47 protein-coding genes (1 of these 47 cut by a window edge) are annotated in these 51538 nt (G+C 50.4%); 22 read left to right on the top strand and 25 right to left on the bottom strand.

Annotation, left to right across the window (positions count from 1 at the left end):
* Window positions 1-30, bottom strand: the start of a protein-coding gene (locus tag BZG72_RS03435; RefSeq protein ID WP_046075695.1) for a GntP family permease. Its footprint begins 1350 nt before the window's first position; only the first 30 of its 1380 coding nucleotides appear in the window; its start codon is at window positions 28-30; its stop codon lies off the left edge, out of view.
* A 153-nt stretch (window positions 31-183) separates the two neighbouring features.
* Between BZG72_RS03435 and BZG72_RS03440 the strand changes: the two genes are divergently transcribed.
* Window positions 184-705, top strand: a complete 522-nt coding sequence (locus tag BZG72_RS03440) for a gluconokinase (protein WP_046075696.1) — start codon at window positions 184-186, stop codon at window positions 703-705.
* Window positions 705-2510 carry a phosphogluconate dehydratase gene (edd, locus tag BZG72_RS03445; protein ID WP_077666091.1) on the top strand — a complete coding sequence of 602 codons (1806 nt, stop codon included), beginning with the start codon at window positions 705-707 and terminating at the stop codon, window positions 2508-2510. Before BZG72_RS03440 ends, edd begins: the two co-directional genes overlap by 1 nt.
* 161 nt (window positions 2511-2671) lie before the next feature.
* Here the strand turns inward: edd and arfB are convergent, their stop codons facing one another.
* From arfB to hmpA, 5 genes are all read right to left on the bottom strand, one after another.
* Window positions 2672-3085, bottom strand: a complete 414-nt coding sequence (gene arfB, locus BZG72_RS03450; RefSeq protein WP_077520596.1) for an alternative ribosome rescue aminoacyl-tRNA hydrolase ArfB — start codon at window positions 3083-3085, stop codon at window positions 2672-2674.
* Between the two features lie 94 nt (window positions 3086-3179).
* Complete coding sequence (locus BZG72_RS03455; protein ID WP_077666092.1) at window positions 3180-3875, bottom strand: pirin family protein; 696 nt, start codon at window positions 3873-3875, stop codon at window positions 3180-3182.
* Window positions 3876-4027: 152 nt separating this feature from the next.
* The gene (locus BZG72_RS03460) at window positions 4028-5896 is read right to left on the bottom strand and encodes an Lnb N-terminal periplasmic domain-containing protein (RefSeq protein WP_077666119.1); all 1869 of its coding nucleotides are present in this window, start codon (window positions 5894-5896) and stop codon (window positions 4028-4030) included.
* Window positions 5897-6000: 104 nt separating this feature from the next.
* Window positions 6001-6483 carry a DUF3015 domain-containing protein gene (locus tag BZG72_RS03465; RefSeq protein WP_077578440.1) on the bottom strand — a complete coding sequence of 161 codons (483 nt, stop codon included), beginning with the start codon at window positions 6481-6483 and terminating at the stop codon, window positions 6001-6003.
* Window positions 6484-6666: 183 nt separating this feature from the next.
* Entirely contained in the window at window positions 6667-7851 is a 1185-nt protein-coding gene (hmpA, locus tag BZG72_RS03470; RefSeq protein ID WP_077666093.1) for an NO-inducible flavohemoprotein, read from the bottom strand.
* Between the two features lie 108 nt (window positions 7852-7959).
* Here hmpA and nsrR point away from each other — a divergent pair, with 108 nt between their 5' ends.
* Both nsrR and BZG72_RS03480 read left to right on the top strand, forming a co-directional pair.
* On the top strand, window positions 7960-8385 hold the full coding sequence (nsrR, locus tag BZG72_RS03475; RefSeq protein ID WP_069360987.1) for a nitric oxide-sensing transcriptional repressor NsrR: 426 nt from the start codon (window positions 7960-7962) through the stop codon (window positions 8383-8385).
* 29 nt (window positions 8386-8414) lie between these two features.
* Window positions 8415-10226 (top strand): ABC transporter transmembrane domain-containing protein, encoded by a 1812-nt coding sequence (locus tag BZG72_RS03480; protein WP_077666094.1) that lies wholly within the window; start codon window positions 8415-8417, stop codon window positions 10224-10226.
* Here the strand turns inward: BZG72_RS03480 and BZG72_RS16095 are convergent.
* The 6 genes from BZG72_RS16095 to BZG72_RS03505 all read right to left on the bottom strand — a co-directional run bounded on the left by BZG72_RS16095 (window position 10223) and on the right by BZG72_RS03505 (window position 17648).
* Window positions 10223-10396, bottom strand: a complete 174-nt coding sequence (locus BZG72_RS16095) for a DUF6435 family protein (RefSeq protein WP_106406577.1) — start codon at window positions 10394-10396, stop codon at window positions 10223-10225. The two genes, BZG72_RS03480 and BZG72_RS16095, sit on opposite strands and share 4 nt — an antisense overlap.
* A 126-nt stretch (window positions 10397-10522) precedes the next feature.
* Window positions 10523-11299, bottom strand: a complete 777-nt coding sequence (locus BZG72_RS03485) for a substrate-binding periplasmic protein (RefSeq protein ID WP_131828020.1) — start codon at window positions 11297-11299, stop codon at window positions 10523-10525.
* A 199-nt stretch (window positions 11300-11498) separates the two neighbouring features.
* Window positions 11499-14363, bottom strand: coding sequence for an aminomethyl-transferring glycine dehydrogenase (gcvP, locus tag BZG72_RS03490; RefSeq protein ID WP_077666096.1), 2865 nt, complete (start codon window positions 14361-14363; stop codon window positions 11499-11501).
* 15 nt (window positions 14364-14378) lie between these two features.
* On the bottom strand, window positions 14379-14756 hold the full coding sequence (gene gcvH, locus BZG72_RS03495) for a glycine cleavage system protein GcvH (protein ID WP_074214574.1): 378 nt from the start codon (window positions 14754-14756) through the stop codon (window positions 14379-14381).
* A gap of 166 nt (window positions 14757-14922) precedes the next feature.
* Complete coding sequence (locus BZG72_RS03500) at window positions 14923-16221, bottom strand: serine hydroxymethyltransferase (RefSeq protein WP_046075706.1); 1299 nt, start codon at window positions 16219-16221, stop codon at window positions 14923-14925.
* A 26-nt stretch (window positions 16222-16247) separates the two neighbouring features.
* Complete coding sequence (locus BZG72_RS03505) at window positions 16248-17648, bottom strand: L-serine ammonia-lyase (RefSeq protein WP_077607454.1); 1401 nt, start codon at window positions 17646-17648, stop codon at window positions 16248-16250.
* Between the two features lie 579 nt (window positions 17649-18227).
* On the opposite strand from BZG72_RS03505, the gene BZG72_RS03510 reads away from it, so the two are divergent.
* Complete coding sequence (locus BZG72_RS03510) at window positions 18228-18830, top strand: helix-turn-helix domain-containing protein (protein WP_046075708.1); 603 nt, start codon at window positions 18228-18230, stop codon at window positions 18828-18830.
* A 64-nt stretch (window positions 18831-18894) separates the two neighbouring features.
* Entirely contained in the window at window positions 18895-20010 is a 1116-nt protein-coding gene (gene gcvT / locus BZG72_RS03515) for a glycine cleavage system aminomethyltransferase GcvT (protein ID WP_077666097.1), read from the top strand.
* A gap of 100 nt (window positions 20011-20110) precedes the next feature.
* Here gcvT and BZG72_RS03520 read toward each other — a convergent pair whose 3' ends face one another.
* A complete protein-coding gene (locus BZG72_RS03520) occupies window positions 20111-20458 on the bottom strand; it encodes a carboxymuconolactone decarboxylase family protein (RefSeq protein ID WP_046075710.1) in 348 nt (115 codons plus the stop codon).
* A 240-nt stretch (window positions 20459-20698) separates the two neighbouring features.
* Here BZG72_RS03520 and BZG72_RS03525 point away from each other — a divergent pair, with 240 nt between their 5' ends.
* The gene (locus BZG72_RS03525) at window positions 20699-22654 is read left to right on the top strand and encodes a methyl-accepting chemotaxis protein (RefSeq protein ID WP_077666098.1); all 1956 of its coding nucleotides are present in this window, start codon (window positions 20699-20701) and stop codon (window positions 22652-22654) included.
* Between the two features lie 79 nt (window positions 22655-22733).
* On the opposite strand, the gene BZG72_RS03530 is transcribed toward BZG72_RS03525, so the two are convergent.
* Both BZG72_RS03530 and BZG72_RS03535 read right to left on the bottom strand, forming a co-directional pair.
* Window positions 22734-24134, bottom strand: coding sequence for a multicopper oxidase family protein (locus BZG72_RS03530; RefSeq protein WP_077666099.1), 1401 nt, complete (start codon window positions 24132-24134; stop codon window positions 22734-22736).
* Window positions 24135-24262: 128 nt separating this feature from the next.
* The gene (locus BZG72_RS03535) at window positions 24263-25036 is read right to left on the bottom strand and encodes an EAL domain-containing protein (protein ID WP_077666100.1); all 774 of its coding nucleotides are present in this window, start codon (window positions 25034-25036) and stop codon (window positions 24263-24265) included.
* A 397-nt stretch (window positions 25037-25433) separates the two neighbouring features.
* Here BZG72_RS03535 and BZG72_RS03540 point away from each other — a divergent pair, with 397 nt between their 5' ends.
* Complete coding sequence (locus BZG72_RS03540) at window positions 25434-26048, top strand: DNA-J related domain-containing protein (RefSeq protein WP_046075714.1); 615 nt, start codon at window positions 25434-25436, stop codon at window positions 26046-26048.
* Between the two features lie 84 nt (window positions 26049-26132).
* On the opposite strand, the gene BZG72_RS03545 is transcribed toward BZG72_RS03540, so the two are convergent.
* Both BZG72_RS03545 and BZG72_RS03550 read right to left on the bottom strand, forming a co-directional pair.
* Window positions 26133-26429 carry a DUF406 family protein gene (locus BZG72_RS03545; protein ID WP_046075715.1) on the bottom strand — a complete coding sequence of 99 codons (297 nt, stop codon included), beginning with the start codon at window positions 26427-26429 and terminating at the stop codon, window positions 26133-26135.
* 231 nt (window positions 26430-26660) lie between these two features.
* Window positions 26661-28316 carry an AMP-binding protein gene (locus tag BZG72_RS03550; RefSeq protein ID WP_077666101.1) on the bottom strand — a complete coding sequence of 552 codons (1656 nt, stop codon included), beginning with the start codon at window positions 28314-28316 and terminating at the stop codon, window positions 26661-26663.
* A 363-nt stretch (window positions 28317-28679) separates the two neighbouring features.
* Here BZG72_RS03550 and BZG72_RS03555 point away from each other — a divergent pair, with 363 nt between their 5' ends.
* The 3 genes from BZG72_RS03555 to BZG72_RS03565 all read left to right on the top strand — a co-directional run bounded on the left by BZG72_RS03555 (window position 28680) and on the right by BZG72_RS03565 (window position 31195).
* The gene (locus BZG72_RS03555; protein WP_046075717.1) at window positions 28680-29162 is read left to right on the top strand and encodes a TetR/AcrR family transcriptional regulator; all 483 of its coding nucleotides are present in this window, start codon (window positions 28680-28682) and stop codon (window positions 29160-29162) included.
* Window positions 29163-29480: 318 nt separating this feature from the next.
* Entirely contained in the window at window positions 29481-29861 is a 381-nt protein-coding gene (locus BZG72_RS03560) for a hypothetical protein (protein ID WP_077666102.1), read from the top strand.
* A gap of 146 nt (window positions 29862-30007) precedes the next feature.
* Complete coding sequence (locus tag BZG72_RS03565) at window positions 30008-31195, top strand: acetate kinase (protein ID WP_077666103.1); 1188 nt, start codon at window positions 30008-30010, stop codon at window positions 31193-31195.
* Window positions 31196-31497: 302 nt separating this feature from the next.
* On the opposite strand, the gene BZG72_RS03570 is transcribed toward BZG72_RS03565, so the two are convergent.
* The 4 genes from BZG72_RS03570 to BZG72_RS03585 all read right to left on the bottom strand — a co-directional run bounded on the left by BZG72_RS03570 (window position 31498) and on the right by BZG72_RS03585 (window position 36283).
* The gene (locus BZG72_RS03570) at window positions 31498-32028 is read right to left on the bottom strand and encodes an MltR family transcriptional regulator (protein ID WP_046075720.1); all 531 of its coding nucleotides are present in this window, start codon (window positions 32026-32028) and stop codon (window positions 31498-31500) included.
* A 61-nt stretch (window positions 32029-32089) separates the two neighbouring features.
* On the bottom strand, window positions 32090-33238 hold the full coding sequence (locus BZG72_RS03575; RefSeq protein WP_046075721.1) for a mannitol-1-phosphate 5-dehydrogenase: 1149 nt from the start codon (window positions 33236-33238) through the stop codon (window positions 32090-32092).
* Between the two features lie 67 nt (window positions 33239-33305).
* Window positions 33306-35276 (bottom strand): PTS mannitol transporter subunit IICBA, encoded by a 1971-nt coding sequence (locus tag BZG72_RS03580; RefSeq protein ID WP_077666104.1) that lies wholly within the window; start codon window positions 35274-35276, stop codon window positions 33306-33308.
* 506 nt (window positions 35277-35782) lie between these two features.
* A complete protein-coding gene (locus tag BZG72_RS03585; RefSeq protein ID WP_077666105.1) occupies window positions 35783-36283 on the bottom strand; it encodes a lactoylglutathione lyase family protein in 501 nt (166 codons plus the stop codon).
* 102 nt (window positions 36284-36385) lie between these two features.
* On the opposite strand from BZG72_RS03585, the gene BZG72_RS03590 reads away from it, so the two are divergent.
* Window positions 36386-37270, top strand: coding sequence for a LysR family transcriptional regulator (locus tag BZG72_RS03590; protein WP_077666106.1), 885 nt, complete (start codon window positions 36386-36388; stop codon window positions 37268-37270).
* A 71-nt stretch (window positions 37271-37341) separates the two neighbouring features.
* On the opposite strand, the gene BZG72_RS03595 is transcribed toward BZG72_RS03590, so the two are convergent.
* Window positions 37342-37863, bottom strand: a complete 522-nt coding sequence (locus BZG72_RS03595; RefSeq protein ID WP_077666107.1) for an HPP family protein — start codon at window positions 37861-37863, stop codon at window positions 37342-37344.
* Between the two features lie 108 nt (window positions 37864-37971).
* Here BZG72_RS03595 and BZG72_RS03600 point away from each other — a divergent pair, with 108 nt between their 5' ends.
* Both BZG72_RS03600 and BZG72_RS03605 read left to right on the top strand, forming a co-directional pair.
* Complete coding sequence (locus BZG72_RS03600) at window positions 37972-38517, top strand: TetR/AcrR family transcriptional regulator (RefSeq protein WP_077666108.1); 546 nt, start codon at window positions 37972-37974, stop codon at window positions 38515-38517.
* Between the two features lie 106 nt (window positions 38518-38623).
* Window positions 38624-39289: a substrate-binding periplasmic protein gene (locus BZG72_RS03605; RefSeq protein ID WP_077666109.1), complete on the top strand. Its 666-nt coding sequence runs from the start codon at window positions 38624-38626 to the stop codon at window positions 39287-39289.
* On the opposite strand, the gene clcA is transcribed toward BZG72_RS03605, so the two are convergent.
* Complete coding sequence (clcA, locus tag BZG72_RS03610; protein ID WP_077578407.1) at window positions 39283-40677, bottom strand: H(+)/Cl(-) exchange transporter ClcA; 1395 nt, start codon at window positions 40675-40677, stop codon at window positions 39283-39285. The genes BZG72_RS03605 and clcA overlap by 7 nt on opposite strands.
* A gap of 414 nt (window positions 40678-41091) precedes the next feature.
* Entirely contained in the window at window positions 41092-42384 is a 1293-nt protein-coding gene (locus BZG72_RS03615) for an alpha/beta fold hydrolase (protein WP_077666110.1), read from the bottom strand.
* Window positions 42385-42587: 203 nt separating this feature from the next.
* Here BZG72_RS03615 and BZG72_RS03620 point away from each other — a divergent pair, with 203 nt between their 5' ends.
* The 4 genes from BZG72_RS03620 to BZG72_RS03635 all read left to right on the top strand — a co-directional run bounded on the left by BZG72_RS03620 (window position 42588) and on the right by BZG72_RS03635 (window position 46966).
* The gene (locus BZG72_RS03620; RefSeq protein WP_046075728.1) at window positions 42588-43064 is read left to right on the top strand and encodes a MarR family winged helix-turn-helix transcriptional regulator; all 477 of its coding nucleotides are present in this window, start codon (window positions 42588-42590) and stop codon (window positions 43062-43064) included.
* Window positions 43065-43086: 22 nt separating this feature from the next.
* Window positions 43087-44145 carry an HlyD family secretion protein gene (locus BZG72_RS03625; protein WP_077666111.1) on the top strand — a complete coding sequence of 353 codons (1059 nt, stop codon included), beginning with the start codon at window positions 43087-43089 and terminating at the stop codon, window positions 44143-44145.
* 12 nt (window positions 44146-44157) lie between these two features.
* Window positions 44158-45195, top strand: a complete 1038-nt coding sequence (locus BZG72_RS03630; protein ID WP_046076038.1) for a DUF2955 domain-containing protein — start codon at window positions 44158-44160, stop codon at window positions 45193-45195.
* Window positions 45196-45361: 166 nt separating this feature from the next.
* Window positions 45362-46966, top strand: a complete 1605-nt coding sequence (locus BZG72_RS03635; RefSeq protein WP_077666112.1) for a methyl-accepting chemotaxis protein — start codon at window positions 45362-45364, stop codon at window positions 46964-46966.
* Window positions 46967-47057: 91 nt separating this feature from the next.
* Here the strand turns inward: BZG72_RS03635 and BZG72_RS03640 are convergent, their stop codons facing one another.
* Entirely contained in the window at window positions 47058-47954 is an 897-nt protein-coding gene (locus BZG72_RS03640) for a LysR family transcriptional regulator (RefSeq protein ID WP_077666113.1), read from the bottom strand.
* Between the two features lie 142 nt (window positions 47955-48096).
* Between BZG72_RS03640 and BZG72_RS03645 the strand changes: the two genes are divergently transcribed.
* The 4 genes from BZG72_RS03645 to BZG72_RS03660 form a co-directional block, all read left to right on the top strand.
* On the top strand, window positions 48097-49245 hold the full coding sequence (locus tag BZG72_RS03645) for an S-(hydroxymethyl)glutathione dehydrogenase/class III alcohol dehydrogenase (protein WP_077666114.1): 1149 nt from the start codon (window positions 48097-48099) through the stop codon (window positions 49243-49245).
* 38 nt (window positions 49246-49283) lie between these two features.
* On the top strand, window positions 49284-50120 hold the full coding sequence (gene fghA / locus BZG72_RS03650) for an S-formylglutathione hydrolase (RefSeq protein WP_077666115.1): 837 nt from the start codon (window positions 49284-49286) through the stop codon (window positions 50118-50120).
* A 519-nt stretch (window positions 50121-50639) separates the two neighbouring features.
* Window positions 50640-51320 carry a hypothetical protein gene (locus BZG72_RS03655; RefSeq protein WP_077666116.1) on the top strand — a complete coding sequence of 227 codons (681 nt, stop codon included), beginning with the start codon at window positions 50640-50642 and terminating at the stop codon, window positions 51318-51320.
* 72 nt (window positions 51321-51392) lie between these two features.
* Window positions 51393-51538: transposase (locus tag BZG72_RS03660; RefSeq protein ID WP_158009986.1), on the top strand; the 146-nt coding region annotated here is incomplete at its 3' end.

Consider the following 51538-nt stretch of genomic DNA (forward strand, 5'->3'; position numbering starts at 1 on the left):
TGGCTCAGGGCTTTGTGCGAGTAGTTCCATGGCTCACCTCTTCCGACTAAGATGTTTTGTGTCAAACGTCACAAAGTTAAAGGTTACCGGTAACATGTTACCGGTAACCACACTAAGATAAAGACAATTATTAAATGCATGACCAAAAATGAGATCTGGTTAAAATCTCGCTAAGGAGTTGGTATGGCAATTGGTAGTGTGATTGTGATGGGCGTGAGTGGTTCTGGAAAAAGTACGCTAGGCGTGAAATTGGCACAGCGCTTAGACGCCAAGTTTATCGATGGTGATGATTTACATCCACGCGCAAATATCGAGAAAATGGCATTGGGACAGCCTCTCAATGATAGAGATCGAGAGCCTTGGCTCGAACGGCTCCGTGATGTCGCGTTTAGTTTGGAGCAAAAAAACGAATTCGGTGTCATCGTTTGCTCTGCGCTTCGACGTCAATACCGAGATAGGCTTCGTGAGGGAAATAAGAGCGTCACTTTTCTTTTTCTAGATGGTAGCTATGAGTTAATTCTTGAACGTATGCGAGCGCGTAAAGGCCACTTCATGAGAACCGAAATGCTTGACAGTCAATTTGCCGCTTTAGAAAAACCGACGGGGATTGAATCAGACGTGATTTCTGTTGATATCAACCGAGATATCGAATCCTTAACAAAATACGCAGCGTGTCTCATTACTCGTCAGCAAGAGGTGGCTTGATGGTGCACTCTAACGTTGAAGCGGTGACTAAAGAGCTACGCCAACGCAGTGAGTCTGCGCGCACCGCGTTTTTACGCCAAACTCAGAGACAAACCGATATGGGAAAGACGCGTGCAAGCTTGTCTTGTGGCAATATCGCACATGCGGTGGCCGCATCGTGCCAGCAAGATAAACAGCACATGCTGGATATGACCACCGCCAATGTGGCAATTATCAGCGCTTATAACGATATGCTTAGCGCGCATGCGCCCTATGCTGACTATCCCGATCAGATCAAAGCTGCTCTGCAGCCTTTGGGCCATACGGCGCAAGTGGCAGGCTGTGTGCCCGCGATGTGTGATGGGGTGACGCAAGGTCAGCCGGGGATGGAGATGTCGTTGTTTTCACGTGATGTGATTGCGCAGGCGACTGCGATATCGTTAAGCCATAATGTCTACGATGCCACACTGTTGCTTGGCGTATGCGATAAAATTGCACCGGGGCAACTGATGGGTGCGCTTGCCTATGCGCACTTACCGACTTTATTTGTGCCCTCTGGCCCGATGTCCACAGGTACAACCAACGAGGAAAAAGTGGCGGTACGTCAAGCGTATGCAGCCGGTGACGTCGGTAAAGAGGCATTATTGGCGATGGAATGTCAGGCCTATCACAGTCCGGGGACCTGCACCTTCTACGGCACGGCTAACACCAATCAACTGGTGCTTGAAGCTATGGGGTTAATCCTCCCCGGCGCCGCGTTTGTCGCCCCGAACTCGGCGTTGCGCCACGCGTTGACTTGCTATGCGGCGACAGCGTTAGCATCCCAGTGTGCGGGAAGTGCGACTTACCGACCACTCTGCGATGTGATGACGGAAAAAAGCGTCATCAATGGTGTGGTCGCGTTGCTGGCTTCAGGCGGCAGCACCAACCATACCATCCATTTGGTGGCCATGGCGCGAGCAGCAGGGATCATCCTGACGTGGGAAGATATTGATACATTGTCCCATGTGGTTCCGTTATTGACTCGAATGTATCCTAACGGCCCGGCTGATATTAATGCTTTTGAAGCCGCTGGAGGCGTCCCAACGTTGATGGTGCACTTACATGCGCTTGGGTTATTACATGACGATACCTTACCTGCCGTCGGCCAATTTAGCGATCAATTGACCACACCACGATTAGACCAGGGGCAGCTTGTTTGGGAACCTGCCGCACCATCAACTGACACAGGGGTTATAGCGGCTTCCGGCTCGCATTTCAGCTCAACCAGTGGATTACGCATGCTCTCTGGCAATATGGGCAACGCGGTGATCAAAGTCTCCGCGGTGGCTCCCGCACATCGCGTGGTTTGCGCGCCTGCGCGAGTGTTTGACTGTCAGCACCAGGTTGAGCAGGCCTATCAAAGAGGGGAGTTCAACCAAGACGTGGTTGTGGTGGTACGTTTCAATGGCCCTGCCGCGAATGGCATGCCAGAGCTGCATAAGCTCATGCCGATTCTTGGCAATGTGCAAAAAATGGGTTATCAGGTTGCACTGGTGACAGATGGACGGTTATCGGGGGCGTCAGGTAAGGTTCCTGCCGCTTTGCACGTCTGTCCAGAAGCCATGCATGGCGGTGCGCTGGCCGTTATTAAAGATGGCGATCTGATCACATTGGATGCCAATGCTGGCGTATTGACCTGTCATGCTGACTTATCCCTGCGTCCTGTGACAGAACCGCCCCAAGCGACCAATACATGGGGACGTGATTTGTTTGCTGCGGCGCGTCAGCAGGTGTCACGCGCTGATGAGGGGGCGACGTATTTATTTCCTTCACCGCGTGCATAAGCCATAGTGTGTCATCGCACGGTGTATTTCGTTGATGCGTTATGTCACATAAATGGGCTAATACTTGGCGAGATAATGAGGGCAGCACACTACCGGTTGTGATACAGCAAGCGAGATGATGGTTTCGTAAACGCCTGGACTTAGGCGTGGAATGTGAGGCGCTAAGGGGCGACCTTTCCACGCAGGGCTTTAGTTTGGCTCTTACGTTTTTTAGCATCCACGCGGCGTCGTTGTGAGGCCTTGGTAGGCTTGGTGGGTTTACGTTTTTTCTGCTCTACCATCGCGCCTTTGATCAACGCCTGTAAGCGCTCTAGCGCGTCTTCTCGGTTTAGCTCTTGGGTGCGGTAGTTTTGCGCTTTTATGACTACGACGCCCTCTTTGGAGATGCGCGAATCAGACAGAGCCATTAATCGGGCTTTGTACGCATCAGGCAGTGACGAGGCTTGGATGTCAAAGCGCAGATGAATGGCGCTCGATACTTTGTTGACGTTTTGCCCGCCTTTCCCTGCGGCGCGGATGGCCGTGAGCTCAATCTCATTGTCGGGAATTGCCACCTTATTCGATAGAGTGAGCATACAACCTCTCATGCATGAAGAAAGAGCGCAGTGTACACAGAGTAAGGCCTGCCGCGCAAATAGACCGGCAGGCCAGAGCGGCTGAATCCGCGCGTTAGGGGAGATCAAACACCAGTGCTTGGCTGGTTTCGTTGCCCTTATTGCTAAAGGTGACATGGTGGATATCTTCAATCTTTGCGCCATCGCCTGGAGCCAGAGATGTCGTTTCAACGTCGAGCGTGCCCGCGACTTGATGTACATAGGCATGGCGTCCAGCCTCCAATGGCAAGGTAACCGATTCACTGGGCGGTAGAATCAGCTGTAGCAAACGCGCATCTTGTTTGATGCGTAAGGTGCCATTTTCTCCGGTTGGGGTCGCGATGACGGTAAAGCCAGCCTGCTTACCAAAATCTTTTTGCTGATAACCCGGCTCCCCGCCTTGCTCATTGGGCTCAATCCAAATTTGTAGAAAGCGCAAGACTTGGGTTGATGAGGCATTATACTCGCTATGATAAATACCGGGCCCAGCCGACATCAGTTGGAACTCGCCAGCCGGTAGGGTTTGTCGGTTGCCTTGACTGTCTTTGTGCTCTATTTCCCCTTCCAGCACCAGACTGATGATTTCCATATCACGGTGTCCGTGGGTATCAAAGCCTGCGGCGGGCGAGACGATATCATCATTGATCACACGCAGTGCAGAGAAGCCCATATGATGAGGATCGTAATAGCTACCAAATGAAAAAGTATGGCGGCTTTGTAGCCAGCCAAAGTTGGCCTGACCGCGATCGCTGGCATGACGGACGGTAATCATAATGCTTCTCCTCACTGATTCGATGTTGAACAGCGACGACGCTGAACAATAGCTGCAGTGTAGAAACAAAAACGCCGTGCGAACACGGCGTATGGTTGAGCATCTTGTTCTAAAAAATAGAACGACAATGAGGACAATGGTAAGCGATGAAGCTAGAAATAAAAGTAGCTAGTAATATGGCCACTCATCTCTTCGCTCTCCCAATGCTGATAGCGTGCTTTACTGCGGATAGACCAATCCGAAGTAACACGCCAGTTCCATGTCATATCCACTTGTGAATGTGACAGCGAATCACGATTAAGTAGGGGGAGAGATTGGGCTTGTAAACCGAGGCGGTGGTCATCAGCAAGCTGCCAAAGCAAGCCAGATTCAATCCCTATTGCAATATTTAGCTGGTCATCACTGGCATCGCCATGTGAGAGTGCCGTGGACCACAGAGCGTAAGCATGGAGACCATCGGCCTCGCCCCAAGACTGACCGATGCCGCCTTGCGCAAACCAACGACTGGATGGCTCTCGCGCAGTAGGTAGGCGATCAAAGCCCGCGCGGATATTCCACGACAGGCTAGAAAAAACCGGCTTTTTCGGGGCGATTGTCATGGCATCGATCAGATAGAGCTTAGCTATCTGTGTCTTGCCGTCTTCATCATGACTCATTGCCACATCGACAAAACTGATTTGTGCGCCGGGGACAAAGCCATCTTGAGGATCCAGTAAATCATGATAAGCCGCGCGCCATTCGAGTGTTAACGCATCTGGGCGATGCTTTGATGCCCTTGCGCCAATTCCTACGCGTGTAGAGCCGTGTCCTTTGTCCGGTGCGACACTGGTATTAGCGACGGGTTCAAATGGAGAGACGGCGCTAACTTGGCTCCGTAATGCAAGTAGCTTAGTGAGACGCTGTGCATAAGGGTCTCTAGGCAGCCCTTGATCATAGAAATCAAAATTGAGCCATTCGTACGCAAATTCATAAATAGCTGCCAGCTGCTCCGCACTATATTGTTTGTGGTTAGGAAAATCGCCATTTTTGGCTTTTTGTGCTGCTTCAAACACGATTGGAGACGTCTGCTGCGACATGTTTAACAACCGGGTGCCAAATGACGCGCGGAAGTTGGGCGTTTCAATCAAATCATTATTGGCGAGCGTTTTAACCGTATCTGAAGGAATCGCTTGAAAAGGAAAGTCACTGACTAATCGCAGCTCTTCGCGGGCCAGCTGTAGCAAGGCAAGTAGTTGGTATGAGCAGTTTTCATCGAGAAAGTAGTAATCGAAGGTTGCGCGCTGCATTTCCCATAAGTGCAGGAGTACCCGGTTAACCTCTTGTTCGGAGAGGTTAAGGGCATACTCCCAAATATCGCGAGACTCAATGTCATTGTACTCTCGTACCTTACGGTAATAAGGCATGACGGTAAACTGTCCCGGATAGGCGCCAAACAGGCCTTTTGCGGCATATAAAGCAGCGTTATCACTTTCGTTTGGCTCGGCAGCAAAGTTGACGGCGAAGGCGACTAATTCTTTGTTTCTGGTCTGATCCTTGGCATCAATGCGTAGCAGGGTATGGCCGAACATGGATGACGGGTTATTCATAAATGCTGTCGGGAACACCAGCGTCATGGCTTCAGGATCAAGCACCTTTTTCCAGCGTTCAAGTTCGGGACAATCGAGTGTGGCAGTGCGCCCTGCTTGAGATTCGAGCCACGTATATCGTGCAGGATAACGGCACCGTGTAGCTTGTGCTACTGCAGTGTCGGCATGATAAAGCGCGTCAATGGTCGCCTTGATCTCTTGTTTTGGCTCCGTCTTTCCGTGAGGAGAAAGGAAGAAGGTTTGAGAATCGATCGTACTCTCATAACCAGAAAATGTTTGAGGTAAATAGTGGCCAAGTTTAAGCCAATACGCGTGCTTAGCTAAAGTAGGAATATCGAAGTCACTTTTCTCGGCAAACGTAGGCGCGCTAAACAAACAGAGAATAATGAGACTAATAGAGGAAGATAGAGAGGAGAAAGCGTTGAGAAGTCTCATATCAGTACAACGAGTTATATATGAAAACATGAAAGTGCCCGAGTAGGGCACTTTCGTACTCTATCCTAACCAAGCTGGAGAGGATGTTATTAGCGTTACATCACTTAGATTTTATACGCTGCAAGCTGCTCATTTTGAGCCACAACCGTGTTTAGGTTGGTGAGTACTTCCTGTGAAGTTACTTGCTCTGAGGTCACGATTGACGCAAAGTTTTGCTTTGCAACGTCGTTAAATGCTGCTTTGTCTGCATCTTTGATGCCCCATACTTCAGAAAGCGTTGCCAAGGTTTCACCTTCACCACGTGCGATATCACGAGCTAGATTGTCCATATTTCCGTCGATGAACATAGCCAGTTTCTGCTGTGAATCAATGGTGCCAGTACCGTCACAGCCCAGAGTACCAAAGGTGATACCAAAGGTTTGGTTACCTGAAGTACCGTTAGTGGTGGCGCCGAGAACTTTGTAAACTTTGCCTTGTTGGCCATCAAATACCATTGTACCCAGACCACAACCGATATCAGAGTCTGCCATTGCAGCGCCTGATAGAGGAAGAGTTGCAAGAGCAGCGATTGCAATTAGTTTTTTCATGGTAATCCTTTTGATTGAAAATGTTGGCATTCGGCGTTTCTTCCCCATCTTTTTCTCAACTGTGAGAATATTAGACAGAGCGATGCCAAAAACTTGGTCTGACGATTCTATTGACTGTTTTGTATAATTTCAACTACACCCTATAAAACTTGGGGTTAGTCACCCAAAAATAGAAAATGAAAGCTACAAGGCCTTGTGTGGCCCAAAGCACTCATAGTGGAACTGTTCGTCAGGAACGCCAAGGTCGCGAAGTTGCGCTTGGATATGGCGCATAAAGCCAACTGGGCCGCAGAGATATACCTGCACCGTGGCGGGACTGAACGTATCGCTCAACGCAGTGAGATCCATCCATCCGGTATGATCAAAGTCTTGTCCAAGCGTATCTGCGGGTTGAGGTTGGTTATACCAAACGTGCGTCTGAATATGCGCGTGCTGACGCGCGAGAGTGCGAACAGGATGATTGAAAGCATGCAGTTTGCCGTTCTCGGTAGCATGCAGCCAAGTTACAGATGCGTTGTGCTCGGTAAGGCTTTCTAGCATCGCCAACATTGGCGTTATGCCCACCCCGCCAGAAATTAATACCACGGGCGTATTCGGATCCACGTTCAGTTTGAGATCGCCCGCCGGTGGTGTGAGCATCACAGTACCACCAACGGCTAACTCATCATGTAAGTAATTAGAGACCTGACCTTGTGGCTCCCGTTTCACCGAGATCTGATAATGCTGGCCGTTCGGCGCGTGTGACAAACTGTATTGGCGAATTTCTTGGTGTTCAAAGCCAGTATGATTGACCACGATGCCAATGTATTGCCCGGCCGTAAAAGGCGCGACGGGCTGACCGTCTTGAGGGGCAAATACAAAACTGGTGACCTGCTCACTTTCAGGACGTTTTTCAATCAAAGTAAATGCTCGCTGCCCTTGCCAGCCACCGGTTTGGGCGTGGCTATCTTCATAAAGCTGCTTCTCTTTGGCGATAAATACATCCGCGAGCACTTGATAGGCCTCAGCCCATGCATCAAGCACGGCTTGTCCCGGCGAAAGTAGCTCATCAATGGTGGCCAACAAATGCTGACCGACAATCGGATAGTGCTCGGCTTTGACCAGCAAACTCGTGTGTTTGTGAGCGATTTTCTCTACCGCGTCCAGTAAAGCGGGCAAGTTATCGATGTTCTGTGCATAGGCACAAATTGCGTTAAACAGTGCTTCACGCTGATCGCCATTTTGCTGGTGGCGCAGATTAAAAATGTCTTTTAGTTCAGGGTGATGGTGGAACAGCCTTTGGTAAAAGTGGCTTGTCAGCTTCGGGCCAGTTTCGGCGAGCACCGGGGCGGTTGATTTCACAATATCAATGGTTTGTTGGCTTAACATCAGCGTTTCTCTAAACATGTATATTTAATGCATGTTTTAAGTTGTATCTCAAATATATCTTTTTATCAATAGAAGACTTACAATTTGGCGGGGCAGCAAGAGGCGCACATGCAACTAACCAGCTTTACAGATTACGGACTTCGCACCTTGATTTTTCTGGCCTCCTTACCAGAGGGTGAGCTCACCAACATTACCGAGGTGACACGCTTGTTTGGTGTGTCGCGCAATCATATGGTGAAAGTCATCAACCGTTTAGGGCAGTTGGGATATATTCAAACGGTGCGTGGGAAGAACGGGGGGATTCGTCTACTGCAAGCGCCGACTGCGATTACGGTGGGGCAAGTGGTGCGCGATCTTGAACCGTTGGAGCTCGTCAATTGCTCGGTTGAGTTTTGTCATATCACCCCAGCGTGCCGTTTAAAAGAGCGTTTAGCGAAAGCCAAGCAAGCCTTTTTAGAGGAGTTAGATGCATGCACCATCGATGCGCTTATCAACGACAATCGCGAGTTAATGATCCTGCTCACTCGCCCCTAAATGTGCAAGGACAGCACTAAGTAGAGCTTATGGCTAATTCCGCTTTAACGCGCGCCGCCTCGACGCCATCTTCCTCAAGTCGCAACAGTAAAAATCTGACGGTTCTGTGGGAACTCATCGCGTTTATTCGCCCTTATCGCTGGCAAGTGAGCGCGGCATTGCTGGCCTTGGTGTTTACCGCGTCATTGACGCTCTCGGTCGGACACGGCGTTCGCCTTTTGATCGACCAAGGCTTTGCACAGCAATCACTGGTTGAGCTGGGGAATGCGGTAAAGTTTATTTTGCTGATCACGGTATTGATCGCGATCGGTACCTTTTTCCGGTTCTATCTGGTGTCATCGGTGGGTGAACGGGTCAGTGCCGATATTCGCCAAGCGGTGTTTGATCATGTGATTGGCCTACATCCGAGCTATTTTGAAACCCACGGCAGTGGCGAAATCATGTCGCGGATCACCACAGATACCAGCTTGCTGCAAAACATCATCGGCTCCTCCTTCTCCATGGCGATGCGTAGTGCGTTGATGTGTGTGGGCGCCATCATCATGCTGTTTGCCACCAATATTAAACTGACCTTGATTGTGCTGGCCTCCGTACCTTTTATTTTGGTGCCAATACTTATCTATGGTCGTCGTGTGCGGGCGTTATCGCGGCAAAGCCAAGATTCGATGGCGGATGTAGGCAGCTATGCCGGTGAAGCCATCACAAACATTAAAACCGTGCAAAGCTTCGCGGTAGAAGATCACGCCAAAGCCGCATTTGGTCAAGAGGTGGAGCGTGCCTATCAGATCGGACGCGAGCGCGTCAAACAACGAGCCATTCTTATTTCCGGCGTGATCGTGATTGTGTTCAGCGCCATTACTGGCATGTTGTGGGTTGGCGGTCGCGATGTGATTCAAGGTACCATGTCAGCAGGGGACCTGGGCGCGTTTGTGTTTTTCGCCATCATGGTTGCCTCTTCGATGGCTACCTTGTCGGAAGTGATGGGGGAGTTGCAGCGCGCGGCAGGCGCGACGGAGCGCTTGGTGGAACTGTTGCACGTGCAAAGCCATATTCGAACTCCCGCCACCTCGCCGAGTGTCGATGCCCAATCATTAAGCAATGATATTCGCTTTGAAGCGGTACATTTTCATTATCCCACGCGTCCCCATCAAGCAGCGATTGATGCGTTGAACCTTGTGATTCAGCCCGGTGAAGTCGTCGCCTTAGTCGGACCGTCGGGTGCGGGGAAAACTACCGTATTTGAATTACTGCAACGCTTTTATGATCCGCAGTCAGGCGCGATTAGGCTGGGCGGGCAAGATATTCGTCGCTTATCCCCGCAAGCGTTGCGCCAACAAATGGCACTGGTGCCACAACAACCCGCTCTGTTTAGTGATGATGTAATAGGCAATATTCGCTACGGCAGGCCAGGCGCCAGTGAGCACGCCGTCAAAGAGGCGGCGATTCAAGCGCATGCCGATGGGTTTATTCAGCAATTACCGGACGGCTACAACAGCTTTTTAGGTGAGCGAGGCGTACGGCTTTCGGGTGGGCAACGGCAGCGAATTGCGATTGCCCGAGCGATTCTCAAGGATCCACGAATTTTATTGCTCGATGAAGCCACCAGCGCCCTTGATAGCGAAAGTGAGCATGCGGTGCAGCAAGGCTTGGCGGCTTTAATGCGGGACCGCACTACCTTGATTATCGCTCACCGCTTATCGACCATTCAGCATGCTGACCGCATTGTCGTGATGGATCAAGGCAAGCTTATTGATGTAGGCAGCCATACCGACCTGCTGGCGCGCTGTCCTCTGTATCAACGCTTAGTAAAACGGCAGTTTAGCCATGTCTCAAATGGCTAAGCGTTGTTTTCCAATTCTTTGATTTGTTGGTCAATCTTTTCTGCTTCTTCGGTGAGCAATGAATAGCCACGAATGTCGCCGTTGCGCTGCGCCTGAAAGGCTTGTTGCTGCTTAGCTTCGTACTGCTTTTTAAGCTTTTTAACCGGATTCGGCTTTAAAAATGAGAGCATGTCATGTCCTTTGTTGATAACTGACATGCTCCATTACGGTGTAAGGGTGGACTTGGATGATAAGCGGCCTTTGTTTAGCGGCTCAAAGTGAGTGCGCGATAAAATCTTGTGCAGGAATGTCAGCGATTAATCATTAAAAAAGTCATCAATGATCGCTTGGTACTCTCCGGTGGCTTTCATGTCTGCTAACGCTTGATCTAATTGGTCACGTAGGGCTGATAACTCTTGCGCTTTAGAAAAGGCAATGTAACTAGGGGTGTCTTCAATAGGATGGGGATTGATCTCGACAACATCCTTCATATCGAGCTGGTTAACCAGGGCGCGTGCGCCAAAATGGTTGCTGAGCCACAAGCGTGCTCGGCCACTTTCCAACATCCGAAGGCACTGTGGTGCGCGAGTCAGGCGGAAAACCTGATCGAATTGATTTTGCGCCAAGGCAGCATCCATCCGGCTGCCGTAACTGACTTGGTTGATCACACAGACGGAGTAAGCGCCAAAATTGAACGATTGAATCGCATCTTCAGAGAGACTGACATCGGGGCGATGAACAAAGCGGATCCCTTGTTGAAATAAAACCTGCTGAGAGTAATCGAGAAACGCTTCGCGCTCAGATGTTTTGAAAATGGTGAATATGCCATCTGCTAAGCCAGTTCGGACCTGATAGAGTGCTCGCGCCCATGGCAGCACTTCAATCTCGACATCATAACCGAGCTTGGCAAAAGTTTGGCGTACAACTCGTACCGCCACACCATCAAGGGAGCCGTCTGAAGTCTGAATATAGGGCGGGTATTCGAGCGTGACTAAACGCACAGTTGGCGTAGCCGCATGGACCAAGCCGGTCATTCCCAACAGCAGTATCACCAACAGCACGCGTACAACAGGGCGTCGACATGAACTCAGCAAGGCTTAATCACTCTCAGTGAAAAGGTGTATTGCCTTAAGTTTAGCCAGCAAGCAGTAAGACGGGAGAAAATTTCGCTAAGACTGGCTGTTGCGAAGAACGACATTAGCCGATAAAACGGGGCAATAAAAAAGGCGAACCGAGCGGCTCGCCTTTCGTTTATCAAGTTAGTTTCTAACTTGGTTATCTGTGACTAGTGGATTACTCATCCATATAGTTTTCAATGCTAGGGCAAGAGCAAATCAGGTTGCGGTCGCCGTAGACATTATCGACACGGTTGACCGATGGCCAGTATTTGCTTGCCTTGTTATGGGCGGATGGGAAGCAAGCCAGCTCACGGGAATAGGTGTGAGACCACTCGTCTGCCATCAGATCCGCTTGGGTGTGAGGCGCGTTGACCAATGGGTTGTCTTCCAGCGTCCACTCACCGTCTTGCACCTTGGCAATTTCCTCGCGAATGGCAATCATGGCATCACAGAAGCGATCCAACTCTTCTTGGCTTTCACTTTCGGTCGGTTCAACCATCAGAGTACCCGCGACCGGGAATGACATGGTCGGCGCGTGGAAGCCATAATCCATCAAGCGTTTGGCGATGTCTTCTTCGCTGATGCCGGATGCCTCTTTGAGTGGGCGAATGTCGATAATACATTCGTGCGCAATGCGTCCGTTTTTACCGCGATAAAGCACGGGGTAGTAGGGACGCAAACGCTCCATCACATAGTTGGCACTGAGAATCGCTAACTCGGTCGCGCGCGTTAGGCCTTGTTCACCCATCATGGCAATGTACGCCCATGAAATAGGAAGAATCGAGGCACTGCCCATTGGTGCGGCCGACACGGCAAATTCATCACCTTGCTCCACATGACCGGGAAGGAAAGGCGCAAGGTGCGATTTTACCCCAATTGGCCCCATGCCCGGTCCGCCACCACCGTGGGGAATACAGAAGGTTTTGTGCAGGTTGAGGTGCGAAACGTCTGAGCCAATGTAGCCCGGTGTGGTCAGCCCCACTTGCGCATTCATGTTGGCGCCATCCAAGTAAACTTGGCCGCCAGCGTCATGCACCAGCTCGCACACTTGTTGCACGGTTTCTTCGTATACACCATGTGTCGATGGATAGGTGATCATAATGCACGAGAGCGCATCGCGGTGTTTATCGATCTTGGCTTTCAGATCGTCAATGTCGATGTTGCCATCGTCATCGCAGCCAACTACTACCACTTTCATTGAGACCATCGCCGCGGAAGCAGGGTTGGTACCGTGGGCAGAGCTTGGGATCAAGCACACGTTGCGGTGACTGTCGCCACGGCTTTCATGGTAGCGCTGAATCGCGATTAAGCCGGCATACTCCCCTTGCGCACCTGAGTTCGGCTGCATGGAGATCTCATCGTAGCCGGTGATTTCACACAGCATGTCACGCAGTGATTTACCCAGTGTTTGATAACCTTTGGCTTGCTCCAATGGCACAAACGGGTGCAGGGCACCAAATTCTGGCCAGGTGACGGGGATCATCTCGGCCGCGGCATTCAGCTTCATGGTACAGCTGCCCAATGGGATCATACCGTGGGTAAGGGAGAAGTCTTTGTTTTCCAACGCCTTCATATACCGCATCAGCTTGGTTTCACTGTGATAGCGGTTAAAGACGGGGTGCGTTAGATATGCACTGGTGCGGCGGCATGCGGCAGGGATCGCGGCAAATTCATCGGCTTCAATATCGCTCGCCACGCTTTCTGCATTGCCTTGACCGGTGAGCGCGGTAAGCAATTGATTGACCTCTGCCAGCGTGCTCGCTTCATCGAAACTCACGCCCAGTTGGCCATTTAATTTACGCAAGTTAAAGCCGGCATCCTGTGCTTGTTGATACAAGGCATCGGTTTGCTCGCCCGTGTTAAGTGTCACGGTATCAAAGAAGCTATCGTGAGCAAGGCTCAACCCAGCCGCTTGTATCGATTTGGCGAATAGCGCGGTGAGGTGATGCACTCGGCGAGCAATTTTCTTCAAGCCTTGAGGGCCGTGATACACCGCGTAAAAAGCGGCCATGTTGGCTAGCAAGGCTTGAGCGGTACAAATATTGGAGGTCGCTTTTTCACGGCGAATATGTTGCTCACGCGTTTGCATCGCCATGCGCAGAGCTTGATTGCCTTTGCTATCGACCGATACGCCAATCACGCGGCCGGGCATGGTGCGCTTGAGCTTGTCGCGTGTCGCCATAAAGGCGGCGTGTGGGCCACCGTAACCCATGGGCACGCCAAAGCGTTGTGCCGACCCAATCACCACATCCGCGCCCATTTCACCCGGTGCTTTGAGCACAGTGAGTGAAAGCAGATCGGTGGCGACTGCAACCAGCGTCTTCTTGCTTTGTGCGTCTGCAATCAGCGTGCTGAGATCGCGTACTTCACCGGTGGTGCCCGGATACTGGAGCAGGGCACCAAACACGTCATGCTGATTCAGCTGGTCCGCATGATCAACAATGATGTCATAGCCGAGGAAATTGGCGCGCGTTTTAATCACGTCCAGCGTTTGTGGATGCACATCGCTGGCAACAAAAAACGCGTTGCCTTTGTGCTTGCCGCCACGCTTACACAGGGTCATGGCTTCCGCCGCGGCAGTAGCTTCGTCGAGCAGCGACGCGTTGGCCAAATCCATTCCCGTTAAGTCCATTACCATTTGCTGGAAGTTCAGCAATGATTCTAACCGGCCTTGCGAGATCTCGGGCTGATAAGGCGTATAAGCGGTATACCAGCCAGGATTTTCCAGCACATTGCGTAAAATAGGCGGTGGGGTATGAGTGTGATAATAGCCTTGGCCGATCAGGCTGCGCTTAATGGTATTTTGCGCGGCAATGTCGCTCAGTTCCGCCAACATCTGGGTTTCGCTTTTGGGGGCGCTGAGGTTTAGCGGTTGTGGCAAGCGGATATCGGCAGGGACAGTTTCTTCAATCACATGCTCGAGGCTGGTGGCATTGATCGCCGCCAGCATCGCGCTTTGTTGCTGAGTATCTGGGCCGTTGTGGCGAGCGATAAAGTCATTATCGGCCACTAGGCTATCGAGTAAACGAGTATGCGTCATGATAGTCGTCCTGAGTTAGTCGTCGATGGCGGCGGTGTATGCGTCCGCGTCCATTAGATGATCCAAATTGGTGTCGTCAGCGAGTTTAATTTTGGCAATCCAGCCTCCTTCAAAAGGCGCTTCGTTAACTAGCTCTGGGCTATCTTCAAGATCTTCATTGACGGCAATGACTTCGCCATCGACCGGGGCATAGATATCAGACGCTGCCTTCACCGACTCCACCAATGAGAAGCCTTCACCTTTTTCAGTACTGTCGCCAACCTCGGGCAGATCGACAAACACGACATCGCCCAGCAGGCCTTGGGCATGATCGGTGATCCCCATGGTCACCGTGCCATCGCCGTTGTCTTTGACCCACTCATGGCTTTCAGAAAACTTTAGTGTCGCGTCCATTTGTTACTCTCCTGCGTTTAATGCGAGCTGCTCAGTCGTTGAGCGATTTACAATGTAAAGTGAGGCGGTCTGTGGATGACGATACCGCCTCCTGTGTCTTAATAACGTACGTGTCAATGGTATTGGCTTAGTCGTTGCAAGACTGTTTATGGCTTCGCGCCGCCATTTATTGGCGATATAGCGGGAAGCGCGCGCACAGCTGTTGCACCTCTTTACGAATGCGTGCCTCGATATCGGCATTGCCCTCTGGCGCTTCGACTAAGGCGTCCAGCACATCACCAATCCATTCTCCGATTTGGCGGAACTCCTCAGTGCCGAAGCCACGGCTAGTGCCGGCCGGTGTGCCAAGGCGAACGCCTGAAGTGATCATGGGTTTTTCGGTATCGAAAGGGATGCCGTTCTTGTTACAGGTGATGCCAGCGCGTTCTAACGCTTGCTCTGCTTGGTTGCCTTTTAGGCCTTTTGGACGCAGATCGACGAGCATCAGATGGGTATCGGTGCCACCTGTAACAATGTCGCAGCCACGTGTTTGTAGAACCTCGGCCAGGACTTTGGCGTTAGCAACCACTTGATCAATATACAATTTAAACTCAGGCTCCAGCGCCTCACCAAATGCCACCGCTTTGGCGGCAATCACATGCATCAGTGGTCCCCCTTGCAAGCCGGGGAATACCGCTGAATTGATCTTTTTGTTGATGTCTTCGTGATTGGTGAGGATCATCCCGCCGCGTGGCCCACGTAAGGTTTTGTGGGTAGTGGTGGTGACCACATGTGCATGGGGCAGTGGCGAAGGGTGTGCGCCGGTGGCCACTAGGCCAGCAATGTGTGCCATGTCGACCATTAAATAGGCACCCACTTCATCGGCAATGGCACGGAAACGAGCGAAGTCAATATGGCGAGGGATCGCACTGCCCCCGGCGATGATCATCTTCGGTTGATGTTCACGAGCCAGCACTGCGACTTCATCGTAATCAATTTCTAGGCTGTCTTTGCTCACGCCGTATTGCACAGCATTAAACCATTTACCGGATAGAGCAGGGCGCGCGCCGTGAGTGAGGTGGCCGCCAGCATCGAGTGACATACCTAAAATGGTGTCACCGGGTTGCAGTAGCGCCAGCATGACGGCGCCGTTGGCTTGTGCGCCCGAATGCGGCTGTACGTTGACATACTCACAGCTAAACAGCTGTTTGGCGCGGGCTTGGGCGATGGCTTCGACTTCATCAACGTGCTCGCAGCCGCCATAGTAGCGGCGGCCCGGATAGCCTTCGGCGTATTTATTGGTTAAGCAGGTGCCTTGTGCTTGCATCACGGCTTGCGAGACGATGTTCTCCGAGGCGATCAGTTCAATTTGTTGTTGCTGACGTTTGTGTTCGGCCTGCACTGCCGACATCACAGCACCATCGGATTCCGATAAGTTAGTGGAGAAAAACTGCTCCAATTCTACATTCGGGTAGCTCGGTTTCATTGCGCTTTCCTTGTTGGCGATGGTGGCTAACAGGCCACGACGTTAATCGGGATCACATTGGTGGCGAGGCCACCCTGTGAGGTTTCTTTATATTTACTCATCATGTCGAGCCCGGTCTCATGCATGGTTTTGATCACGCTATCAAGCGAGACGTGGTGCTCGCCGTCGCCACCCATGGCTAATCGGGTTGCGTTAATGGCTTTGACGGCGCCCATGGTATTGCGTTCTATACAGGGAACTTGCACCAAGCCATCGATGGGATCACAAGTGAGACCTAGGTTATGTTCCATACCAATCTCTGCGGCGTTCTCAATTTGTTGATTACTCGCTCCCATCGCCGCTGCTAAGCCGCCAGCTGCCATGGAGCACGCCACGCCAATTTCTCCCTGACAACCGACCTCTGCGGCCGAAATAGAGGCATTGGTCTTGTACAAAGAGCCAATAGCCGCAGAGGTGGCCATAAAGGTACGGATCCCGTCTGGGTTATTGGGCGACACAAATTTGTCGTAATACGCAAGCACGGCAGGGATCACGCCTGCCGCACCATTGGTTGGGGCGGTGACCACACGACCACCGGCGGCATTCTCTTCGTTGACCGCCATGGCAAATAGGTTGACCCAATCATTGGTATCTGTGGGTAAGCCATGGGCTTGTTTATCGTGAATGGCGTCGTACATGCCTTTGGCACGTCGCTTAATGTTTAAACCACCCGGCAATACGCCACCTTGTTTAATGCCTCTATCGATGCACTCACGCATCACTTGCCAGATATGATCCAGTCCCTGGTTAACCGTGTCACGTGTGGCGCCACTATCGTGATATCGCGCGCGTGCCACTTCGTTAGTAAACATCAGCTCACTGATGGTCATGCCCGTTTTTGCACATTGGTCAAGCAACTCCGCCGCACTATTAAACGGGTGAGGAGGGACAAAATCTGTTGCCAATGCATCGGTTTCGCCTTCTTCCACCACAAAGCCACCGCCGACAGAGAAATAGGTCTTGCTGGCCAAACAGTCACCGGCTTTATCGTATGCACTGACTGTCATCCCGTTGGGGTGCTCGGGCAGTACTTGCTCATAGTGAAAGGCAATATCTGCCTGCCAATTGAATGGGATGTAGTGGCGTCCAGCAAAGGGGAGTTCGCCGCCGTTTTTGACCAGCTTGGTCATGGTATCGATTTCATCTGACTCTATGGTCGCGGGCATTTCGCCCATCAATCCCATTACACAGGCAACGTCGGTGGCATGGCCTTTCCCGGTGAGCGCTAGTGATCCGTATAAGTCCACTTTGACACGCTCGATGTCGGTCACTGAGAGCGTTTGTGCCGCGTATTGCGTAAAGCGTGCACAGGCCACCATCGGGCCTACGGTGTGGGAACTTGAAGGCCCAACACCAACTTTGAACAGGTCAAACATGCTGTGACTCATGGCCTGTCTCCTCAATCAGTAAGGTACGTTTTTGTCATTATTCATGCTGTCTTACATCGAAGATGTCGACATTGCTTCACGTTGCACTCAACAGTCGCGATCGATGAATACGCGCACTGTTGATTTAAACATTTTGTTAACGTACCTAAGCGTTCACTTTTCCGCAAAATAAATTTCCAATAAGAAACCTATGTTGTGATCCTAGAGACAAAACCTTCTCTTTTTAAACCATTGTATAACTGCGCAAACGTTTGCCTTTTTATCTTAAGCAAGGGTAAATTGCAAATCAATGTCGGTGAATGCTCGGGGGTTACTCGTCGTTCATTGAATAACGGGTAAATAAACAAGTGTGTAATGCTTTGTTTTTACGAGAAATAAAGTGAGGGGGCTCAGTTTGGGGTGAGCGTGATAGGTTGCCTGCTTTCACCAATTCGCTGGTTGCGTCACGTTTATGATACCGGTATTTTCCGATAGGAAACTTTTTTGTTAAAAGTGTTAAAGCGTCAAACATAGCGGGACAACCGATAGAGGCGAAAGCAGGTGACAACAGACCGATCAACACAGGATGTGTACCCGTCGATGCAGGTTGAACGATCGCAACGTGAGGGTGAAACGCGCGAGCCCATTGCGCCATTGCGGCTGGGCCCGCGCTTAAAAGCAGTCAGGGTAGGACTTGGGCTTACGCTTGAAGAGGCAAGCCAACGGACTGGGTTGGCTCGCTCGACATTGTCCAAAATTGAAAATGAGCAGATATCCCCAACCTTCCAAGCGATGCAGAAGCTCGCGCACGGCTTGGATATCGATATTCCGCAACTGTTTGCTCCGCCAAAAAAACGGCAAGCAACAGGCCGGCGAGACGTGACGCTAGCGGGTCAGGGAAAAGCGCATCCTACCGGTACCTACGAACATGAGCTGTTGGCGACGCAGCTTAGCAACAAAAAAATGATGCCATTTAAATCGCGGGTCAGAGCGCGCGCGTTTGAAGACTATAGCGACTGGATCCGCCATGACGGCGAAGAATTTTTATTGGTGCTGGAAGGTAGCATCCAATTTTTTTCCGAATTTTACGAAGCGATCATCCTCAATGAGGGCGACAGTGTGTATTACGACGCTACCATGGGGCACATGTTGGCCTCCGTCAGTGATGCCGATGCACTGATCTTATGGGTGACCGCTTCCTAACCAACGACACAAATACATCGCTTAACGTGGGCAAGAGGCCCGCCGGCGCAATATGGAGTGAACAATGGCAGAGTTACTGACGACCCCGTTACACGGCTTGCATCTTGATATGGGCGCAAAAATGGTTCCATTCGCTGGTTATGATATGCCAGTGCAATATACGTTGGGCGTGCGCAAAGAGCACCTCCATTGTCGTGAGCATGCGGGCTTGTTTGATGTGTCCCACATGGGACAAATTCGTCTTCATGGCACGGATGCGGCGAAAGCATTAGAGGGATTAGTCCCGGTTGATGTACTGGATTTACCAGAAGGAAAGCAGCGCTATGCACTGTTCACTAACGAGCAAGGTGGCATTTTAGATGATCTGATGATTGCCAACTTAGGCGATCACCTTTTCTTAGTCGTGAATGCCGCCTGCAAAGCGCAGGATATTCAGCACCTGCGCGATAACTTGACAGGAGATGTGTCGGTCGAGGTCCTAGAAGATCGTGCTTTGCTGGCTCTACAAGGCCCCAAAGCGGCGCAAGTACTGGCGACATTCAACCCAACCGTAAACGATATGGTGTTTATGGACATTCAACCGGTTGAGATTAATGGCATTCACTGCGTGGTGAGCCGCTCAGGTTACACTGGCGAAGATGGGTTCGAAATTTCTGTCCCGGCTGAACATGCAGAAGCTCTTGCCAAAGCACTGTTAGCTTACGACGAGGTAGAATGGATTGGCTTGGGTGCGCGTGATTCGCTGCGTCTTGAATGCGGACTGTGTTTATATGGGCACGATCTGGATACCACCACTACGCCGGTTGAAGCAACCTTGATCTGGGCAATCAGTAAAGTGCGTCGCGCCGATGGTGAGCGTGCGGGTGGCTTCCCCGGTGAGGCGAAAATCCTTGAACAAATTGCTACCAAAGCGGTGAGCCGCAAGCGCATTGGGCTGGTGGGCCAAAGTAAAGCCCCTGTCCGTGAAGGTAGCAAACTGTTTGATGCAGACGACAATGAAATCGGCGTGGTCACCAGCGGCACCTTTGGCCCCACCAAAGGGATGCCCGTGGCGATGGGTTATCTCCCGCCTGAGTTTATTGCCCCCGGCACCGAGGTCTACGCGGAAGTGCGTGGCAAAAAACTGCCCATGACGGTCGAAAAAATGCCTTTTGTGCCGCAGCGGTATTATCGCGGTTAAGCCCTCCCTGAACGCATACGACGACGAGAAAAACGCAGCCAGAGATGGCTGCGTTTTTGTTGCAGGTCGACGTCCACTTTTTTTTAGGTGGCTGCGATCCCTACGCCTCACTTAGTTGCTCAACCGCCTCTAGTGCTTGAGAGCCGTAAATCAATGACGGGCCGCCACCCATCACGATCGCGACGTTAATGGTCTCTACGCATTCTTGTTTGGTTGCGCCATGTTTAAGAGCGGCGGCCACGTGGGCACCAATACAGCCATCGCAGCGCGCGGCAATACCAATCCCTAGTGCAATTAACTCTTTGGTTTTTACATCAAGATCGCCCTCAGCCATTGCCGCCCGGTGAAGCTGACCGAATGCAGATAGGGTGTCACTGCTGTGTGCTTTAAATTGTTTATTGAGCGCCAGTTGTTGCTGATTGATTTCCTGATAGTTTTTCTTGGTCATAATGCCTCTCTTTTAATTTAGATTTATCTAATTTAAAGGGTTTTGCGTGTTGATGCAATCTGTGTCTGCCGAGCCTCTACATTTGTCTAAAAAAGCAATCAGCTTGACGCTGTGTCGTGGGAAAAGTGAGGGGAAATAGGTTATTTATTAGATTGTCATTAATAGTTGTTCTAATTTAAAACAACACATTCAACCTTTTTACCAACATGCTCCTATGTGCTGTCACTGACGGAGGTCAGTATGAGTATTAAAAAGCGCTTACTCGTTGTCGTCCTGACAGGCGTTATCCTGCCCACCCTCATTATCGCTATTGTGTCACTCTATCAGTTTCGAACGAGTACATTACAAAGCTATGAGCAGAGCTCATACAAAGAAATGCAGCACATAGGCAATGCGTTTAAATTCTACTTAGAAGGGCTGGCGGCAAACGCCAAAATGCTGGGTAATAGCGACGCGCTTAAACGCTTGGATAGCTCAGTCACCAAATATATGGGCCCGACGAAAACCATGACCTCTGAGCAAAACAGCCCCGTCGAAGCACGGGCGTATGGTTTGTTGGAATCCATGGGGGACTCACGAGAGGATTTCGCCTATGTGTTTCTTGGGCTGAGCGATGGTGGGTACATTCAATGGCCGCAAGGAGAGTTGGGAGATTATGACCCACGCCAGCGCCCTTGGTACCAAACGGGTCAGGGAAGTGGCAACAACCCAGTGCGTGTACCGGCGTATCAAGATGTGAACACTGGTGCACCTCTGCTCGATTATGTGATGGAGTTTCAGGCGCAAGACGGTTTGCGTGGTGTGATTGGTGTTGATGTTACGCTAGAAGCGCTGACAAATATGTTAGGCGACGTCACCCTCGGTGAGTCGGGCTATATTGTGTTGGTGGAAGACACGGGCACAGTGCTTGCGGATCCGAACAACCCAGACAATAACTTTGAGCCTGCCCGGAGTGTCGAAAGTGTCTACAGCGGTGGGAATTTTAGTGAATCACTTACCGCCGTCTCCTTTGCTGGCAAAGACTACTTTGTCAACCAGTACAAAGCACCGGAGAGTGGTTGGCGACTGATTGGTATTGTGCCGCAGCAAGAGGTACTCGGCCAAGTAACGCAATTGCAAACGGTGATCCTGTCCATCAGTCTGATCCTCGTGCTTGCATTCGGTGTGCTTGGCTACTTTATGATCCACCGTATATCGGCATCCATCATTGCGGTCAGCGACGGGCTGAGCGATGCCGCGAGTGGCGATGGCGATCTGACCAAACGTTTACCGGTGCGTGGCGAGGATGAGCTGGGCAAAACGGCGGGCGCGTTTAATCAGTTTGTGGATGTGATTCAAGAGCTGATCATCGGTATAAAGGACAGATCGACCAAGCTGTCGTCGCATGCCGATCAAACCACCCAATTTGCGGAGCAGCTGGATGGTGCTAGTCATCAGCAGCGCTCAGGGCTAGAGCAAATTGCCACCGCGTTCCACCAAATGGTGGCCACGGCCAATGAGGTATCGCAAAACTGTAATCAAACGGCGGACTCCGCCCAGCAGTGCCAGTCAGAAGTGGACCGAGGCATGGCATTGATGAATAACACGCGTGCAGCGGTGCAAGAAATGGCCACCACGCTCAACGAAGCAGATAGCGCGATGGCGGAGCTCACCAAAGAGAACGACAATATCACCGCCATGCTAGATACCATTCGAGGTATTGCCGAGCAAACCAATTTGCTTGCGCTTAATGCGGCGATTGAGTCAGCACGCGCCGGGGAGCATGGACGAGGCTTTGCGGTGGTCGCAGACGAGGTGCGGGTGCTATCGCAAAAAACCACCAAATCAACCGAAGAGATCGATGAACTGTTGCAGGCCTTAACTCAACGCACCAACCAGCTCTCTGAAAAGCTGCAAGGCAGTGTTGAGCATTCACAAACCACCACTGAGGCAACGGAAGAGGCCTTGAGTGTCTTTGACACCATCCAAAGGTTGGTAGGACAAATTCACGACATGGCGGCACAAATTGCCACGGCGACAGAAGAGCAACACTCGGTATCGGAAGATATTAATCAGAATGTGACCAGTGTTTTGGAAGGTGCCAACAGTGCAGCATCAACGGCAGAGCAAACCAATGCAACAGCCGCCGAGCTGCGTATGGTGGCCTCAGAGCTATCAGAGTTAGTTAATCGCTTTAAAACGGAAAAGGACAGTTAATCGCAGCGGGTGAAAACCGAGTGACGGCATAAAGCGGCGAGCCAAGTGCTCGCCGTTTTTTATAGGCGTGATTTGGCCGCTATGCGACCTCGACAAACCCCATCAGGCCGGTTTTCATGTGCTCAATAACATGGCAATGGTACATCCATCGGCCAGGATTATCGGCCACAAACGCTGCCTTGGCGTGGCCATTTTTACCCAACAGCACGGTGTCAGTGTGGAATGGCGTGACCGGTTTGCCATCCATTTCCAGCACAGTAAAGGTGTGACCGTGCAGGTGAATCGGGTGATGGTACTGGGTGACGTTTTTTAAATCGAAGATATAGGTCTTCCCACGTTCCAGTTTGGCGATCGGCTCAGGAATGTTGCCTTTGGTCATTCCTTCCCAAGCACGTTTATTCATCAGCCAGAACTCGTGTTTCCCTTTGCCTTGTTGATCGGCCGGTGTGATCGCCCCTGCCCACTCAAACACAAAGTGGCGGGTTTCGGCGTTGGCTAAATCGATCGGCGTGACGGGATTGAGCGGCAAAGCGGGCAATGGCTTTTCTTCAAGATGAGAAGGCGTCGAGGTAAAGCTGGCGAGTAAGAAAGGAAAGTCACCTTTCATATGCATCACCTCGATTTTTTCGCCAGCGTTTGGTGCAATCAGGCCAATATCTAGTCGCATCCCTGGGGCTATCTTGTGCTCCTCTAGTCGGCGTGGTGTGGCAATCGGGTTACCATCGATGGCGATTATCCAGGCTTCTGCGCCGCGCACTTGAATCGGATAGGTGAGCGTATTGTCCACATTGGCTAAGCGCAGCCGTGTGGTCGCTTTTTCTTGCAGTGTGTATTCAGGGTGATGAATACCATTCACGGTGCCCCACTCACCAGGTGTCCCCATGCGCGCGCTGTAGCGTGGAATGGCGAGATCTTTCCAATGGCCTTGCCGGTCGAGATGCCAGTGCTTAAGTGTTAGTGTGTGCTCCTCATCGAACACGACAGGCGTGGCTTCCTCGACCACAATCGCGCCGACCAGCCCTTTACCCAACTGCACGACAGAGTTCATATGCGGGTGGTACCAAAAGGTGCCGGCATCCGGTGGGGTAAAACGATAGGTAAAGGTTTCACCGGGCTGAATAGGCGCTTGGGATAAGAAAGGAACACCGTCCATTTCAATGGGGATACGTAACCCATGCCAGTGAATGGTGGTGGGTTCGTTGAGGTTATTGGTAAAGTGAATCGTCACTGGCTCGCCTTGGCGGCAGCGGAGCGTGGGCGCTGGGATGTCGCCATTAAAGGCCAGGACGTCGGTCTGATGACCGGGAACCAACGCGGCCTGACTGGGCTCGGCGCTGAGATGGTATTCCCATTGCTCGTTTTCTCGGGACGCTGAGACTAACGAGCAAGCGGGTAGGGTGGAAAGGGCTGCCACCGCTGCGGTTGTTTGTAAGAATTGACGCCTGGAGAGGCCACGAGCGTTCAGCGATTCACCATTCATTCTTTACACCTGTTCAACGCGGTAATTGCGCAACAGTATACCTTGAAAGTTGATAGCTGAGAAAGATTATCAATTGTGATTGTGAGGGAGTTAAAACAGCGAGTGCTAAGACTCGCTGAGTCGTCATCTTATTGACGGTTGAAGGCTTCTAATCCAGGTGCTTGATTGATAGGTGGTAAACACTCGAACCCGGGTTTGGCAATGTAATACCCTTGAAAGAAGTCGACGCCCAAGCCAACCAGGCACTGAAGCTCGCCTTCTGTTTCAACGCCTTCGGCAATAATTTGACGTCCCAATTCATGACACATAGCGACACTGTGGCGCACAATGGTTTGCTTGGTAACGTCAGTGTCAATATTCCGTATCAGTGCCATATCCAGCTTAATCATATGCGTGTTAATGCTGGCCAGCGCGGTAAGACCGGAATAACCGGCACCGAAATCATCGATTGCGGTTAAAAAACCTTGTGAACGGTAATAGCGAATAATGCGCTGAATATGGCTGTAATCAAGGACTTCTTCCCCTTCGGTGAACTCAAATAAGATCCGGTTGAGCGGAAAGTTATAGTCATTCGCCGCTTTCAGCGTGGTGCGGATACAGCGCTCTGGCTCGTACACCGCATTAGGCATAAAGTTAATGCTGAGGTAACAAGGGATAGATAGTTCGGCCGCGAGTTTGACCGCCTTGATCCGGCAGGTTTGGTCAAACTGATACTGATTCTCTTTGTTGACATGCTGAAACACACTGCCCGCACCGCTACCGTCTTTGCCACGGGCAAGTGCCTCGTAGGCATAAATGGAATGCGTAGAGAGCTGAATAATGGGCTGGAATGCCATGGTAAAATCGAATGCGAGTGGCTGCGCATCCCTGCAGGCCTCACATTGTGTTGAAGATGCTGTCATAGAAAAGCGGTTGTTTAGTATGTCCTTGTAAAAAGGTTAATGGAGTTCTGGGCATAATGCGAATTAGATGACAAAAATTATGGGGTTTGCACGGTTTAAGGTGAATGCCTTGTGATGTCGACTCGACATAAACAGACAAGACTTGGTTTTAATATGCCAAAACGGTCTCTTTTTCATCATAAGTTGGCACTGGATATGCTTAATATTTAATCGGCAACGTTGGGAGTGTCATTATGATGGCGGAGAACGCGGTAATATAGGCGTGCCTCGAAAATGGATTTCCCGATATTTGCTACAAAATAGCCAGAATTGGTTTATACCTTAATAAGGTGGCTTTACAACCAACCCCAAGAGATGCCGGTTCAAGGTAGCTGGCCAGTGACAGAGGATGAACGTCATGCTTGCTGAAAAACGGGATGAAATAGACAACCCCCTGATTTGGCCAATACTCAGTATTCTAGAATCAACGCGACAAAGCTGGAAAGTGCACCACCTACTCGGTGAGCTGCAAAAAGACACCATGATGGCCCAGCTCGATGCTGACCCCCACCTTGATTTATTCAAACGCAATTTCTTGATAATGAATGCCTTGTATCAACTACAAGAAATGTTGTTGCCACAGCAATGGTTGCAGGTTGAGTCAATGGATATCCAGCTGCAATGGCGGGTTGGTAACAGTGGCTTTGTGGCCAAAGAAATTGATTATCAGGATCCATTGCGTGATTACTACATGGACTGGAATAACTATGACGCCAGCCAAGATGACGTGAAAGAGCTGCTGTCGTCGTTTTGGAAGCACTACCAGCGTCATATTGGCAATGAGGCGCCGGGTGAGGCCATGTTGGAGCGCAATAAGGCGTTAAAAGTGTTGGGGTTGGATGAGAATGCCAGTGAGCATGAAATCCGTCGTCAGTGGCGCAAAATGGCACTGAAGTGGCATCCAGATCGGCCCGAGGGAGATGCAACCACCTTCCGAGAGATGTGCGAGGCTTGGCAAAGTTTGCGCTTATAAACAGTGTTCAGCAAGCAACAACAGGGTGTGAGATCACACCCTGTTGCTTGAACCACTGAAACGCATGGTGTTTTCGCGTGATATTTACGCGTTATTGAGCCCGCGGCTGCGCAATTCAAAAATCAGCTTTTCGGCACTGCATTCAAACTGTAGCTTGATGTGTGCGCGATGGCCATCGAGCTGTTGCGGATCAAAGTCATGCTTAACGGCAGGATTAATGCTTTCTGCAAGGGCTAGGTATTGCTCGAAGCGTGCTTGCACCGCGTCGTTGCTGTCGCCGTGAATGGTCACTTCTGCTACTTCGTCGCCCTCAGAAATGATGTAACCTATTTCAGCGCTGACACCACATGCATCACAGGTGTCGGTTTGATTCTCTTTCATGGTCTTTCCCTACGTTAAAAGCAGCAGGCATAAAAAGTGTGCGATTGGCCTGCTGTAAGTCGATACGACGATCTTTAGCAAAGTCTTGGTTGTGGCACATTGAGGCAGGTCAGGTTTTACGGTGTTTGTAGCACGGCTTATCGATATCAGCCAGGTACGGAGAAAAACATCACCCACTATGCGCGTCTATGCCAATAGTGGGTGAGTGTTATCAGGCGATGAGTGAAAGGATCAGTCCCAGTCTTCTTCCCATTGCACTAAGGTGCCTTTTGGCCAGTGAGTACCGATATCATGATACTCTTGCTCCAGCCTGTGGCGGCGAATTTTCAGCGTCGGCGTGAGTTTGCCGTTTTCAATACTCCAAGGTTCTTTAATCATCAATACGCCTTTGATTTGCTGGTGTGACTCCAGCTCCCCATTGATGGTATCAATCACCTTCTTCACCCGGCGCTCATAACGCGCGCGGTCAAAATGTGGAAAATGGTGTGGCAGCGCGAGCAGAATAGGCGCTGGCATGCCTGAACCGATCACACAGAGCATCTCGGCATTAGAGAGCTCGAACAAACGCTTTTCAATCGGCACGGGCGCGACAAACTTACCTTTGGCGGTTTTAAAGGTGTCGTTTTTGCGACCCGAAATACTGAGATACCCCTCGTTGTCGAGTTCACCGAGATCGCCGGTATGCAACCAGCCATCTACCAAGGTTTCTGCGGTGGCCTCTTCGTTTTTGTAATAGCCGCTAAAAAGCCCCTGACTTTTGACTAAGATCTCCTGATCGTCAGCAATCTTGATTTCAACGCCGGGACCTGCATTGCCTACAGTACCGATTTTGTCTGCTCTAAACGGATAATTGAGGGTGCTGTAGGCATAGCTTTCTGTCATGCCCCACGCCTCGGTAATGTGTAACCCAAGCTTTTCATACCATTGCAGCAGGGCAGGAGCGACAGGCGCCGAGCCACAGCCCAACACGCGCGCCTGATCCAACCCAAGATTTTTTGCAATTTTGCTTTTGATCAGGTTATTGACCAACGGAATGCGAAGTAGGAAGTTGAGTCTTCCGTCCGGCAGCTTTTCTTGAATACGTTGCTGGAACAGCGTCCAAAGCCGAGGAACAGAAATGAACAAGGTGGGGCGATGCATTTTGACATCTTCGATAAAGGTATCGAGCGATTCAGGGAAAGCGGTAGGGATCCCGCCCATAATTGCTGATCCCATGATATAAACCCGTTCAGTAATATGCGCCAGTGGGAGATAAGAGAACAAACGGTCATCAGGTTCAATGCCAATATGGTCAATCAAACGCTGAGCGGACCAGCAGTAGCCGCCATAACTTAAAATTGCCCCCTTAGGTAAGCCAGACGTGCCCGAGGTATACACCAAGGACATCACATCACTGTCTTGATGCACAGGGCGCTCATCTGATGCCTCATGGTTGGCGATCAAATCATGCCACTCGTAATGGCAGCTAATCGTGGGATAGGGAAAGGCAATGGTCTTTAAGCCTGGCATGTTTTCCAGTGAGGCGCTCAGGGCTTTACTGTCATCAAGCTTGCCTACAAACATGGCTTTCGATTCGCTGTGGGTCACCACATGGTCAATGGTGTCTGTCCCGGCCGTGGGAAATATCGGCACACTGATATAACTGCCCATCATCATCGCTAAGTCGGCAATAAACCATTCAGCGCAGTTTTTGGAGATGAGCGCGACTTTATCGCCGGGTTTCAGTCCCATATCACGCAGTGCGGTAACCATGCGCAATGCTTGGTCGGCCACATCAGCAAAGGTGTAGTCATGGAAGCGGCGGCCGTGAATTTGGCGCAGAAAAACATGGCTTGGACGTTCATCGGCCCACCGCAGGATCTGATCGTTCGGTTTGATATGTGACATTGGACTTCCTCATTGTCGCAACGTAAGACTACGTTTAAACGTTATAATAATGTTAATTTAGTGATCAGGGGCGAGGAGAAGCAAGATAATCATTTAAACACGTGTTCAAATTATGACTGACGGCACTATTTGCAGTGATTTGCTTCGGATTTTTCAGTTTTTTCATATTCTTCTCAATAAGGTTTTTGGAAGTTTGATCCGCTTCAGCGTCTTGGTAAAGCGTTAGTGTCAGGCTGAGTGAGCCAGTCTGTACTATTTTAAAAGGGGCGGGACTTTTTCGTGAGTTAGCCTGACCGCGAGCCGAGTGGTGCGCGTGTCATCACAGCGCCAATGACGGCGATTGACGGGGAGAACAGATTACGCATGCCAAAACGCAGTAAAGCCCAAACACAGCAAACCATTGAGACTATCTTGGCAGAGGCGAAGCGGCAGCTGTTGGCGCTTGGTTATGAAGGAATGTCTTATACCACGCTCAGTGAAGCGACAGGCGTATCGCGCACCGGGATCAGCCACCACTTTCCCCGCAAGCAAGATTTTATGGTCGCATTAGAGCCTTTTTTGGTGGAGAGCCTGCGTACGCCCCTCGATACTCGCAGTACCATCAATGCGTTTATGAAAAGCTGGATGCAGGCGATGCATGCCGAGGGTGAGTTTAAAGCAACACTAAAGCTTTGTTTTTATGTGTTAATCAGCGGAAAAGCCGATAATGGTGCCGCATTCAGATGTTTAAAAACACTACAGCAAGAGTGTGAACAACAAATGCAAACCGATTTAACGGTCGCTTTTTCGCAACTGTTGGGCGCCAGTGTGTTGTTATGTCGTCAGCGAGCTGAAACGAAATCCTAATGTCATGGCTATTATTGTTCGTATGGGGTGAGAGATGACCTTCCGTTGACAGACAGTCCCTGCGTTTTTTGGTATAGTTGTCATGCTTTCTAAGCAACACATGTATTTGGAGATAACCATGAACAATACCGACCATCCTCCGAGTCTTAACGGAGAAAAATAGCGACTGTTGGTATTGCTACATTTCATTGTTACCGACTGTCGTTGATAGTTGGCCCGCCTGCTTTGTTTTTCTCCTCTCGCTGTTATACATCACTCTGCCCTGCTGAGCACTATGTTGTTGATGGTCGTTACCTGCTGCCAATCGGGAGATTCGCCATGACGGTAATGAACAACGCTTTTACTGAACCGACCACTTTTTCAACGTCAGAAATCGTGGCTGCTCGCAATGCCTTTTTGCAATATGAGCTCAACAAGCAAGTTGAATTGCTCACGGTCATGCCCCATGAGGAGTGTATGGCTGTGCTGGGTCACTGCTCAGTGGCGCATGTCCACCAGCTGCTTGAGCGGTTATATGCGCAAGGCCACCAACGTCTAGCTCATCAATATGCTCTCAGCCTAGGGATGACGGGTCCACATCGCAGCATATTCGCGGGCGTAGGGACTTGGATCCGTCGGAGACGTGCCCTGGTTACTTATTTTTCATTAGTGTTGGCTGTCGCTGCCGTGAGCTATCTATCGGTTTTATTTTTTGCCTAGTCTGTGCGCACTTAGCTTGATCTTAAGCAGTAAATTGTTGCGCAATTATGCTATTACTATAACGACAGTTGAATTATTCAAAAATATTTTAATAATGGGGTGACGGTAGTGAGCCGTGACCCTAATTCTGCCAATAAGGTAACCCTATGAGTGATGCACTGGTACTCGTTATTAATTCAGGTAGCTCGTCATTAAAATTCGCGCTGATGGATGCGCAAACTGGCGATGCTGTGATTTCCGGCGCTGGAGAATGCTTTGGGCGCGATGACGCGCGGATGAGCTGGAAAGTCGACGGTGAAAAAACCGAGAAAACCTTAAGTGCAGGAAGCAACCACCATCAAGAGGCCATGGACATCATTGTGGGCCTTATCGAAAGCAATCAGTTGAGTGACAAACTGCAGGCCGTTGGCCACCGAGTGGTACACGGCGGTGAAACCTTCAGTCAAGCCACCTTGATAGACGATGCCGTACTGGCACAAATTGATGCGCTAAAAGCCTTGGCGCCATTGCATAATCCCGCGCATGTAGTGGGCATCAAAGCCGCACGCAAAGCCTTCCCAAGCTTGCCGCAAGTCGCGGTTTTCGATACCGCATTCCATCAAACCATGCCGGAAAAAGCGTATCACTACGCGATCTCGCGTCAGCTCTATAATGATTACGGCATTCGTCGTTACGGCTTCCACGGTACCAGCCATTATTATGTGAGTCGTGAAGCCGCTAAATGGCTTAACCAAGCACCTGAGCAAACCAACGTAATCACCGTACACCTTGGCAACGGTGCCTCTTTGTGTGCGGTGAAAGATGGCCAAAGTGTCGATACCAGCATGGGTTTCACGCCATTGGCGGGATTGATGATGGGCACACGCTGTGGCGATATCGACCCATCCATTTTAGAGTTTCTCTCCAAAAAAGGCCTGAGTACCGATGAGATCCATCATGAACTGCTCGACAAAGCAGGCTTATTGGGTGTTTCGGAATTGACGAACGATTGTCGAGGCTTGGTCGAGGCGGCAGAGCAGGGCCACAAAGGTGCACAATTGGCGCTAGAAATGTTCGCTTATCGCGTAGCAAAATACATCGCAAGTTACATGGTGCCTTTATCTCGCCTGGATGCGATTGTTTTCACAGGCGGAATTGGCGAGAACTCACTGCCAGTGCGTGAGATGATCCTCAAAGAGCTGGCCATTTTCGGCTATCAAGCGGATGCCGATGCCAACGCCGCCGCGCGTTTTGGTGCCGCAGGGAAAATCACCACCCAATCGTCACCACTTGCATTGGTGATCCCAACCAACGAAGAGCTGGTGATCGCGCAACAAGCCATGGCAATGGCCTAGCTGTCGCACCTCCTCGGATATCAAGCGAGCTTCGTGGCTCGCTTTTTTTATGCCTAAAAATCAATCTATATCAAGCCTTATGTGATCCGTCATAAGGCTTTTTGTATATAATGGTAGACAAAGTGCATCGATTTTTGATTTGATGCTCGAAAGATAAAAAAAGATTGGTTAGGTATGAAATTGTATAACGTGATTAAGGCTTACTTACTGGAAGCCATGATTCTCGGAGGCGCGTTCGCGCTAGGCGTGTGGCTAACCCTTTCAGGCTATTTGCTTCATTAGTGATGGTGAACGTTGGCACATTAAAAAGGGCTTTCTTTGCTTAATTCATTGCAGATTTCCACGATGGCGAGTGACAACCCTGAGCGAATCACCTGCTGTTGGCGCTGCAGTTGTAGCTGATAGAATTCTATATCGACGTCATCTTCCGGCGGGCCAATATCGAGCGAAAGCATGCCCATCGTATTCGCTTTGCGCAGCTTTTTGACGGCATCGAGCACCTTAGGATCGGTAAATTGGTAATCGTCGGCATCGTTACTCAGTTGGTTTTTAAGTTTAATAATTTGTTCAATATCGTGATAAGCGTCATCTGATAACACGCCTAGACCAAACAAGAGTTTCAATCGCACAGAAAGATCCCCCAGCGGCCCAGTGTCGTGCAGTAAAGGCCCCACCACTGATTCCACCGCAAAGTTATCTTTGCGAAAAACCCGCTTGATTAAGCCATCAATAGCTGTCTCAAACGTATCCACCGCGGCAACAAAAAAGCCACGCACGGTTGGCGCTTGGTTTAATCGTTCAATGATGTCTGTTTCGTCGAAATTTTCTGCCATAGACTCAATACTGCTTATTGTTATAACGGGGGAGCTAAACTCCCCCTGTAAAATGCGCGGTTTACAATTGCTGGTACAGGGTGTTAATTGCCTCAACTTCAGGGCTTTCCTCTGCCAAGCCGGTGTATGTCGCCAGCGTCTTTCTTACGCCCACCTCAGCCAATGAAGCTTGAAGCTCTTCAGCTTGTGGATCGGTGTGATTGGTGTATTTCAATGCTGCGGCAATCCCTTTTAATAGGGCTCGGTTATCTGTGCCGTACTCTATTGTACCCAGTAATGGCTTGATAAGCCTATCGTTCTGACTTAGTTTTCGGATAGGCTGGCGACCAACACGGTCGACCTCATCAACCAAGTAGGGGTTTGAGAAACGCCCCAAAATTTTCTCGATGTACGCTTGGTGAGCGGCGCGGTCAAATCCGTAGCGTTGGATAAGCACTTCGCCGCTTTCTTGCATCGCTGTTTTCACCAAATCACGGATTTTCGGATCGGTAATGGCTTCACGAATGGTGCGGTGGCCGCTCAAGCAACCCAAATACGCCGTGATGCAATGGCCCGTGTTTAAGGTGAAAAGCTTACGCTCGACGAAGGCCATGAGGTTTTGTGTCTTCTCCATCCCTGCAATATCTGGGATTTCGCCTTTGAACTGTTGTTCATCCACAATCCACTCACTGAAGCTTTCTACCGTGACTTCTAAGGGATCATCGTTCGCCGCTTCCGCCGGCGGCACAATGCGATCAACTGCGGAGTCGACGAAACCAATCAGTGCGTCTGCTTTCTCATGTAATGCGGGGTCAAGGTGTTTATAGACTTCGCCTTTGAGATGCGACGTACCACGGATCATGTTTTCGCAGGCAATAATGTTTAGTGGGGCCTCATTGCCGGATGCGAAACGTTTTTCGATGCCAGTGGCAATGGTCTTGGCAATAATATCAAGCACATTAGGGCCAACAGCCGTGGTCACTAAATCCGTTTTTACGATTTTATCGATAACATCATCACTTGCCGAATTGACTGCCGTGATATGAGAAACCGTGTCGATATGGCAGTCGTTACCTACCACTTTGACGTTGTAGCTTTGTTTGTGACTGAGTTGGTCAATGAGGGGCGCATCGACATCGGCAAAGGTGACCTCGACATTGGCATCCGCGAGCAATTTTCCGATAAAGCCGCGGCCGATATTGCCGGCACCAAAATGAACAGCATTTTTCATAGTATTTACCTCAAACTAAAAACGGTGGTGATGAGAGGCCACCGAGGTGGCCTGCTTATTGGGTTGATTAATGGGATGACGTCATAAAGGTGACGCTTTCATCACTCAATAGATTGAGGATCTCGTCAATACTGTCAGTACTGGTGAGAATATCTATTGCATCAGGCTCATCTAACGCATTAGTAATGGCGGTAATTACTTGAATATGTTCATCGTTTTTGGCGGCAATGCCAATCACCAACTTAGCGATATCCTCTTTGTCGTCGGTGAACTGCACACCCGATGGATACTGACATACCACAATGCCGGTTTGCTTGACCCCGTCTTTTGCTTTAACGGTGCCATGAGGAACGGCGATCGACTCCCCGAGGTAAGTGGGGGTTAATGCCTCACGCTCAAACATCGCGTCGACATAGCTAGGCGCTACGTAGCCAAGTTTGACAAGTTGCTCACCGGCAAATCGAATCGCTTCATCCTTGTTTGTGGCCGTTAAGCCAAGATGAATGTTTTTACGCTGAAGTTGAAAAGCAGGTGCCGGGGTTGGCTCGAAACTGTCGTCATTTGCCGCCGTCGTCGGAACTTGAAGCACTTGCGGATCGTTGGCAGCGGGATACTGTGCGGCGAGAATTTGGGTAACCAACTGGCCGTAAACATCGCCGTCTAAAAAGTTATTGAGTGAAATATGGTGTGCGGTTGGCGCGTGAGTGCGCGCACGCTCGGTCAGATCTTTATGCGTGATCACAATCTGCGCATCCTCAGGCAGGCTATTGACCGCAATATTCGTGACACCAATGTCTAAGCCTGCATTTTGCACCTTTTTACGCAGCAAGCTGGCACCCATGGCACTAGAGCCCATGCCAGCATCACAGGCAACTAAAATATGCTTTACGTCAGCAAAGTTAACTGTGGCTTTAGGCGCAGAAGAGGAGGCGGAGGTGCTTGCTTTAGCGCCTGATTTCATGTCTTTCATTTTGGCGGTCGCCTCATCAAGTGAGGCTTCGTCACCTTCACCCTCTGTGCTTTTCTGTGTTTTCATCAGTAAAGCGGCGACCACAAATGACACGCTGGCTGCGGCAATAATTGAGGCCAAGACGCCGACAATTGAGCCTTTTTGCGTCATTAACAGTACAGCAAAAATAGAGCCTGGCGAAGCGGGCGACACAATACCTGCATCAAACATAGTGAGAACGAACACACCTGTCATACCACCCGCAATCGCGGCAAGAATAAGGCGTGGATTCATCAGAATGTAAGGGAAGTAGATTTCGTGAATACCACCGAAGAAGTGAATAATGGAGGCACCGCCCGCGGTTTGACGTGCGGTGCCTTTTCCAAACACCATGTAGGCAAGCAAGATGCCTAAACCAGGACCTGGGTTTGCCTCAATGAGGAAGAAAATAGACTGGCCAGCCTCTGAGGCTTGCTGGATCCCAAGTGGTGAGAAAATACCGTGGTTGATCGCATTGTTGAGGAAAAGAATCTTAGCGGGCTCAACAAAGATAGAGGTCAGTGGTAACAGGTGTGCTGAGACCAAAAACTCCACACCTGCCGCGAGGCCACTGGATAAGAGTTTTACGAACGGGCCGATAAGGAAGAATGCGATAATCGCGCAAAGCATACCGATAATGCCGGCGGAGAAGTTATTTACTAACATCTCAAACCCGCTTCTCACTTTGCCATCGACATAAGCATCGAATTTTTTGATCGCCCAGCCGCCGAATGGACCAACCATCATCGCGCCCATAAACATGGGAATGTCAGTCCCGACAATCACCCCCATGGTAGTAATCGCACCGACAACCGCACCGCGTTCGCCGCCAACAAGTTTACCGCCGGTATAGCCGATCAGCAGTGGTAGTAGGTAGGTAATCATGGGGCCGACCATGGCCGCCAATGTCTCATTGGGGACCCAACCGGTCGGAATGAATAGTGCAGTAATAATCCCCCACGCGATGAATGCGCCGATATTGGGCATCACCATATTCGAGAGGAAGCGACCAAAATTCTGTATCTTGATCTTGGTATCAGATGATATCATAACAATACCCCGTTTGATGTTCTCATTGAACGTGTGTGGTAGAACGGTTCGCCAAAACCGTCTGGCTAGTAAGTACCCAGTCAATTTACCACATATTTTTTCGAGAGAACTGATAACGGGGATTTATTGACTCAACTCTCATTATTCACTTCGCAACTATATGTTAGTCCAACACCTGTCACAGAAATAACATGTAAATTTAGCACAAAACGCAAAAAAAAAATTGTCAATAAAAACTAGAGTAGCATTTGTCACATTTTTGATTTTTGATTTATAAAATATATAGTGATGTAGATCACTCTTTATTTTTTTAGAATAGTGAAATAAAAAACGAGAGTGATAAATATCACACTACTAGTCTGGTCAATAATGATTCATCAAGTGATAAAGATCACACTTGTATTTTTATTACGAATAAGGTCGGTGTCGTGTGAGGTAGAAACCAAGCTCAATCGCGTTGAGCCTGGTGAGTTAAAATGCCAAGGTAGCCATTACAGACAAGAGAGTTAATACGCTCCTGCGCTGTAGATAAGCTCGTAACTGTGGCTGTAGATCTCCAAGATATTGCCAAATGGGTCTTCCATATAGATCATGCGATAGGGCTTCTCTCCAGGATAGTAATAGCGTGGTTTCTCCATGCGTTTCTTACCACCCGCCTCAACAATACGTTCAGCCAGTGCTTCAACGTTAGGATCTTGCACGCAGAAGTGAAAGACGCCCGTTTTCCAGTACTCGAAATTGTTGTCAGGGTTTTGCTGACCTTTGAATTCAAATAGCTCGACACCCACTCGGTCACCGGTTGATAAATGGGCAATACGAAAGCGCTCCCAACCTTGACCAAACACATCGGTACACATCGCTCCAATTGCACTATTGTCTTCGACAATCTCGGTAGGTGTCATAATGAGATACCAGCCAAGCACTTGCGTGTAAAATTGAACGGCTTTGTCCAAATCAGGTACCGAAATACCAATGTGTGAAAATGTACGTGGATAAGGGGTTGGCATGCGTTGCTCCTTCTAAGATGACGTTGTCAGTGGTTGCAAGCATGAGGTATCACAAACATAATGTTAAATTATGGTTTGCAATAGTTATGATGACAATTTGTTATGGTTAATCCTGTTTGGCTGAAAACCTTTTGCACCCTGGTAGATGTTGGCAGTTTTACCAAAGCCGCTGATAAGTGTTTTATGACCCAATCAGGCGTCAGTCAGCACGTGCGAAAGCTCGAAGATGCTTTATCGACCACCTTACTGATTCGGAGTAAAAAGGGTATTGTCACGACGGAGGCTGGAGAGCAACTCTATCGTCAAGGCAAAGATGTACTACAAACACTCGATAACCTAGCCGTTAACATCAGCCAGGATCCCGGTTATGAAGGGGAGGTGCGTCTTATGTCGCCGGGAAGTGTTGGTCTCCGTTTATATCCTCATTTGCTCGATCTCCAGGTGACGTATCCGACACTTACGATTAACCATCGCTTTGCGCCAAATGGCGATATTCATAATGCCATCTTGAACAACACCATTGATATTGGCCTGACAACCGCATGTCCCGTTAATCCAAATATTCAGTCTGAACCCATCGGGGAAGAGCCGTTGTTGCTGGTGACACCGCGCCATGTTAAATCCCCGACTTGGGAAACACTCTGCCAGCTAGGATTCATTGATCATCCAGATGCGAGGCATCACGCCGAGTTATTACTTGGAGCGAACTTCGATCAATACCAAACGGCGCAGTTGCGCCCCATCAAGCAATCTGGCTTTTCTAATCAAATTGGTCTTATCTTACTACCCGTTGCACGCGGACTCGGCTTTACCGTGTTACCCGCCAATGCCGTCGCCGCTTTTGCTCAACAATCGGTGATCAAAGCTCACCATTTACCGACACCGGTCAGTGAAACCTTATACCTTTCTTCTCTTGCCGGACGCGTGCTGCCCCAGCGCGCGATCAATATTTCAAACGTCATTAAAGAGCAGGTTGGTCAGTCGTGATTACCGCTGATAGCCTCCGAATGGTTTCTAAGTTTGGTTGTTCCCCAAACTTAGAAACTAAACTCAGGTGATTAGCCCCGCTTGATCCCATGCCAATACACAGGCCAATGATGTGGTTCACCGAGGTTATTGATCACCGCCGCAATGGTTACCAGTGCGACACTGCCTGCGAGCACGGGCGTAAACAAATAATCGATGCCTACCACTTGAGTCCCCGCTAGCATGATTACCAATGGATTTGCCCCTGCCGGTGGATGGACGGCACGGCAGGCTTGCATCAGCATAATCGCAAGGCCAACTGCTAGTGCGATCATCCAGCTTTCATTTCCCACGCCATACAGCATCGCCAACCCAACACTGGCGGTCAGTAAGTGACCCACAATCACATTTCTCGGTTGCGCGAGCGGCGACTGAGGCGCTGCAAATAAAATCACACAGGTTGCGCCAAATGGTGCCATCAGCCAGGGTACGCCGGTGGTTTGATTAAGCACTAGCAAGGTGAGAATGCCCAAAAATCCACCCAGCAAGCCTTTCGTTAGTTGAATCCACGTCGGTTTAGGCGGTAACGCACCGCCACCTTTTAATCGTTTCATACTCGTTCCTTATTTAATTACATTCATCAAAAGCGTACCGATCTGTACACATTGCCATGAAGAGTACAGATCGGTACACTTCATAGCAAGCATTTTTTGGAGAGCATGATGAGCAAGCGCGATCACATCTTGGCGGTGGCCGAGTCGTTATTTAACCAGTTTGGTTACACGGCAGTAGGCGTGGACAAAATCCGCGATGAAGCCGCGGTCTCAAAGACTTCGATGTACCGCCACTTTGGCGCTAAAGCGGCTTTAATTGAGGCGGTGCTTCAAGCGCGTCATACAAGGTTCGAGCAAGGATTACAGCAGGCTATTGATGCACATCAGGATAAAGAAACCCAATTGACGGCTTTACTGGATTGGCATCTGGCGTGGTTCAAACAAGACGACTTTAAGGGTTGTATGTTTATGCATGCGATTGGCGAATTTAAGAGTGCCACAGACGGTCAAATTACAGAGATTGCCAAAGCGCATAAGCAAAAGATTCGCAATGTGATTGAAGGGATTGTCGGATCTGAGGAGGTTGACGCTGTTGACACCGTGATGACGTTATTAGAGGGGCTAATCGTACGCGCCGAATTTGGTGAGGTGCCCAGTAGAGCGTCATGTCTTGCGATGTTAAAGCATATCTCGAGTGCATCGCCATCGACATAACGTGACAGTGTCACGTGCTGCGCATGGACGACGCTTCTCCTGTCTTCTAATCTCTAAGAGTGCAAAGATAATCTGAGGTGGCAATGTGACGAGATGGTGGATATTAATGGTTTGCTGGTTGCCGTTGAGTGCGCTGGCAAACACACTGACTGTTGCATACCGCGATCATACGGGCGCGATATCATCCGCGACCAAAACGATCGTCGAGCAGGTTTTTGACGCCGTTGACTCAAACATCGAACTATCTTGGATAGAAATGCCGCTAGCGCGAGCGGAGAATGCACTCGCTAAAGGGATCATTGATATTGACTTTGGTCGCACGCGATTGGTCTACCAAGACACGCCTCAGGTGCTTTATCCCACAGAATCACTGTTCTCCGTTGACTATTATTTGTTTGGGCACACGTATGTGCTTAATCCTGAAGATTATCAACGTGTGGTGGGGGTGATTGGTGATCAATTGGCGCTGATGATTGCGGATAAATATCAGTGGGATATGGTGCCCGTAAGAACTGAAAGGGCTGCGTTAAACATGGTGAATAGTAATCGTGCACAGGCGATGGTGGGCTATGCGGGCATCGCAAGTATGCTCGAAAAAGAGCAACTGACGACCGTACGCATGGCAGACAGTCCTGTCGAATCCATTCCCATTTATTTGGCGATTCATCAGCGGCATCAAGCTCTTATTGAGCCACTGAACGCTAGTATACGCAAAATGAAAAAGAGCGGAGAAATAACCGCTCTACTCGAAAAACACGGCATCCCTCATTGAGATGCATTTTCTATCCGAAGTTTCTGCTCGCGTACTTTACGACGCAATAGCTCCGTATAAATTGGTTGTCCACCAAGCAACTGTGCGACCAAGGTGGCACCGAGGGTGGTGATGATTAACGGCAAAATCAGATAATAGTTGTTGGTCATTTCAATCACCAGCAAAATACCGGTAATCGGCGCGCGCACGGTCGCGGCGAACAGAGCGCCCATGCCCGCAATCGCAAACATACCCGGCTCTATTCCCATATCAGGGTACATATTGGCAACCACTAACCCATACACTGTGCCTAACAAGGTCCCTAGCGCCAGCATGGGCGCAAAAATGCCCCCAGGCGCACCCGAGCTAAAGCAAATCACTGTCAGTAATGTGCGTGCCATAAAGATAAACAGCAGGGCACTGATTGAATAATTGAGGGTGACGAAATCTGGCACTAAATTAATGCCACCATGGGTCAGCTCAGGCGCATAGATAAGTAGCAAGCCAAAAAAGCCGCCTAACGTGGCACCCACTAACCAGATCCGTTTTTGGCTTTTCTGATAAAAGCGTTGGAAAAAATCCTGAAAGCGCATAATCAGAAAATTAAACAGTACGCCAAATACCCCAAAACAGCAGCCCAGAACGAGAAAGAACCACAGCGAAATAAGTGGCGGCGTTTCGTATTGTGGTAATACAATTACCGCCTCTTGGCCATTGATATAGCGAAAGACGATATCGGCCATAATCGCAGCAATGATCACCGCTTTAATTGAAATTAAGGTATAGCGAAATTGTGGTCGCATTTCCTCAACCACAAACATGATAGCCGCCAATGGAGCATTAAAAGCCGCCGCCAGCCCCGCTGCAGCACCGGAGGCGAGCAAGGTTTGGTTACTGTTTCTGTCTTTGATGCGGCAGGTATCGGTGACCATTCGGCCAATATTGGCACCAATTTGCACGCTTGGGCCTTCGCGGCCGAGAATCATGCCAGAGCCTAACGCGCCTAAACCGCCAAAAAACTTCACTGGAATAACTCGCCACCATCGAGAGGGACGGATGCCTTCCATCGCGCCCTCAACCTCTGGGATCCCCGAACCTGCCGCTTCAGGGGCAAAACGATGAACAAGCCAATAGCCGAGTAAGGCGAGCCCCGCGCTAATAAGAAACGCGAGCACACCCAATGGAATCATCGAGTTGATGTTACTGTCTAACCATTCGGTTCTGGACTGAGACAGTGAGTGGATGGCGAGCTCGAAAAGGGTGACTACCACGCCGCCTAAAAAGCCAATGACTACCGCGAGTAAAAGGATAGAAACGGGCGTTTTGTCGCGAGACCATAATTTATCAAAGAAAACACTAGATTTGTAAAAGATGGCTCTCTTCTTGCCTGTTTTACTTACAATTTTCATCTGTGTGAACGCAAAGTGTGAAAAGAAAAGTGACGATGTACGGTGGCACAACTTCCTACGCCAACATCGTGCTGGGAACGTCCTATTCCCTGAGAGAACGCATTTATACTACGCCAATTAATGGAACATGCAAGCGCTCGACAGATACTTCATTGTCCAGTGATAAAGACAAAACCCGCGGGAGTAAGCGATACACTAACGAGGCAGCCGTAAGCGAACATTTTTATACGTTTTATCGGTGTGCACCGTATTGTCAGCCAGCGTACCACCTTCGTCAGCGCCAATAATTGATTTGAATTAGATCACAGTTTGTTGCGCTGAAAATGTCCGCAGCCGCTATATCGGATCGGTAACCGTGGTGTGGCCATGCCAAAGCAGCAAAGGCATGGCCATCGTCATTGGTTTAGCGGGGCGTCATTGGCCTTGAATAGCGGCAAGGCTATCGCCGATCGCTATCAGGCGATCCAAAATACGCTCACCATCGACGCCGATACCGTTGTGTTCGTACTCGTTGGTTATCCACGCTTGGCTGTTGGCAATCTTTGCCAAGGTTTGGCGGGAGTAATCAAACTCAACAAACATGTCATCCACATAGGTGGCACAGGCGAGCGGTACCGTGTTGTGCTTGAGCACCTCGAGATCATAAAGCGCCGGCCAATCGGTTTTTTCCGCCAACAACATCGCGGCCTCTCTGAGTGGTTTGAGCGTGGCAAGTTGATCAAACATCCACGGATAGACCATTTCGCCGGTAAACCGAAACGGCTGATCGGGCTGATAGTGGAACTGCGGGAATTGATCACGCACCCGATGGGCTGACCACTGCGAGGCCTGCTGCTGGCAGTAAATCGATTCATGCAAAATAGCGTAGAAAGGGTTGGTTAAATACCCTTGTTCTGCCTGCATCGCATCAAGGAATGGATAGCTCAGCACACGCTCGCCATTCACCTCAATAAAGGCTCGTTCCAATAAATAATAAAGCGGCAGCCCCGCATGACCGCGGCCGAGATTTAGGCCAATGGTTTGGAACTGCTCCACCGTAAACGGCTGACCGTTTGGCAGCGTCACCGCATTGTTTTGCAAATACTGGGCAATCTCGTGGCAGCGGGCTTGTGCATCGGGGAACTGAGCGAAAAACTGCTGGTTCTTATCTTCCACGCGCTGATAGGTTTTTTGATACACCCTATCGGCATGCCCTTCAATCGGCGGAATACCGCCGGTGACAAACGCGCGCGATAGCGATTGCGGAAAGAAAGATAAATAGGTGAGCGCACAGAACCCACCAAAGCTTTGACCGAGGATCGCCCATTGCTTGATACCTAACGCCTCACGCAAACACTCGGCGTCTTTCACGATGCTATCGGCACGAAAATGGCTCAGATAGTCCGCTTGCTCCGCAGGCGTGAGATGGGCAAGCGTTTGGTGGTTCACCGGCGAGCTTAATCCTGTGCCGCGCTGGTCGAGCAACAACACGCGGTAATCGTCTAAGGCACGTTTTAGCCAACCGGTCGCGCCATTAGGGCGAGGCGATTCCATGCCAGGTCCACCTTGAAAATACACCAGCCAGGGTAACGCTTGTTCATTTTTACGCGTATCGACGATTTCGCGGGCGAAAATCGAGAGATAGGGGCTGTTAGCGTCATTATGATCCAGCGGCACATCAATATGATGACTGCGATAACGGAGATGGCGATCCCACAGATTTTGCATGGTAATTCCTTTACAAACAAAAAGATGACGCGAGATAGATTACCAGAGATGGTGGTGAGCAGCGAGCGCGTTTCATCCAAGCAACCTGCTATGTTTTTGTGACGCTCGTCACCTTTCTATTTACTTAGCCTGCTAACTATTTTATAGTGTCTGCCTGGAATTACTTAGCCTGCTAAGTATTTTTACGATGGAAGGAAAACTCGATGACATCGCCCAATCCCGAACACATGTCTATCGCTGAGCACTTAGGGCGCACGGCGCGATTATGGCGCCGTGTGGCGAATTCAGAGCTTGAGCCTCTGGGGCTGAGCTATCCACGTTGGAGTGCGCTTTGGATGTTGCGCCGATTGGGGGATGGCATCAGCCAAAGTGAATTGGCACAGGCGCTGGAAATTGAACTGGGCTCGCTAATGCGCACGTTGAAGCATTTAGAAGCGCAGGGGCTGATCACACGGCGCTGCTCGCCCGAGGACAAGCGCACCCGTACGGTGCATGTCACCGACAGTGGTAGTGACTTAATGTCACGCATCGAAGCGCGGGTGTTGCGGGTGCGCAAGCATTTGCTCTCTGGTATTGCGGCTGAAGATTTTGACGCTTTGGAGCGGGTGTTGGTCACCATTAATCAAAATGCAATGGACTATACCGCCACCACCGAAGACGACTGCGGCACAGAAGAATAGGTAATAGAGGTAAGAAGTACGAATGACACCAGATGAAAAATTTGCACGTTGGGTAAAAGTGGCCGCCCTCAGTTTTGTTTTGATTTTTGGCTACTTTTTGGCCGCCGATAACTTGATGCCGCTGACGCCTCACGCGATGGTCACGCGCACGGTGACTAAAGTGGCCCCGCAAGTCAGTGGGCCGGTCAGTGCGCTGGCGGTAGAAAACAACCAACGGGTTCACCAAGGCGATATTCTGTTTCGGATTGAAAGTGCGCCTTATCGCATTGCGGTCGACCAAGCCAAACTCGCCCTTGCCCAGGCAAGACAGACTAACGCTCAATTGGATGCTTCACTGATGGCCGCGCGGCAAGACGTCTCAGCATTGGCATCGGTCTTGGCACAAAAAGCGCGTGAAGCAAAACGCTTAAAAGCTTTGTTCGCTAAAAATGGTGTCTCGCAGCAGCAACGTGATGATGCGATCAGTGCGGCTAACACTGCCCGTGCTAAATGGGAAGCCGCGAAAGCGCGCGTCAGTGCCCTTCAAATTCAACGTGGCGGTGACGGTGCCAGCAATATCGCCGAACAAGTGGCATTGAGTAAACTAAAAAAAGCCCAGCTTAACCAATCCTACACCACTGTTAGAGCCAGCCATGATGGGGTGGTAACCAACTTGCAGCTGGATGTAGGGGCTTATGCCAGTGCGGGTAAACCGCTGATGGCCTTGGTGTCTGAACGCGCCGATGTGATTGCCGACTTTCGCGAAAAAAGCGTCCGCGATGTGCACACCGGCACGCCAGTGAATGTCACTTTTGATAGCGAGCCGGGCAAACTTTACGCGGGACACGTGAGCAGTGTCGATGCCGGGGTCAGTGCTGGGCAAATCGATGCCAATGGTCAACTGGCGTCACCGTCTAACTCCAACCGTTGGGTGCGTGATGCGCAGCGAATGCGCCTGCACATTCAGCTCGACGAATGGCCTGGCCACTCGTTGCCAACCGGGGCTCGCGCCACGGTACAGTTAATGCCTGAAAGCGCAGTAACGCAGTGGCTGGCCCGTGCGCAAGTTGGCTTTTTGAGTATGCTGCATTACATCTACTAAGGGGAGCTGACGATGAGGTTATGGCATCACCCCTTAAGTGATAACGATGTGCGCCAGTGCGCGCGCATTGCCACCGGTGCGACGCTCGGATTTGCGGTGTGTAAGTTTTTCGGTTTTAGCTTCGGGGTGTTTTTTACTGTCACGCCGATGTTGTTGCTTGGACTTGTACCCGTGATTAACGGTCGTGCCGCGCGTCAATTGCTCGCCTCCGCGGTGATCAGTGGGATAGAAGTCGGGCTGCTCGGGGGACTGTTTGGCGCACACCCTGGTTTAATGACACCGCTGGTGTTTTTGCTTTTCACCTATAAGTTTGCCTGTATGTCCAAAGGGCGCTTCTTTCTTTTTGGCGCCAACAGTGTGTTAAGCCTGAGCATTATGCTTCACTTTGCCAGCTATCCCGATTTACCGATTAACACCTTAATCTTCGGTAACCTGGGCGCGAATGTGTTATCAGTTGCGGTGGCGTATTTAGTGACCTGGTTAATTCCCGATGTCACGCCGCGTCAGCCGCCCGCCGCACCGGCAGGAGGAAAACAATCGCACCGGATGCGACACGAAGCGCTGATGGGCGCAACCTTGGCCACGGTCTCGTTTTTCATCTTCCAGTTGTTTGACTTGCGCGATTCAATTTCAGCACAAGCCACCACCGTGTTGTTACTGTTCCCTATGCATTGGAACGGATCGCTCAGCTATGCACGAAAGCGGGCGATAGGCACTGTACTGGGTGTCGCTTATGGGATTGGTTGCCAAGTCATTTTATATGATTGGTTTAACGTGCTGATCTTAGTAATCCCGCTGCTATGGATAGGCACCATGCTGTTTGCCAACGCCCACTTAAAGGAGGCCGGTGGCTCAGGTGTGGGGTTTGGTGCGATGGCCACGCTTGGGATCTTATTCGGGCAATACTTAAGCCCGAACCAAGACTTTATGTATGATGCCTTATACAGAGTGAGTAGCAACCTGGTGGCTATCGTGCTCACCTTGATGTTGTGTTTTATGGTGCACAAGCTGCTTAACTGTTTTTCCGCGACCCGGTTTGGTGCCGCGTAAGCGTTTGAACCACCAAAGTTATTCCTCGCTTTAGTCAATCGATAATGGTTATTTTTGCGGTAAACATCCCATCCTAATTTGACTTTTGCGAGGTATCGCTTGTTTCTCCTCCGACCTGTCGCTATGCTCCATGGCAGTTATGATGCACAGATAGGAAGTCAGCGAAGTGAAAAAACTCATCCTGATCGTGGTATGCGCCATGTTTGCCGTTGCGGCGATTGCCAGTATCACCGCAACCACCTTTATCTCGCATGACGAGATAGACAACATTATTCTCAAGCGTTCGCAAGCACAGGCTGAGCTCCTGGCCGATCGTGCTGAATACATTTTAGAAAACTCTTCTACTCCCACCGCCGATTTACAAGACATGGTGTCGGATCTCAAAGGTCGCGACGACATCAGCTATGCGGTAATGATTGATAAAAACATCAAAGCCATTGCCCACAGCGACACCCAAAAGCTGGGCAAGGTGTATAGCGATAACTATACCGTCGCCGGTGCCGGCCAAGGCCAACCGCAGCATTCTCGCTGGTATGCCGATGTGCAAGATGTGTGGGTATACGACATTATGATGCCGGTTTATGTCGATGGCCGCCTGTGGGGCGCGTTTGATGTTGGCATCCCGATTACGGAGGTCGATGCCGCTGCTAATGGTATCGCCATTGCCCAGCTCACCGCGATTGGCTTGATTTTTATTGGTTGTACCCTGGTGCTGGTATGGCTATTAGGCCGTTTATTCGCGCCACTCAAAGGCTTAGAGCATGCGCTGACCGATATCTCCAAAGGCGACGGTGATTTAACGGTGCGCTTGCCGGTGACCGGGAATAACGAGATCACTCGTATCTCAGAGGCGTTTAATACCTTTGTGGAAAAAATCGACCAAATCATTGCCAATGTGGTGGAAACCGGTGAAGAGCTGGGGCGCTCGGCCGAATCGCTGCGTGATAAAGCGGCGCACTCGCTGAAACGTGGTGAGTCGCAAAGCGAACAAGCCTTGCTGGTGGTCACCTCGATGAATGAGATGATCGCTACCATCAATGAGATCTCACAAAGTGCTTCGAATGCCGCGGACTCCGCTTCGTCGGCGAACAATGAAACCGAAGCCGGTAAGCAAACCTTGGCCGAAGCAACCGCGACGATTAACCAGCTCGATACCGAGATGGATAATATGTCGACGGTGATCACCTCACTGGCCGAGCGCACACAATCCATTGTGTCGATTCTGGATGTGATCCGGGGGATTTCTGAGCAAACGAACCTGCTTGCCCTAAACGCAGCCATTGAGGCAGCACGCGCGGGCGAAGCGGGACGTGGCTTTGCGGTGGTGGCTGACGAAGTGCGCAGTTTGGCGACTAAAACCTCGCAATCGACCGAAGAAATTCAATCAACCATCGATCAGCTTCAGCAAGAGGCGAAAAACGCGGTTGATGCCATGGATACCAGCAAAGCGCTGACCACTGAGGGCAACCGTGCCACCGAGCAAGCACTGACCGCACTCGAAAGCATTGCCACGCAAGTTAGCACCATCTTGGACATGAACACCCATGTGGCGACGGCGACGGAAGAGCAATCGAGCGTGGCGAATGAAATCAACGTCAATATGGATACGGTAAACCAAGCGGCGCAAGCAGGGCTGGATGATAGCCACAGCCTTGAGGCGAGCAGCCAAGATTTGGCCGGTTTAGCGCGTACCTTGGATCACCATGTCGGCGCATTTAAAATCTCGGCAATTAAACCTGCCGAGAGCGCATTGCGGGCGGCGCGCGACTAATTGAGCGTTTACCCCGAGCAACCTCTATCGCCAGCCTTGTGCTGGCGATTTTTTGCCAGCTCGCGCATCACACTGAAATCGAACCAGGCAGTTAAATGCCTGTTCGTAGCTGCTGGGCGGGTAAGTGCTCGGCCAGAAATGCTAACCAAGCTGAGACCTTGGGCTGTAACTGCCGCCCGCTCGGATACAGCGCCCAAATGCCTTCATCTTCTACCCGATAATCGGTTAACACTTCCTCCAACTCGCCGCTTGCCAACGCGGATTGCACGTAATAATGCGGCAGTTGAGCCAATCCTAATCCATGCTTGGCGGCATTGAGCAATGCCACGCCTGAATTGCAGCGCAATCGGCCTGATACCGTTAACGTGCGCACTTTGCCGCCGCTTTGGTAGTGCCAATGCTCGTTCGATCCCACTAAGCAGCTGTGATGACTGAGCGCACTGGGCGACTCGGGGCGGCCATTTAAGGCCAAATAGTCCGGGCTGGCGCAGATGGTTAATTGCCGCGACCCGAGTCGCTTGGCTTTCAGGCTTGAATCGGGCAAGTGGCCAATGCGGATCGCCACATCGGTGCCGGTATCTGTCATATCCACTCGCCGATTAGTCAGATGTAAATCCACCGCCACTTGCGGATACGTCACCATAAATGGCGCGAGCAGCGGGGCGATATATTGCTCACCAAAGTTAACCGGTGCGGTGACGCGAATAGGCCCAGCAGGTAACGACTGAGCTTGAGTAATGGTTTGTTCGGCATCCACTAACGCGGCCATCAGCGGTCGGCAGCGCTGATAGTAGAGTTCGCCCTCATCGGTTAACGACACCTTCCGCGTAGTACGATGAAACAGCTTCACCCCTAAATACGCCTCGAGCGCAGCCACCCGACGACTCACTGACACCACCGTCGTGTCGAGTTTATTGGCCGCTTGCGTGAAGCTGCCATGCTCGGCGACCGATAAAAATTCGTTAAGTCCTTCCCAGTGGGGCGCCATTGCTGTCTATCCTGTTTCTATACACACATATACATTATTTCGTGAGTGAAATAATAATTTTCAAATTTGCGGGATTATAACTAAATCTAACTTGGTTAGCATAGTCAGGTATGCAATTAACAAGAACAGAAAGGAACCTCCAATGGCACTAACCATCCAGCCAGGACAAACACATATCAAATCCAAAGCCGCGGTCGCCTGGGGACCCGGTCAACCACTGAAAATGGAAGAGGTCGATGTTGAACTGCCCAAGCCGGGTGAAGTGTTGGTCAGAATCGTCGCCACCGGCGTGTGCCATACCGATGCGTTCACCTTATCGGGCGACGATCCTGAAGGCGTCTTCCCCTCGATTCTCGGCCACGAAGGCGGCGGGATTGTCGAAATGGTTGGCGAGGGCGTCACCAGCGTGGACGTGGGCGACCATGTGATCCCGCTTTACACCGCGGAATGTGGTGAGTGTAAATTCTGTCAATCTGGCAAGACCAACCTGTGTGGCGCGGTACGTGAAACCCAAGGCAAAGGCTTGATGCCTGACGGCACGTCGCGCTTTTCTATCAACGGCGAGACCATTTTCCACTACATGGGCTGCTCGACCTTCTCGGAATACACCGTATTGCCTGAGATCTCATTGGCGAAAGTGAGCAAAGCCGCACCGCTAGAAGAAGTTTGCTTGCTCGGCTGTGGCGTGACCACCGGCATGGGCGCGGTGATGAATACCGCCAAAGTAGAAAAAGGCGACACGGTGGCGATTTTTGGTTTGGGTGGCATTGGCCTGTCAGCCATCATCGGCGCACGTATGGCCGGCGCGAGCCGTATCATTGGCATTGATATTAATGAAAGTAAATTCACCCTGGCCAAGCAACTGGGTGCCACTGATGTGATTAATCCGCAAGACCACGACAAACCTATCCAGCAAGTAATTGTGGAGATGACCGACGGCGGCGTCGATTACTCGTTCGAATGTATCGGCAATGTCGATGTGATGCGTCAAGCGCTGGAATGCTGCCACAAAGGCTGGGGCGAGTCAGTGATCATTGGTGTTGCCGGCGCAGGCCAAGAGATCTCGACCCGTCCGTTCCAGCTAGTGACAGGGCGCGTCTGGAAAGGCTCGGCATTTGGTGGCGTTAAAGGCCGCTCCGAGCTGCCCGGTATTGTCGAGCGTTACCTCGATGGTGAGTTTGGCTTGCAAGAATTTATCAGTTACACCATGGGCCTTGATGACGTGAACCGCGCCTTTGAACTGATGCACGAAGGCAAAAGCATTCGCAGCGTGATCCACATGGACCAATAATAGGACGGCCGCCGTGGCAACGCGGCGGTAAAATAACCATGCAACTAGAAAAAATAAGCGAAAACAAAGTCGCAGGCGGTTGGCACCAACGTTGGCAGCATGACTCTAAAGCCACCAACGGCAAAATGACCTTTGCGATCTTTCTGCCAGAGAAAGCGAAAGAACAACCTGTGCCGGTGCTTTTTTGGCTCTCGGGCCTGACCTGCACTGACGAAAACTTTATGCAAAAGGCCGGCGCGTTTAAACAAGCCGCCACCTTGGGTATGGCGATTGTAGCGCCGGACACCAGTCCGCGCGGCGAGGGTGTGGCGGACGCCAATCAATACGATCTCGGCCAAGGGGCGGGGTTTTATGTCAATGCCACCCAAGCGCCATGGCAGTCGCACTACCAGATGTACGACTACGTCGCCAACGAACTGCCGGAGCTGATTGAATCGCACTTTGCGGTCAATAACCAGCGCGCGATTGCCGGACACAGCATGGGCGGCCACGGCGCGTTAGTGATTGGCTTGCGTAATCCATCACGCTACAGCAGCATTTCAGCGTTCAGCCCGATTTGTCATCCTACCGAGTGCCCGTGGGGCAAACAGGCCTTTAGCGCCTATTTAGGTGATGACGAACAAACTTGGCAGGCTTATGATGCCACCGTGTTGCTCGCCCAAGGCCCCACCGCCATGCCGATGCTGGTGGACCAAGGCGACAAAGACGGCTTTTTGGCCGAGCAGCTTAACCCGCAAGCCCTGAAACAAGCGGCAGAGAAACACAACTCCCCGCTCACCTTGCGCATGCAACCCGGCTACGACCACAGCTACTTTTTCATCAGTACCTTTATTGATGAACACCTCGCCTTCCACGCCACCCGCTTTGCGCGGTAAGGCACAGAAAAAACGTCGAGACCCAAGCGGCCCCCCAGGCCGCTTTTTTTGTACCCATTTCACAAAACATGGCTTGGCTAACACTTTGGACAATAGCGCACGAAAAGCAAAACAACGCTTGATACACTAATCCGTAAAATAGCCAATAAATGGCGTGTTAGGTGCCGACAACTGATCGGCGGTAGCGTGGTAAATGCATGGTTACAGCTTATCGGCTAGATACAGCAAATAGCGTGCACGTTTATCCGTGACAGATTCATACTATCCCAGAATGGATGATTAAAAGAGTCTATAAGTCATGAGGTTACAGCTTGATACTTGGGGAAAGTGTGAATGCCTGAGTTGAGATAGGCGGCATGCACATTTTCACGGAAGAGCAGTATCCACTAGAGGTAAGAAATTCTAATAATAACAGTCTATTAGGTAGAAAAGAGTGCGTATAACGGTTTTGGGAAATCGTGCGTGCGCACTAATACAATGTTATATTTTTTTTAGGTACAGTCTGAATTGGAAAGTTACATGTGGTTTATAGAAACATTTATTTATCCTTTAGTTGGTGGTGCGACTGGCGCTATTCTTGTAGCTAAATTTTTGGCTAAGCAGCTTATTGAACAGCGATTTAGAAAGGATATGGCTAATTACCAAGCCACGCTTACTGAGAAGACTGAGAGCTTGAAAAACTCTTTATCAATATTTGCTCACGAGCGTAATATTCAAAACTCAAGAGTTGATGCACAGACTGCAAAGGCTATACAGACAGTCTACAGTGCGTTGTCTGTACTTCTGAAAAATGCGAGAGAGTTTGCTAATGGAAAACCTTACCCAGTTTCAGCTTTAGAAGAACACGAAGGCGTTGATAGTCAAGACGCGAGGGATTTTCGCTTTTATAAAGAGAAAGCTGAACTGACAAGTAATGCAGCTAGGCAGCTAGAATCAATTCTTCTAGACAATGCAATTTTCATAGAATCTAGTGTTTATGAAAAAATAGAGAATTTGAGCAATAGGTTTTATGAATTATCGGAAAGTTACGTTCAAATCATAATCGAAGAAGAGTGCAGTAGAGATGAAGTTGAAGAAATTCTAGACGAGCTAAAAGATATGCGTACTGAATTGAAAAACTATTACAACGGTGAGTTAACGAAACTTGTTGATGATATTGTTAAAGTGTTTAGGGATAAGCTCGGAATAGAAAAAATATAACAAACGCTTTAAGACGGATTCTGGACTTGATCCGTTTTACTGGACACGCATCGACGACCTGAGGAGGTCAGTATGCCAGCCTATAAAACGGGTAAAAAGACAGCGCAATATTCACTAGACTTCAAGCTGAAAGCGGTTGAATGGAGCTATGAAACGCATCGAACAGTGAAGTCGGTTGCAGAGGCGCTTGATATCCATCCATTCATGCTATCGAAATG

The organism is Salinivibrio sp. PR6 (assembly GCF_001995955.1).
GTDB classification, from domain to species: Bacteria; Pseudomonadota; Gammaproteobacteria; order Enterobacterales; family Vibrionaceae; genus Salinivibrio; species Salinivibrio siamensis.

Coding starts and splice junctions, on each gene's coding strand:
- BZG72_RS03575 (WP_046075721.1), bottom strand. CDS start 33,238: ATGAAAAATGCTGTTCATTTTGGTGCCGGCAATATCGGCCGCGGCTTT.
- BZG72_RS03440 (WP_046075696.1), top strand. CDS start 184: ATGGCAATTGGTAGTGTGATTGTGATGGGCGTGAGTGGTTCTGGAAAA.
- BZG72_RS03620 (WP_046075728.1), top strand. CDS start 42,588: ATGACATCGCCCAATCCCGAACACATGTCTATCGCTGAGCACTTAGGG.
- BZG72_RS03545 (WP_046075715.1), bottom strand. CDS start 26,429: ATGAAAGAGAATCAAACCGACACCTGTGATGCATGTGGTGTCAGCGCT.
- BZG72_RS03655 (WP_077666116.1), top strand. CDS start 50,640: ATGTGGTTTATAGAAACATTTATTTATCCTTTAGTTGGTGGTGCGACT.
- edd (WP_077666091.1), top strand. CDS start 705: ATGGTGCACTCTAACGTTGAAGCGGTGACTAAAGAGCTACGCCAACGC.
- BZG72_RS16095 (WP_106406577.1), bottom strand. CDS start 10,396: ATGCTCTCATTTTTAAAGCCGAATCCGGTTAAAAAGCTTAAAAAGCAG.
- clcA (WP_077578407.1), bottom strand. CDS start 40,677: ATGAAAATTGTAAGTAAAACAGGCAAGAAGAGAGCCATCTTTTACAAA.
- BZG72_RS03455 (WP_077666092.1), bottom strand. CDS start 3,875: ATGATTACCGTCCGTCATGCCAGCGATCGCGGTCAGGCCAACTTTGGC.
- BZG72_RS03565 (WP_077666103.1), top strand. CDS start 30,008: ATGAGTGATGCACTGGTACTCGTTATTAATTCAGGTAGCTCGTCATTA.
- BZG72_RS03480 (WP_077666094.1), top strand. CDS start 8,415: ATGGCTAATTCCGCTTTAACGCGCGCCGCCTCGACGCCATCTTCCTCA.
- BZG72_RS03580 (WP_077666104.1), bottom strand. CDS start 35,276: ATGATATCATCTGATACCAAGATCAAGATACAGAATTTTGGTCGCTTC.
- BZG72_RS03540 (WP_046075714.1), top strand. CDS start 25,434: ATGCTTGCTGAAAAACGGGATGAAATAGACAACCCCCTGATTTGGCCA.
- BZG72_RS03600 (WP_077666108.1), top strand. CDS start 37,972: ATGAGCAAGCGCGATCACATCTTGGCGGTGGCCGAGTCGTTATTTAAC.
- BZG72_RS03500 (WP_046075706.1), bottom strand. CDS start 16,221: ATGAAACCGAGCTACCCGAATGTAGAATTGGAGCAGTTTTTCTCCACT.
- BZG72_RS03625 (WP_077666111.1), top strand. CDS start 43,087: ATGACACCAGATGAAAAATTTGCACGTTGGGTAAAAGTGGCCGCCCTC.
- BZG72_RS03535 (WP_077666100.1), bottom strand. CDS start 25,036: ATGACAGCATCTTCAACACAATGTGAGGCCTGCAGGGATGCGCAGCCA.
- nsrR (WP_069360987.1), top strand. CDS start 7,960: ATGCAACTAACCAGCTTTACAGATTACGGACTTCGCACCTTGATTTTT.
- fghA (WP_077666115.1), top strand. CDS start 49,284: ATGCAACTAGAAAAAATAAGCGAAAACAAAGTCGCAGGCGGTTGGCAC.
- BZG72_RS03570 (WP_046075720.1), bottom strand. CDS start 32,028: ATGGCAGAAAATTTCGACGAAACAGACATCATTGAACGATTAAACCAA.
- BZG72_RS03555 (WP_046075717.1), top strand. CDS start 28,680: ATGCCAAAACGCAGTAAAGCCCAAACACAGCAAACCATTGAGACTATC.
- gcvH (WP_074214574.1), bottom strand. CDS start 14,756: ATGGACGCGACACTAAAGTTTTCTGAAAGCCATGAGTGGGTCAAAGAC.
- gcvT (WP_077666097.1), top strand. CDS start 18,895: ATGGCAGAGTTACTGACGACCCCGTTACACGGCTTGCATCTTGATATG.
- BZG72_RS03585 (WP_077666105.1), bottom strand. CDS start 36,283: ATGCCAACCCCTTATCCACGTACATTTTCACACATTGGTATTTCGGTA.
- BZG72_RS03510 (WP_046075708.1), top strand. CDS start 18,228: ATGCAGGTTGAACGATCGCAACGTGAGGGTGAAACGCGCGAGCCCATT.
- BZG72_RS03525 (WP_077666098.1), top strand. CDS start 20,699: ATGAGTATTAAAAAGCGCTTACTCGTTGTCGTCCTGACAGGCGTTATC.
- BZG72_RS03615 (WP_077666110.1), bottom strand. CDS start 42,384: ATGCAAAATCTGTGGGATCGCCATCTCCGTTATCGCAGTCATCATATT.
- hmpA (WP_077666093.1), bottom strand. CDS start 7,851: ATGTTAAGCCAACAAACCATTGATATTGTGAAATCAACCGCCCCGGTG.
- BZG72_RS03520 (WP_046075710.1), bottom strand. CDS start 20,458: ATGACCAAGAAAAACTATCAGGAAATCAATCAGCAACAACTGGCGCTC.
- BZG72_RS03645 (WP_077666114.1), top strand. CDS start 48,097: ATGGCACTAACCATCCAGCCAGGACAAACACATATCAAATCCAAAGCC.
- BZG72_RS03530 (WP_077666099.1), bottom strand. CDS start 24,134: ATGAATGGTGAATCGCTGAACGCTCGTGGCCTCTCCAGGCGTCAATTC.
- BZG72_RS03595 (WP_077666107.1), bottom strand. CDS start 37,863: ATGAAACGATTAAAAGGTGGCGGTGCGTTACCGCCTAAACCGACGTGG.
- BZG72_RS03460 (WP_077666119.1), bottom strand. CDS start 5,896: ATGAGACTTCTCAACGCTTTCTCCTCTCTATCTTCCTCTATTAGTCTC.
- BZG72_RS03630 (WP_046076038.1), top strand. CDS start 44,158: ATGAGGTTATGGCATCACCCCTTAAGTGATAACGATGTGCGCCAGTGC.
- arfB (WP_077520596.1), bottom strand. CDS start 3,085: ATGCTCACTCTATCGAATAAGGTGGCAATTCCCGACAATGAGATTGAG.
- gcvP (WP_077666096.1), bottom strand. CDS start 14,363: ATGACGCATACTCGTTTACTCGATAGCCTAGTGGCCGATAATGACTTT.
- BZG72_RS03550 (WP_077666101.1), bottom strand. CDS start 28,316: ATGTCACATATCAAACCGAACGATCAGATCCTGCGGTGGGCCGATGAA.
- BZG72_RS03505 (WP_077607454.1), bottom strand. CDS start 17,648: ATGAGTCACAGCATGTTTGACCTGTTCAAAGTTGGTGTTGGGCCTTCA.
- BZG72_RS03590 (WP_077666106.1), top strand. CDS start 36,386: ATGGTTAATCCTGTTTGGCTGAAAACCTTTTGCACCCTGGTAGATGTT.
- BZG72_RS03640 (WP_077666113.1), bottom strand. CDS start 47,954: ATGGCGCCCCACTGGGAAGGACTTAACGAATTTTTATCGGTCGCCGAG.
- BZG72_RS03605 (WP_077666109.1), top strand. CDS start 38,624: ATGGTTTGCTGGTTGCCGTTGAGTGCGCTGGCAAACACACTGACTGTT.
- BZG72_RS03560 (WP_077666102.1), top strand. CDS start 29,481: ATGACGGTAATGAACAACGCTTTTACTGAACCGACCACTTTTTCAACG.
- BZG72_RS03465 (WP_077578440.1), bottom strand. CDS start 6,483: ATGAAAAAACTAATTGCAATCGCTGCTCTTGCAACTCTTCCTCTATCA.